This is a genomic window from Caballeronia sp. AZ7_KS35 (genome assembly GCF_023631045.1).
GTDB lineage: Bacteria > Pseudomonadota > Gammaproteobacteria > Burkholderiales > Burkholderiaceae > Caballeronia > Caballeronia zhejiangensis.
The window spans coordinates 57,672-102,910 of the sequence record NZ_JALQDV010000004.1; the positions used below are offsets into that span (position 1 = coordinate 57,672).

Here is a 45,239-nt window from a genome sequence, read left to right on the forward strand (position 1 = left end):
ATCACCTTGCCGACCTGATGCCTGGTATCAACTATCGGTCCCGCTCCCTCGTCGTCGCCCCGTTGTCGCACGGCGCGGGCATTCACGCGATTGTGAATACGGCTCGAGGTGCCGCGAGCGTCCTTTTGGGCTCAGAGCGGCTGGACCCTGAAGAGGCTTGGTCTGTGGTCGAGAAATACAAGGTGGACAACATGTTCACTGTTCCGACCATCGTTAAGATTCTCACCGAGCACGAGTCGGTCGACCGCTACGACCACAGTTCGCTGAAATTCGTCATCTACGCAGGTGCACCGATGTACCGCGCGGACCAGCAACGTGCCCTCAAGAAACTGGGCCGCGTGCTTGTTCAGTATTACGGTTTGGGCGAAGTGACGGGAAACATCACTGTGCTTCCGCCGGATATGCACCGCGAGGATGACTCGGCCGCTGACGCACGCGTTGGCACCTGCGGCTTTCCTCGCACTGGGATGGAAATTGCGATTCTCGACGAAAGCGGAAAGCGCCTTGAGCCGTTCGAGACCGGCGAAATCTGCGTTCGCGGGCCGGCAGTGTTTATGGGATACGACAACAACCCGGACGCTAACAAGAAAGCATTCAAAGACGACTGGTTTCATACCGGTGACCTCGGTCACCTTGACCGTGATGGCTTCCTGTATGTGACCGGGCGCTCTTCGGACATGTACATCTCCGGTGGCTCCAACGTCTATCCGCGCGAAGTCGAAGAAGCGCTGTTGATGCATCCGAGTGTGCAAGAAGTTGCTGTGCTCGGCATGCCTGATGACAAATGGGGCGAAGTGGGCGTTGCCGTCATCGTTCGTCGGGGCGACGCCGCTGTCTCGGACGAAGAACTGCTGGAACACCTCGACGGTCGCTTGGCGAAGTACAAATGGCCTCGACGCATTGTCTACTGGGATGCCCTTCCCAAATCGGCCTACGGAAAAATCACAAAAAAGGATGTGCGCGCTCTTCTGTCTGCCGAAGCTGAAGGTGCCTCCGGAAAAATCGCAAGCGCGGTGGGTGCGTAGTGGCGGCTTATAGCATCGGCCAACTCTGTCCGACGATTCATCCCGATGCCTATGTCTCCCGTCACGCAATTGTGATTGGGGACGTAGAAATCGCTGAAGGAGCGTCTGTTTGGCCAGGAGTCATCATCCGCGGCGATAACGAAAAAATCGTGATCGGCCCTAACGCGAATATTCAAGATGGCGCGGTAATCCACGCTGATCCCGGCTTTCCCGTCGTGATTGGAGACTCCGTCTCGGTAGGGCATATGGCAATGCTGCATGGCTGCGAAATCGGTGCAGCGAGCCTCATTGGGATTCAGGCGGTCGTTTTAAACGGCGCAATCATCGGAACGCGGTGCCTCGTTGGGGCGTGTTCGCTTGTACCTCAGGGCAAAGCGTTTCCGGAGTCGACCCTGATTCTCGGCAGCCCCGCGAAAGCACTACGGACGCTTACCAATGACGATGCCGAGTTCATTGTTCGCAATGCCCAAGAGTACCGAGAGCGAGCACAGCGGTATCGACTCGAACTACGCTGTTTAGGTTGGAGCCTTCAGGAGAAGTCAAGTGTTGCGGTTTAACGGTAAAGAGGTCTTCTGGAACGGAACTCCAGTTGGCGACCTCAAATATCACGAACTAAGTTGCGCGGAGCGTTTTGAACTCCTCTGCGCAGTCTCCCCGCATGACCCGGTGCAGTTTGAGACGACGGCCAGCGACGATTCGACTGTCCCAACTGCGCAAGACCGGAGCTGATATGGCAGACGTACTTTCCATCTCGACGGGTCGAGGGGCCTCCGACCTCTTGCATTCGCTTCGCTCGATTGTCGGGGAACGCCATGTTTTGACCGATAAGCGCGCCACCCGCCGATTTACCAGTGGCTTTCGCTTTGGTGAAGGTTCGGCGCTTGCCGTGGTACGGCCGGGCTCTCTGACGGAGATGTGGCGCGCTTTCACGGCATGTGTGCAACAGAACGCGGTCGTCATTACACAGGCGTCGAACACCGGACTCACCGGCGGTTCAACTCCGAATGGCGACGATTACGGTCGAGAAGTGGTAGTCATCAACACGACTCGCATCCGAAAGTTGCATCTTATCCTCGGTGGCGAGCAGGTTGTCTGCCTGGCGGGGACGACCTTAGACCAGCTGGAGCGCACTCTGAAGCCGCTGGGCCGAGAACCGCATTCTGTCATCGGTTCGTCTTGCATCGGGGCGTCAGTCATTGGCGGGATTTGCAACAACTCGGGAGGCTCGCTCGTCCGTCGAGGACCCGCGTACACCGAGCTCGCTCTATACGCTCGGGTCGACGCAAATGGGCATGTTCAGCTCATTAACCATCTAGGAATTGAGCTTGGGCATACGCCTGATGAGATCCTTTCTCGCCTCGAGGCGGGCAATTTCGGCGAAAAAGATGTCTACCGTTCCGGCGCCGCTGCATCGGACCATGACTATTCCGAACACGTCCGAGACGTAGATGCACAGACTCCAGCGCGATACAACGCTGACCCGCTCCGATTGTATGAAGCCGCCGGCTCCGCAGGAAAGTTAATGGTATTCGCCGTGCGCCTCGATACCTTTCCCGCGGAGAAGGCAACGACGACGTTCTACATCGGCACGAATGACAAGGACCATCTCACGAACGTACGTCGACACCTTCTTGCCGATTGTTCGACCATTCCAATTGCTGGGGAATATCTTCACCGCGATGCGTACGACATGGCAGCGACGTATGGGAAAGATATGTTTGTTGCTATCGAACGACTCGGGACGCACAACTTGCCCACTCTGTTCGCTGCGAAAAACTGGTTCGACTCGGCCGTCGCTCGAATCGGCTTTGCGGGGGAAGGCGCGTCGGACCGCTTGCTGCAGTGGCTAAGCCGCTTGATGCCGAATCATTTGCCGCAGCGCATGCAGGACTTTCGAGCTCGCTTCGAGCATCACTTGATGGTCAAGGTTTCGGCATCTTCGGTGGAGGAGGTGCGTGATTTTCTGGCATTGTCATCCGGAAAGACTGATGCGGACTTCTTCGAATGCACGACTGCCGAGGCTGGCAAGGCATTCTTGCACCGCTTTGTGGCGGCGAGCGCCGCGGTTCGATATCGCGCGGTGCACCGACGAGAAGTTGAAGACATCGTCGCATTGGACATCGCACTGCGGCGAAACGATAGGGACTGGCTTGAAAGCCTGCCTGAGAGCATTGATAACAAGTTTGTACTCAAACTCTACTACGGGCATTTTTTATGTCACGTCTTCCATCAAGACTACATCGTTAGAAAGGGCTTGGATTGCGTTGCTATCGAACATGAGCTTTTGGCTGTCTGCGATGAACGAGGAGCCAAGTATCCAGCGGAGCACAACGTCGGACACCTATATCAGGCCGAAGAGGGTCTCGCTCAATTCTATCGAGACCTCGACCCATGCAACTGCCTGAACCCCGGAATCGGCCAAACTTCGAAGTTTGCGAACTACCGAGAACCTCGTGATGTGGAAGTCGCTGCATGATGCGGAGACTGTTGACTGGGTCTCGAATCAAAAATATTTGTGCTCTTCGAACCGCATCGCACTACCAACGCGAATGCGCGAAGTATGGCGCCATGGATTTCTGGGCGGAAGTTGAAACGATCTTGCAGGAAAGGAGTAACTAATAGACTGCAGCCGCCAAGATCCTGAAAGTTGGTATCGCCTCGCGCGAGGAATACAAGGCCCGGACCATCGCCATCGCGAAAGGCCACTAAAAGCCCGCGCCCAATGGGCCGAAAGAGTCTGGTTTCAGTCGCTCGAAACACTGGCCAAGGTGCTGTCCGAAAGCAACTGGGCATTGCTCGCGACGATCGCTGAGACAGACCCGGGCTCGCTCGACGACCTGGCGGCGAAGACCGGTCGCGCGGTGTCCAACCTCTGCGCCCCGCGTCGACTAGTCAGGCTTCGAGCTGCGCGTCTCGTTTTAGTGACACTTGCGCGAAACGCATAATGGAAATTGCGTTTCTTCTGCGTTTTCGAGAGCGTCCTTAAGCGTTACCTGTCGCTGCTAATTGACATAAATGAATTTTGCGCATTTTCGTTAGGTATCCGAGTTATCGGCAAAAGTCCACCGCACGCCCATTGATCACGATTCAGCCGGGTGGCATTCTTAATCGGCGAAACGATCGTTACTGCATGTGTGCCGCACTGGGAAGTTCGTGACGGAGACGGCCTGATCGCCCGGGCGCGGCGACGCGAATTACGGGGTAGTTGTTGGCTTGGGCGGGACATAGCCGTCCGGCCAAATCACCCGCAGGCAACCTGAGGAGTCCCCGGATGGAATGGTCCTCCACGATTTCCTTGCTCACGAACCGCGGCAGAAACGACCACCAGTCAATTCAATAGCCGCCTTTCTCGCGGGTTACCGATTGCCTGGACGGATCCTTGTACGTCGCCAGCAGTTTGGTCGCAGCGCCCGTCAGCAGACTAACGTCCGTCCCGATCGCAACAAAGGTCGCGCCAGCGGCTAGATACTCGCGCGCATAGGGTTCGTCCGGAGCCAGAACGCCTGCAGCCTTTCCGGCCTTGCGGACCACGGCGATACCGTTTCGAATCGCCTCGCGAACGGGTTCTGCGCCGCCCTTGCCGAGCAAGCCCATCGACGCGCTCAAATCCGCAGGTCCGAAAAACACCCCGTCGACGCCGTCAACCTCCGCGATGGCCGCGAGATTGCGCAACCCGAGCGTCGTTTCGACCTGAACCAGCACGCAAATTCCGTCGGTGGCTTTGTCAAGGTAGCCGGGAATGCGATTCCAGCGCGAAGCCCTGGCCAGCGCCGCACCGACCCCACGGACGCCCTGAGGCGGATAGCGCGTTGCCGCAACGGCTCCGAGCGCCTGCTCCGGAGTATCAATCATCGGCAACAACAGCGTCTGCGCGCCGATGTCCAGTAGTTGTTTGATGAGCGCAGTATCGCTTCGAACCGGGCGTACTACCGGATGCGAGTGGTAGGGCGCCATCGCCTGTAACTGAGCGAGAGAACTTCGTAGATCGTTCGGGGCATGCTCGTTGTCGATCAGGAGCCAGTCGAAGCCGGTGGACGCCACGGCCTCCGTGACGTAAGCGTCCGCGAACGCGGCCCAGAGACCGAACTGTGGAATGCCCTCAGAAAGGCCGCGCTTAAAAGTGTTCGTTGGAAGGTCCATGCTCATCCCAGGAAAGAAGACAGTGATCTGTCGTTCTCGTCGATCTCGACTTCGCGACGACAAACTGATTATCTGGTCTTCCCATCGTCTCCGACCGCCACGACTCGCCATCTCGAATGGCTCGATGCGCGAAATGTCCATCTGGCGGAAAATCCAAGCATATCCTGCCGCATGCAGACGGCCGCGGAGGTGCAATGTCGGCCTTTGTAGCGATCACGCAGCCGTCATCATCAACGGAGAACTTCAACTTGAAACGACCACCGCGACCGATGCCAGACAACAAGAAACCCGCGGGCGGAAACGACGCCAACGAGGAATCCTCCAGCGTGCGCGTGATTGGCCGCGCGTTCCATGTGCTGCGCATTTTGGCGCTGGGCGGGGAACACGGCGTCAGGCTCACCGATATCGTCACCTATTCCGGGCTAAGTCATCCGACGGTCCATCGGATTCTGCAGACCCTTATCGCCGAGGGTGTGGGCGAGCAGGACCGCGCCACCCGGCGCTATCGAGTCGGGCCCGAGATCAGTCTGCTTGGGCTCAGCCGCCCGGCGCACTTTCCAGTACGTACGGCCGCGGAGCCCTATCTCACGGCACTGGCCAACGAACTCGGCGACACGACGTTCCTCACCATCCGTGCGGGTTGGGACTCGGTCGCAATCGAGCGCAAGACAGGGTCATATCCGATCAAGGTATTGGCGATCGACGTCGGCACGCGTCGCCCGCTCGGCGTGAGTATCGCGGGCGTCATGTTGCTCGCCACACTGCCACCGGAGGAGGCCGAGCACATCTGCAAGATGAACGCGACGCGCCTGCCTCCTGGTGGTCCGTCGATGGACGTCGTTCGAGCGCGCGTCGAAGCGGCGCGTCGCAACGGTTATGCGTATTCCGAAGAGGGCGTACTGCAGGGCACCCGCGCGCTCGCGATCCCCGTATTCGATGACGATGGACAGACGATCGCGGTCGTCGCGATCGCGGCAATGTCCGAACGGCTCGCGGAGCCTGAGCTACCACGCATCGTCAAGGCAATGCGTACGAAAGCGGCGCTCATCACCAAAAGATTGTCGGAAATGCAGCGGGCGGGACGTTCTCGTTCACGTTGATCGTTTCGAACGCGCCCTCAGAATCGCCTTTCAAAAAAAAATCCACGGTACGGAAATTCATGCGGTTTCGCAGTGGCTGCGGCTCTTACGCCGTGAAATCATCAAGCCACACGAAATGACTGCGCAACGTTGGAGCGCACGAGTCGCCAGCCAGGCGAATCGTCGCGATGCAGCCGATTGCGCCGTAGGAGACACGCATGAACGACACCGCTGTTGCACCGTTTGCCCCTGCGCAACGACTCGGGATCATCGTGTCGTGCATGCTCGGCTTCGCGCTCGATCTCTACGATGTCCTGATCATGCCGTACCTCATGCCGTCGATTAAGCGTTCGATGCACGTCACGCTGGGCGAAGCGGCAAGCGTGACGACGATTACGCTGGTGGGCTCCGTTGTCGGCGGCGGTCTGTTCGGCTGGCTCGGAGACCGCATCGGGCGCAAAGCGGCATTGCAATGGACGCTCGTCGTGTTCGCTCTGGCCTCGGTCGGCTCCGCGTTCGCGTGGAATTTCGCGGCACTCGTCGTCATGCGCTTCATCGTCGGCATCGGCCTGGGCGGTGAATGGGGCGCCGGCATGGTGCTGTTCAACGAGACCTGGAATCCGCAGCGTCGAGGGCTCGGAACCGCGCTCATTCAGGGCTCGGCCACCTTGGCGGGTGCGTGCGCGTCCATCGTCGGCCTCTGGGCGGTTCAGTCCTTCAGCGTCGATTGGGGCTGGCGCGTCGGCTTGCTGACGGGCGGCGCTCCGGTCGTCCTCGCGGTGTTCATCCGTTTCTGGATGCCTGAATCGCGTGCCTGGGAGCAATACGACCGTACCCGACGCGCGGGTCTCGCTCCGCCGCGACAAAACACTTTCGCGGAAATGTTCAGCGGTCGTCTGCGTGCCATCTCGATCACTGCGGGCCTGTGGCTGACGACGTACATGTTCTGCTACTACGCAGTGGTTGTGTTCGTGCCGAGCCTGATGCTCAAGACGCTGCAAACGCCGCCGGACGTCGTGCGTGCGTCGACGGTTACGGCGGCGCTGGTCGGCGGGATCAGCTACATCGTGATGGGCTGGCTTAATGACCGTCTGGGTCGCCGCTTTGGCGCCGTCGCACCGTGTGTGTGCTGGCTGATTGCGCTGAGCATTCTGTTCGTGACGCCAAACGCGCGCTTCACCGGCTCGTATCTCGCTTGGCCGATTTTCTGGTTGCCCATCGTTTTCGCAATCGGCAGCAGCGCACTCGGCGTGTCCGGCGCCTGGCTCTCGGAGTTGTATCCCATTGAAGTGCGCGCAACGGCCGTGTCCACGATCTACATGGCCGGCCGCGCGGCCGGCAGTCTCGCGCCGCTACTCGTTCCGCTTGCAGCGGCCTCGCTGAACGACAGCCTCGCGCACGGCATGTTGATCGCGCTGCCCGCGGCCGCCATTTTCATCGTCCTCTCGTTCGTACTGCCCGAGACGCGCGGGCGTGGTTTGAACGCCGGTGCTGGCGGGAACGTGGCAGGCGGCAATTCACTGGCCAGCGACGAAACCTTGCTTAAGAACGGCCAACGTCGCTAGACACGGCTCCCCACCTAATCGACTATCAGGATTCGGTCATGAAATTACTCCGCTTCACTTTGCGCGATGGCGACGCGCTCCCGCGTGTGGGCGTGCTGCTTGATGACGGCATTGTCGAGATGCGCGAAGTCGCAACGCTCGATGACGTCCTTGCTTCGTCCGATGCGCTCGCTCTCGCGCACCGCGCGATCGACACCGCGGGCGCGTCGCGCGTCTCGCTCGACGACGTGCGTCTGCTTCCGCCCCTCACGGCGCCGCAGAAGATCTGGTGCATCGGCGTGAACTATAAGGAGCGCAACGAGGAGTATCAGGACAATTCGGAGCTCCCGCGCTATCCCAGCCTGTTCGTCCGGAACGTGGGCTCTTTCGTCGGACACGACGATGCGCTGATTCGCCCGCGCGTCTCCGAGCAACTCGACTACGAAGGCGAACTCGTGCTGGTGATCGGCAAAGCCGGACGCCATATTCCGCGAGAGCGTGCTTTCGAACATATCGCAGGCATGACGCTCGCCAATGAAGGTTCGGTGCGCGACTGGCTCAAACACGGCAAGTTCAACGTCACTCAAGGCAAGAACTTCGATGCGTCGGGCAGTCTCGGTCCTTGGGTCGTGACCGCTGATGAATGTGATCCGGCGGCTGAACATGCGATTCAAACACGCGTGAATGGCGAGCTTCGTCAGAACGATACGACCGCGCGCCTCATGTTTCCGTTCGATGCACTGATCGCGTACCTGAGCACCTTTGCCACGCTCCAACCGGGTGACCTGATTCTTACTGGCACGCCGACCGGAACGGGGTGGCGCCAGGATCCGCCGAGCTGGCTCAAGCCCGGTGACGTGGTTGAGATCTCGTCGCCCGGTATGGGCACCCTTCGAAACACCGTGGCTCAGGAGGCGTGATCGCCATGCTCGCACCCGAAATCATTAGCCGTCTGGCCCAATCGCTCGAAGAGTCGGAGCGCAGCCGCAAGCCCATCGATATCTTCTCGCACGCTCACCCGGACATCACCATCGACGATGCCTACGCCATCCAAGCTGAATGGATGCGCATAAAGCGCGATAACGGACGCGCGGTGATCGGCCACAAGATCGGCCTGACCTCAAAGGCGATGCAGGAAGCCGTAGGAATCGACGAACCCGACTTCGGCGTGTTGCTCGACGACATGCTGGAGTACGACGGCGCAACCATCGATACCTCGCGCTTCCGTCAGCCGCGTATCGAAGTGGAGTTGGCGTTCATTCTCGACGAGCCGCTGTCCGGCCCCGGTTGTACGTTGTTCGACGTGCTCGATGCCACGCGCTATGTCGTGCCCGCATTGGAAATTCTTGATGCACGTCTGCATCGAGTCGATCCGGTGACCAAGAGAGGGCGCAAGGTCATGGACACGATTGCGGACAACGCCGCAAATGCCGCGCTCGTGCTCGGCGCACGGCCTTTCAAAGTACACGATTTCGATCTGCGCTGGGTCTCTGCACTGTTGTACAGCAACGGCAGCATCAGCGAGACAGGTGTGGCCGCGGGCGTACTCGGACATCCGGCACTCGGCGTGGCATGGCTCGCCAACCGGCTTGCCGAACACGGCCAAATGCTCGCCGAAGGCGAGATCGTCCTTGCCGGTTCGTTCACGCGAATGATCGATGTCGCGGCGGGCGATGTGATTCACGCGGACTACGGTCCGTGCGGCTCGATCTCGTGCCGCTTCATTTGACGGGGAGAGGAAAAGATGGCCCGCCGCAAAAGCATCTACATACCCGGCTTCAAACACAAGAATCCAATTCCGAACGCATGCGTGATCGATGGCGTGTTGACGTCGGGAATCATCCTGGGAATCGATCCGGTCACGGGCGAGATCCCTTCGGAAATCCAGGCGCAGTGCGCGAACATGTTCGGTCATGTCCTGGCGATCGTCGAAGCCGCCGGGGGCACACCGGACGACATCGTCAAGATGACAGTCTGGCTGCGCGACCCTTCTCAGCGGCAACCCGTGAATGACGAATGGGTACGGCTCTTTCCCGATCACGACGACCGGCCTGCGCGTCATGCGCTGCCGCTGACGGCTGAAGGACCATCGCTCGTGCAATGCGACGTGATGGCAGTTTTGCCCCGTTAAATCACCGGATTCCAGGACGCTAAATGCAAGAGTATTTCCCATTCGATCCCGAGCCGCGCACGCCGTCAAAGATGCCGCCGCCGCTCGCGTGCGACAGTCAGTTTCACGTTTTCGGTCCTGCCGAACGCTATCCGGTGCTGCCGGGCGCGGCCTACGAAATGCCGAGCGCCACCATCGAACGCGCACTGCATCTGCATTCGGTTCTGGGCTTCACGCGCGGTGTGATCGTGCAGGCCACCACGTATGGCGCGGATCATCAGATCGTGCTGGATGGACTGGCGCTTGCTGGACCCAACTATCGCGGCTGCGCGAACGCGGTCGTGCTTAAGGAGCGTGACGATGCCTACATCGAGAAGCTGCACGCCGCGGGTGTGCGTGGCGCGCGCTTCTCCCGCGCCGGGCTCGGGCCGTCGATGGACGAGAAAGACATCGAACGGGCGCTGGCGCGAGTGAGGGATCTCGGCTGGTATGTAAAAGTTCAGCCGGAGCCCGGTGGCATCGCGTCGACCATTGCGCCTTTCCGCAAGTTGAGCGTGCCCCTGGTGATCGATCACATGGGCCGTCCGGACCCGCAAGCAGGCGATGCCGATCCCTCGTTGAACGTGGTTCTGGAGATGCTCTCGGAAGGCAACACTTGGACGATGCTTTCGCTCGGCGAGAAAATCACGAAGACAGGTCGTCCCTGGGACGATGTGCTGCCGATTGCGCATAAGCTCGTCGAGGCGGCGCCGAATCGATGCATCTACGGCACGGATTGGCCGCATCCCGTCTCGCCGAAGCAGCCGCCGAACGACGCCGACTTGCTCGAACTGCTCTATCGATACGTTCCCGACGACGCGACGCTCAAGCGTGTGCTGGTCGACAACCCGGCCGAACTGTTCGGATTCTGATTCAAGGAAGAGATGATGATCATCGATTGCCACGGTCACTTCACGACTGTGCCCGCGTCCTTCAAGAACTGGCGCGCGAAGCAGGTCGAACACGCGAACGATCCGGCCAACGCGCCGTCGCGCGACGAAGCGCGCGTCAGCGATGACGAGCTACGCGATGCCATCGTGAATGGCCAGCTGAAGCTGCAACGCGAGCGGGGCAGCGACCTCACGCTGTTTTCGCCCATTGCCGGTTTGATGAGCCACCATCTCGGCAACGAGCGCACCAGCCTCGAATGGGCCGAGTTGTCCAATGACCTCGTGCATCGCGTGGCCGAATTGTTTCCGGATAACTTTGCGCCGGTCTGCCAGTTGCCGCAATCGCCGGGCGCGGCGCCCGTGAACTCGGTTCCGGAGTTGCGACGCTGCGTGGAGCAACTAGGCTTTGTCGGATGCAACCTGAATCCTGATCCGAGCGGCGGATACTGGACGGGCAAGCCGATGACGGACCGCGAGTGGTATCCGGTCTATGAAGCGCTCGTGGACCTGGAAGTGCCGGCGATGATCCATGTGGCGTCTTCCTGTAACCCGTGTTTTCACGGCACTGGCGCGCATTACCTGAATGGGGACACGTCCGTGTTCATGCAGATTCTTCAGTCGGACCTCTTCAAGGACTTCCCCACATTGCGCCTCGTGATTCCGCACGGTGGTGGCGCGGTGCCTTATCACTGGGGACGCTATCGAGGCATGTCGCTGGAGATGCGGGAGCGCCCGCTGGAAGGTCTGCTCGGCAACATCTTCTTTGATTCGTGTGTTTATCACCAGCCCGGTGTGGAACTGCTGACGAAAGTCATTCCATCCGACAACGTGCTGTTCGGATCGGAAATGATCGGCGCGGTGCGTGGCCGCGATCCGGCCACCGGCCAGTACTTCGACGATACCAAACGCTATATCGACGCCTGCCCCGCGCTGACCGATGAAGACCGCTTCAAGATTTTCGAAGGTAACGTGCGGCGTGTCTATCCGCGTCTGGACAAGCGCCTCATGGCGCGCGGCAATTAAGGCGGAACGTACCATGTCACAGATCATCGATATCCATCCGCACATCATCTCCGACGACGAAAGCAGTTATCCGCCGGCACCGTTGTTCGGAAAGCGCTCGGAGTGGTCGAAGGAGCGGCCGACGACCGTCGAGACGCTGATTGAGCAGATGGATCGAGCGGGCGTTGCAAAGGCGGCGGTGGTTCATTCGTCGACGACATACGGCTTCGATAACAGCTATGTGGTCGATGGTTGTGCCCGCTATCCCGACCGGCTCGTTGCGGTGGGTTCGGTGGACGTTCTGCGGCCGGACGCGCCCGACACGATCCGGAGTTGGGTAGAGCGGGGGCTCGTCGGCCTGCGTCTCTTCACGGGCGGCAGCACGCAGGCCTTCGATGCGAGCCTGCTCGAAGATACCCGTGCTTATCCCTCGTGGGAACTTTGTTCCGAACTCAGATTGCCAATGTGCATCACAACGAGCGCCGCCGGACTGGCACAGGTCAAGGCACTCGCCAAACGCTTTCCCGATGTCGCTATCGTCATCGATCACATGGCACGCCCGAATCTCAAGGACGGTGCTCCCTATCGCAACGCTCACGACTTCTTCGAGTTGGCGTCTCTCGACAACGTGTATCTCAAGCTGACGCCGAAGAACTGTGAGGACGCTCAGTCGGGATCGGCGACCGCCGAGACGTTCTTTCCAAAACTGATCGATGCGTTCGGCGCACAGCGTCTGGCATGGGGTTCGAACTATCCGACCTCGCCCGGCACGCTGGGCGACATTCTTCGCACCATGCAGAAGAGCCTGAACTGCATCAGCGCCGAAGATCAGGATTGGATATTCGGCAAAACGGCGTCGCGGCTCTATCCCGCGCTTGGTTGAGTGCGGCTTGCCCCTTTGGAACTGACAGTTTTAACGCAAGGACATGAATCATGAGCGGCGTTCGACTTAATAGCATCATCCGTGCATTCGAATCCGGTAAGCCAGCACTGACCGCATTCTCGAAGCTCGACAAGCAAACGGCCATCGAGATGAGCGATGCGCCCTATGACGGCATCGTGTTCGAGATGGAGCACAACCCGTACGACGTTTCGGCGCTCGGCGACGCACTCCAATACATGCTGAACCGAAAGGAGATCGCCTCGTCCGGATCGCTCTCGCCTCGCGTCACTCCCATTGCGCGCATTCCGTCGAACGGCGCGGAGATGAATCAGGCATTCGCCAAGCAAGTGCTCGACCGCGGCTGCTACGGCGTGGTGTGGCCGCATGTTTCGACGGTCGAGCAGGCGTACAACGCAGTGGCATCGTGTCGATACGCGAGGCCGAAGAGTGCACCGCTATACGAACCGAAGGGCGTACGCGGCGACGGTCCGGGAACGGCCGCGCGGTACTGGGGCCTCAACATGGCCGACTATTACGCAAAGGCAGACGTCTGGCCGCTTGCGCCGCACGGAGAGATTCTCGTCGGCTTGATGTGCGAGAGCGTCGAGGCAATCGAAAACCTGGACGACATCCTTGCGAACGTTCCCGGCATCGGGCTCATTCTGATCGGCGAAGGTGACCTTAGCCAGCAGCTTGGCTACCCGCGTCTGTACGAACATCCCGAAGTGCTCGGCGCAATGGCCAAGATCGTCGAGACGTGCAAAAAGCATGGTGTCGTTGTCGGGCATCCGCATGTCACGTCGAAGAATCACGAGAGAGTCCTGAAGGAAGGCTTTGGCTTTCTGATGTCGGCGCCTTCGCGGACTTACGGCGTCGTCAGCGAGACGCGCGAACTCGCCGGCTATTGACGAGTGGCGGTCGCAATTTATTCGCTTGTTTAGCTGTCGCCGCTCCGCGCGCGTACATTCAGAGGTATTAAGGAAGTCCACATGTCATCGAACCAGAAAGTGCCGACCCTGCGTGTCAACCTGGACGTACATCCCGTAACGAAGGCGATGCGGGACGGTCGAGTCACGTCGGATCTCGTGAGCCTGGAGTACTGCGGGCCGACCCCCGCACACAACGGTTTCAAGGCGATGTTGCGCGAGAACAGATTCGATGCCGGCGAACTTGCGATCGTCACCTTCCTTCAGGCGAAGGCTTACGGCAAGCCCTACGTGCTGTTGCCGGCGCCCATTCTCGGGCGGCTTCAACACCACTGTGCGGTGTACAACTCGTCGTTCGGCGAACTTGCGCCAAAAGACATCGAAGGAAAGCAGGTCGGCGTGCGCTCTTATGCTCAAACAACGGGCCTGTGGGTCAGGGGCGTTCTTCAGCACGAGTACGGTGTCGAGCTCGACAAGGTTCATTGGGTGACGCTCGAAGACGGGCATGTTGCCGAGTACGTCGACCCCGCCGGTTGCGAGCGTTTGCCTCATGGGACATCGATCGCGCAGCGCATGCTGGACGGCGATCTGGCAGCGGCACTGCTCGGAGCGCCGGACATGCCGAAGGATCAGAACGTCCGCACGCTCATTCCCGACGCTCACGCCGCAGCAGAGGCCTGGTTCGCTCGCGAGGGCGTCGTGCCAATCAACCACATGTTCGTCGTGCATGAAGACCTGTCCCGGCGGCATCCCGAGATCGTGCGGGACATTTACCGGATGATCGTGGAAAGCCGTGAACTCGCGGAAGGTCTTCCGTCGATTTTTCCGCCGATAGGGCTGGAGGCGAATCGGAAGAATCTTCAGCTGGCTATCGATTGGTCGGTCGAACAAAAGATTATCCCGCACCGCTTGAGTGTGGATGAACTGTTCGATGACGTGACGGGAGCTTTGGGCTGAGCCGTAACGCGAGCCCCGGCGACGGGGCCCGCAGCGAATGAAACAAAGTCGGGACGCGTGGGCGTTCTTACCTAAATTAGCAATACATAACAATAGCATTCTGGAGACGGCGATGAGGAAAACGAGAGTTTGATCAGGCGTTGTCGAGTGAACAGCTGAACCTGATATTGCTTGCGCGGAAAGCGAGATGTGCCATCGGCCGCAACGATTTCCGCGTAACTCAACGAACCAAAACTATAGGAAGCACGGAGATGATTGAACGTATTTCGTTGGCGCTGGCTTTGGGATCGATTGCCGGTGCCGCATGCGCACAATCGAGCGTGACGCTCTCGGGCGTTCTCGACGGCGGCATCCGTTACACGGACTCGAAAGCAGGCGCGACCTGGTCGACCAATAATCGTGGATGGTACAGCTCGAATCGCGTCATATTCACGGGCACGGAGGACTTGGGCTCGGGCTGGGCAACGTTCTTCCGGTTGGAAACAGGTTTCTTTTTGGCCAGTGGGGCGCTGGACAATACGAACGATGTGCTGTTTAACCGAGCCTCGTACATCGGGGTCCGCGGCCCTTACGGTACGGTGATCGCGGGCCGTCAGTTCACTATCGCGCACGATGTCGCGTATGACTATGACCCGTTCAATCTTCTCTATCCGACGCTGATTCCCGTTTCTGGTGCGTCAGCCGGATTCCGTGTCAGTAACGACGTCAAATACATTGCGAAGATCGGTGGTCTCGATGTGCGCGCCGAGAACTCGTTCGGAGGCGTGGCCGGCAACTTCAACGCAGCCGCAATGCGAGGAGTGGGCCTTCAGTACAAGTGGAACTGGCTCAAAGTCGGCGGCGCATACGAATATCGCGACCTGCAACAGGGAACGACCAACGTTTATCGACCCAACAACTATTACACGTTCGGCGCCGAGTTGACCTTCGGGGCGCTGCGCCTTGCTGGTGGTTATATGAACGAGAACCAGACACAAGTCAGCCCGACCTCCGATGTACGAACCCTCAATTACTGGGGAGGTGCAACCTACGATCTACGTCCTGATATTCGTGTGGGGGCGGCATATTACATTACGGACCTGCCGAATCAAAGTGGAAAGCGCAGCCTGGGTGTGGGCAGCGTTACGTACGCACTCTCGAAGAGAACGCTGTTGTACGCCGAAGTCGACTACACCAAGTATGGCGGGAGCTACATCACGAACACGTCGTTGAATTCGCAAAAGATTCCGCATCAGATCGGTGCTGCGGTGGGTATCAACCACGCCTTCTGAGATTGCGAAAAAACTGGCCTGGGAAAGAAACTTGCATGAAGACGGGAGAAGGCATGAACAGGAATCTGGAGATGACTGGCAGTAGTCAAGAGACGCGTTCTGCGGTGGACAGGCCTTGGGCCATACTTTTATTGCTCACGGTCGGGTGGATGATCTCGTTCATCGATCGTACGAGCTTGTCTTCTGCGATGGCGGACAAAGCCTTCATCCAGGAGTTCGCTCTTACGAGCGTTCAGCGAGGCTGGCTAGGTTCGGCGATTTTCTGGTCCTATGCCTTGCTCCAGTTGCCCATGGGGTGGGTGGTCGATCGCTACGGTGTCAAGTGGCCCTACACGATCTGCTTCGCGCTTTGGTGCCTTGCAGCGGCGGCAACCAGTGTGACTCACTCGCTTTCAGCCCTGATCGTGGTGCGCCTGTTGATCGGAGCGAGCGAAGCGGTGGTGCTTCCGGCCAGCTATCGCTTCATTGCGAACAGCTTCGACGAATCGCGCAAGGGAACTGCGACGGGCATCTTTTCTTTAGGCGGGAAGGTCGGCCCCGCGATCGGTGCGGCTGTAGCTGCGTGGTTGATCGTCGTGTACTCGTGGAAGGCGATGTTCGTGATTACAGGATTGCTGGGCTTGATCTGGTTGCTGCCGTGGCTTGCCATGGCCAAGAACGACTTTCCGACGAAGGATCAGCTCGCAGCCGCGAAGCGTCGTGCGACCAGCGTTCCGCTTCGCAATCTGCTTGCGAGCCCGGTAGTCTGGGGCGGCTTCATCATGACGTTCAGCTACAGCTATTTCGTGTTTTACTGCGCGACCTGGATGCCGTCCTATCTCGTCGAACAGCGCGGGCTGTCTTTGATGAAGTCCGGCGTGTTGACGTTCATCAGCTTCATTTGTGTCGCAGTGGTAGCGGTCTCGGCCGGGTGGGTCGCGGATCGCATCATCGCGCGGGGCAAGGATACGCTCATCGTGCGGAAGGCCTTTGTGGTAGCGGGCGCGCTGGGTGGCATGACAGTGATCTTCGGGGCGTATGCCGACTCGCAAGCGATGGCGCTGTTCTGGAATGTCGCGTCGCTTTCGTTGGCCGGATTGGCGACAGCGAATAATCTGGCCTTGTCCAAGCTGACCTTGATCCCTAAGCCCGCGATTGGATTGAACACTGGTTTGCTGACGGTTGCCACGAGCCTCGCAGGCGGTGTCTCGGCCAGTTTGTGTGGATGGCTGCTGCACGTTGGCGGCAGCTACACGTTGCCGATGCTCTCGGTTTGCGTGTTTCTTTTCATCGGCGCAGCAAGCGCTGTGATCTTGATGCGGCGCGAGTGGGCGCCCAAGATCAATGTGGGATCTGTCGGTTGATCTGGATGAAACGCGCGCGGATAGCGTTTGATAGTTGCCCTACCTGCGCGCGTTCGACTCACGGTAACTCACTGTGAACGTCCCGCCTGTACAGTGCCTTCGATCTCGGGACCGTACGCCCCATCAGTGGTCTGCTTTTTCGACAGCGTTGCTTCAGCCTGCTGCAGGCGTCGTGGATAAAGCGGATCGTTCACCAGCGGGCTGTAGCCCGCCTTCTCCAACTGCACGAGATGTTCTTGCGCTTGAGCATGAGCGAGAGGCGCGCTCGCCTCCGCCCGTGCGAGAGCGGGGATCGCGAGGACAAGGGGCACGATAAGTTTGGCGATTGAGAGCATGTGTGGATCCTGGCGGAAGGGTCATCTGTGTTTAAATCGTTGAAGCTAGTGTAGGTGAAAACCCGATACGGGAATACGCGTATCTCGCATGAGATTCATACAATGTCCGTCCTTCGGACTTTTTCGTGCGATGGCCCTGGATCAGACTCGAAACCGCGAAGATTGAGCCCGTAGACACCATGAGCGCTGCACATAGGAAGAAAACTTATCAGTTAACTTTCTATATGCTAATCTGCGTGAATGAAGAAGAAGCTCCTTTCTACGACGGACCTGGCCGACGATCTCGCGTCGGATGTCCGTTCTGTCGTTTCCAGGCTGAAGCGCAATCTGCGCGCTCAGTCCTCGATCCATGGCGATCTGACCGCTACGCAAATTGCCGTGCTGATGCGTTTAAAGCGCGGCGGACCGGCATCGACGTCGGAACTGGCGCGCGCCGAAGGCATCCGCGCGCAATCCATGGGAACCGCTATCACGCCGCTGGAGGATGCGGGGCTCGTCGTCGGGACGCCCGATCCTGCCGACGGCCGCCGAATCATCCTGTCACTGACCGACGCATGCCATGCACTGATCACCGAAGTGCAGAGCGCGCGGCAGGACTGGTTGTCGCGAACCATTCGCGCGCGGTTGTCATCCGTCGAACAGCAGCAACTTGCTGCCGCGATGGAGCTGCTCAAGCGACTCGTCGAAGAGTGAGTGGCTTGATCGTGTCGAACCGCTCAACGTGGAGGCACCCAAGAATGAATTGGCTTCACTTCGTGTCATGGTTTTTCGGCGGAGCGCTGTTGAGCAACGCGATTCCGCATCTCATTAGCGGGGTGAAGGGCGAGCCTTTTCAGACGCCGTTTGCCAACCCGCCGGGCGAAGGACTCTCGTCGTCCACGGTCAACCTCGTTGGAAGTTACGCGCTGGTCTGCCATGTCGGCGATTTCGATCTTCGACGCATGCAGGATGCGCTCGCACTCGCGCTCGGCATGCTCGCGATGGGCCTGTTCGCGGCCCGGCACTTTGGCCGCTTTCATGGTGGCCGGATGAAAGAGCGCTCATGATCGCGCGCGTATTTCGTTCCTTCAGTTCGCTGCGGATTTTCAATTACCGCTTGTGGGCGACGGGTGCGCTCGTTTCGAACATCGGTACTTGGATGCAGCGCACGGCGCAGGACTGGCTCGTGCTGACGCAACTGACGCATCACAACGCATCTGCGGTCGGCACGGTCATGGCTCTGCAGTTCGGGCCGCAGCTTCTGCTCCTGCCGTGGACGGGCTTCGCGGCGGACCACTATAACCAGCGCAAGCTCTTGATGGCCACGCAGGCGACGATGGGCGCGCTCGCCTTGGCGCTTGGCGTACTCACAATCACCGGCGTCGTCGAGCTATGGCATGTCTATGTGTTCGCGTTTCTATTCGGATGCGCATCGGCGTTCGACGGGCCAGTGCGTCAGACCTTCGTCGGCTCGCTCGTCGGCGATGCTGACTTGCACAACGCGGTCGCGCTCAACTCCACGTCGTTCAACGCTGGCAGGATGATCGGACCGGCGGTTGCTGGAATCGTGATCGGCTCGGTCGGCACGGGTTGGGCCTTCCTGATCAACGGCATCAGCTTTCTGGCCGTGCTGGTTTCGATGTCGATGTTCCGTCTGTCGGAGCTGCGTGAGAGTGCGCGAGCGCATCGTTCCCGCAAGGGCATGACCGAAGGGTTCCGCTATGTGTGGTCCCGGCCCGATCTCAAGGCGAATCTGATCATGCTATTCCTGATCGGGACATTCGGCCTGAACTTCCCGATCTTCATTTCGACGATGGCCGTAGGCGTTTTCCAAGCGGACGCACGAGGCTACGGCCTCCTGTCGTCAACCATGGCGATCGGCACGATGTCGGGCGCATTCCTCGCCGCCGGCCGCGAAAAGCCCAGCTTCACGACCCTCTTGATCGGCGCGGCGATTTTCGGGCTGGGCTGCGCACTGGCAGCCATCGCTCCGACGTACTGGATGTTCGCCGGTGCACTAGTCGTTATCGGGATTGCCGCGTTGACATTCACCAATACGAGCAACAGCCTGATGCAAATCTCGACCGAACCCGCCATGCGCGGACGCGTGATGGCGCTGCGTCTGGGCATCGCATTGGGCGGCACACCTATCGGCGCTCCGATCGTGGGGTGGGTCGCCAATGATTTTGGTCCTCGCTGGGCGCTGGGGATCGGCGCGGCGTCGGGACTTGTTGCAGCAGCGACCGGCGTTTATGTGCTGCGCCGTTGGGTTATCGAACCGGCCCGCGTCAGCAGTTGCGTAAGGGACGATTGAAATCCGTTCCTTGAACCATGATTGTTTTCAACAGTCCGACGAAGTGCCACGATTGATTACGGCAGGCGACGCAAAGCGCTAGACCGCTCTTTTTCCCGGCCTACGGCACTGGCTCGCGTGCCGGCGAAGTGGCCGCACTCAAGGGGTCGACATCGATAGCGACGGATGACGCTGCGCGTCGAACAAGGAACGGGCGATAAGCATCCCTACGCCATGTTCTCGCCAGTGCTACCACAGCGTTTTGCATGTCAGGTGGCTTGTGGCCCGCTCACGGGGCAAGATGCCCGGCGACGGACAGTTGTTTCCAGAACTCGATGCTCGACCGCTGAATCCTCGGCAACTGAATCGCGCGACTCGGGCGGTTGCCGAAGCCGCACGGCTCGACGAGCGCTTATCGAAGCATACGCTTCGCCGCGGTTCGCCACGCACCTACTCGAGCAGAAGGCGGACACTCTCGTTTTCAGGTTCTGCTCGACTAGGGGAAGCTGTTACCGGGGGCGATCTACGCCCTTGTCTTCATCGACTTGTTGCAAGAAGTCGTCAGTTCGGCTGGAACGCCTGCGCATCGAGAACTGAGGCCAGGTCGGAGGCAGTGCCGCAGTTCGCCGACATCTTCCGCGTCTGCAGGCAACTTCCCGACGGACAGTAGTGTTGAACCTGCGACAACTGAGCCGTATGTCGACCATCTAACAGTGCCGCAGCGCCGCGCTGGGCGAGCTTTTGCTGCGCTATTCAACTGCACGCGAACCTTCATCGCGCAAAGCTGCTGTCGGAATCGCCATTGTCAGAAGTGCAGGCCATCGCGCACCGTTAATTCGGGGTGCCGCGATGTCGGCGATAAATCTTCTCTCATGATCGTGCTCGCGAAGCCCACACATTTGTAAAAACGAGCGTTTGCAGATTGCCGAACGCAATACCGAAGGTTGGAAGAACAGTGCCCCCGATACCGCATCCTCTTTCCCCAGTACGACGGGCCGAGGCGCCGGGGCGGGGCACATATCCCGGAAGTCTGAGCGAGAGCTTGTCGGTAAACGTGCTGTGAGCTTATCGCGTGAAAACGAGAATGTGAAGACGGGAGCCGCGAAGACAGTCTGACCCTGTGCAGCGGGCGTGCTGGCTCAGGCCTTATTCCTCTGCTGTCCTCTGCCGGTCCGTCCTGGCGTCTCGGCTCATCTCCGCCGCGATTTGCTCCAGACACTCGATCATCAATTGAGCGGCCGGACTGAGCGGACGGTTCCGGTTCCATAGTACGCCGGCAGAACGCAGCATGCGCGGTAATTCAAGCGGAAGCACCTTGAGCGGCTGTGATTTGTCGCTAGCCGCCGCCCGTGCCATCACCGATATTGCGTCGGTCAGGTAAAGGTACGCCCGCGTTAAATGGATGGACTGCGTTTCGATGTAATTCTTGTCGAGTTCGATACCGTTTTGAACCAGCCAGCGCTCGAGCGGCTCGCGCATCTGCGAAACAGGCGGCGGCAGCACCCACGGGAAGCGGTTGAGATCCGACCACTGCAAACGCTTGCGCAGCGCCAGCGGATGCGTAGGGCTGGTGACCACTAGCAATTGCTCCTCCAGAAGGGCCTTCTCTTCAAACCCGCTGGACGGCCGATGAGACTCTAGCCGGCCCACGACGAGATCGATCTTACCTTCCCAAAGCTGCGGCAGCAGAACGGGCGACGTGCTTTCGATCACTTGGGCATTCGTGCCGGGCGAACGCTGCTTGAGCAACGCCAGTGCCCGAGGGAGCAGCACCGAGCTGGATGCCGGATAAACTCCGATGTTCACTTTCCCGCCCGTGCCCGAGCTCAAGGCGTTGAGTTCGTCGCGCACCTGTTGAAGGTCGGTCAGCATGCTGCGGGCGTGCCGAATCAGGCATTCGCCATAGACAGTGGGCCGCAGCCCTTGCTGCGTCCGCGTGAACAGTTCGAGCCCGAGGCCCTTTTCGAGTTCGGCCAGCGCCCTTGACACTGCCGGCAAGGTGACGTGAGTCGCCTCGGCGACCTTCTTCAGATTGCCAAGATCGTCGATTGCAACGAGCAGCCGGAGGTTGCGGGACTTGAGATTGAGTTGCAGATACCAGTCGAGCTGAGTAGGCACGGTTAACCAGATCATTAATTGGTGCGTTGAGTTTACTCAATCGACGCCACTTGTCACAACTGGAAGAATGCATCGCACTGGCCGGGCTGACGAAAACAGCCGGCAAGAAAAAAGGCGCTCCTCATCCGCGATGACTGAACGCCGCTAAAACGATCCCAATGAGGAGACACCGTATGCCCCGATCCGTAAGCCTTGCGCGCCAACCGATCACGCCGCCGTTCATGAAGAAGAGCCTGATTGCGGCCATATCGGTCATTATGGCTTCCACCGCTTGCGCGCAAAGTTCCGTCACCCTATATGGCACCCTCGACGCCGGCCTGCTGTATCAGAGCAAGAACGGCGGACCGGGCGGAGGAGGCAAAAGCGACCACAGTCTCGTGATGTTCAACGGCTCAGGAAATCAGTCGGCGAACTTCTTCGGGCTGCTCGGCACCGAAGATCTGGGCGGTGGTTGGAAAGCAGGTTTCAACCTACAGGGACAGTTCGATATTGGCAGCGGTGCATTGCAATCGAGCAGTTCGCTATTCAGCCAGAAGGCGAACATATTTCTCGAAAACCCCTATGGACGTCTCACGCTGGGTAAGCAAATTGATCCCGCATATGTCGCGCTGGTCAGAGTCGATCCGCTCGAATACAGTCAGTCGTTCAGCGCTGCGGGGCCGTGGTATCTCCTCGAGGGGAAGAACGCCGTGCCCGCGCAGACCGTGTGGGAAAGCAACTCCGCAAGCTATTCGTACAAAGGCCACGATTTCTCCGCCAGCGCGCTGTACCGATTTGGCAACGCGCCGGGAAGCCTTTCGCAAGGCAGGGCGATCTCAACGGGCGTTTCTTACGACAACGGCACGGTACTTGGCGCCGCGAGCTTTCTCACTCAGAACGACTCGACCGGCAGGCGAGATCTGAGAATCTGGGCCTTGGGTGCGGGTTACCGGATCGGCGATTTTATCATTCGGGGCGTTTATGAAGATTTCGACCTGCCGCAAGGCAATTCGGATGTGGTAATCGGAGCGACGCCGCGGTCTCATGTGATCATGACCGGCGGTGGCGTCACATGGAAAATCACGCCCGCGAACTCGCTCACTGCCGCCTACTACTTCTCCGAAAATAGAATGGACACCACCAATGCAACGTCGAGCTATGTGCTCAACGACGACTACTGGTTGAGCCGGCGGACGAAACTGTATGCCTTCGTCGGTCTGATGGCGTCGAAGAAAGGAGCGAACGGACTCACGAATGTGATCACCGCCGCACATACAAGCGGTTATCCCGGAGCGAACACCAATGTTGTCGGTCTCGGTATCCAGCACAAGTTTTGATTTGTTCGAGCAGGATCTTCACGGTTAGCAAAAATCCGAAAAGGGCGATGCTCCGCCATTCGAATCCAACCGCGATACCGATGCAAATGGGTGTTGCAATCGTCGTCTAAGAGGTGCCAGTGGCCCACAAGCAACCCGTTGGAAAGTTTGATCCGCCCCGGTACACGTTCACCGCAAGCGCCGCATTCAGCGCTGAAACCGGAGAGTGATGCAATGCTTCTTCCTTTGAGTGACCGCACGTTGTGCTACGACCTCGTCGGGTCTGAAACAGGCGAAGTGGTCGTCTTCTCGCATTCCCTCGCGGCCGATCTCGGCCTGTGGGCGGAGCAGGTTCCGCCGTTGCTGGCGGCAGGCTTTCGCGTTTTGCGAATCGACTTGCGCGGCCACGGCGGTAGCCGCGGCGCGCCCGGACCCTTCACGATTGATGAACTCGCCGATGACATCATCGCGGTCGCGGATGCAGTCGGCATCGAGCGTCTGCACTTCGTCGGGCTCTCGATTGGCGGCGCTATCGGACAGTCGCTGACCCTACGTCATCCGCAGCGAGTCGTATCGCTGATGCTGTGCGACACGCAAAGCGAGTCTTTTCCCGATGCCGCGAATCACTGGGGCAAACGCATTGAAAAACTGGAGCAGACGGGGACGTTGGAAACGATTGCCGACGAAACCATGGGACGCTGGCTCACGGAGAGGTTCCGCAGCGATCACCCACTGCGATGGAACCAGATTCGTGCAACGGTCGCGGGTTGCACCGTATCTGGTTATGTCGGGTGTGCACAGGCGCTGGCGAACTTCAACTACACCGGTCAGCTCCACGCTGTCGCGATACCTGTTCTTGTGGCATGCGGCAGCGAAGATCCGCGCGCCACGCCGGAGGAGAGCCGCCGCATCGCCGCACTCTTCCAGAATGGTCGTTACGAGGAGTTTACCGGAGCGCGCCATGTGCCGAACGTCGAACAGGCGGATGCCTTCAATCGAGTGCTCGGCGCGTGGTTAAGCGAAGTCTGCGAAACTCGATGACAAAGACGCGGTTCGAGGTAGCTGTTCGAACCGACGACGAAATGTTGTGCGGGCCGATGAATCGAGTGAGGTTGCGGTGCGGGCTCGCAGCGAAGACTAGAAAAGCGTCACAGGAGACAGCAGCATGAATCACTTTAAGTCTAATTTCGTCACGGCGTTGTGCGCGGGTTTGTTGACTTCGACGGCAATGGCCGCGGATTCCGATTATCAGCATTTCAACTGGGATGAAGTTGCGCCGGGCGTCTGGTTCGGCCTCTCGAAGCCGAACTCGTTTCAGAGTGGCAACGTCGCCATCGTGACGCTTCCGGGAGGCGGCGAACTGGTGGTCGATACCCAGGACTCAGACTTTCTCGGACGCGAAATCCTTGCAAAAGCGAAGGAGGTCGGTCACGGGCCGGTGAAATACGTGGTCAACACGCACTTGCATCAGGACCACGTTGGCGGGAACGTCGCGTTCGTCGACGACAATCCCAAGGTGCAGATCATCGCGCATAAGAATACGTGCACGGGGATTCCGCAGAAGACTGTGCCGCGCATGCGCGAGCGCATTCCCGCCTTGACCAAAGGCCTCGAAGACTTGCGCGCGAAACGCGTCAGCATCGGCGGGAACGACAAGGATGCCGCAGCGCTCGACCTTCGCATCACAGGAACCTCGCTCTATCTCGCCGATGCAAGAGACTTCCGCTGGGCCATGCCTAACATGTGCCTGAATTTGAAGGCGGGTCAGGAAAAGGTCATCAACGAAGTCGGACGACGTATCGAGATCCACTACTTCGGGCGAGCACATTCAACGGGTGATCTCGCTGTGTATTTGCCAAAAGAGCGCGTTGCGATGGTGGGCGACCTCTGGGGGCAGGACACCGGCTACAAGTTTCTGGATGCCGGTCTCGATGGCCGCGACGGCTCCGCGCTTGAAACGCCCGCCACGCTCAAAGGTGTTCGAAGTCTCAATTTCGATGTCGCATTGACGGGGCACTCGGCGATCATTCACGGCAAGGCGAGTCTCGACGAGGCGATCAGCGATGGCGAACAGATCATCGCCGAAGTGAGGAGTGCGGTGGAAAGCGGACAGACCGCCACCGCGTTACTGCAAAAAATGCCGCCGCCGGATCATGCGCCGCCGTTTGTTGCGGATGTGTGGCGCAACACGGTGATCAACGCCTTCGAAGAGATCCAGTTGCGCGAAGAACTGGGTCTGCCGCTGCCTGATTCGACGGGCGACGAAAGGAACTCGGTAGCGAAGAACTGAGTCGTTGGCGGGGGCCAGTGCCACGCACGAGACTGAAATATCGTCCCCGCGCTCGCCTTCCCTGCGGGCGGACATTGTCGAGTCCTGAAAGTAAGGCAGCGGCCGCTCGGTCGTTGCCGGCTCTGGTCGCGTCCGTCTTCCGTCTGCCCCGTTGTGCAGGGTCGAAAACGGACCGCGTGGATTAGAACCGTCCAAAACGAGGCAATGAAAAAACGCAAACTATCGTTATCGATCGCGCTGATCGTCGCCGTGACCGGCTGCGTATCGAATGCTCGCGCTCAAAGCTCGGCGACCTTGTTCGGCGTGCTGGATGAAGGCATCGCCTACACGAGCAACATCAAGGGAGAAAGCGCGGTTAAAACGGCTAATGGCATTCGCTGGCCGACCTATTGGGGCGTGAAGGGGAGGGAAGATCTCGGCGGCGGGTGGAATGCCATCTTCAATCTGCAATCCGCGTTCAACATCAACACCGGGGCGATGGCGACCAGCGACGTGCTGTTCGGTCGACTGGCGCAAGTCGGGCTCGCCAGCAATCGCTACGGTCAGGTAACGTTCGGCAGACAGGGCGATTTCATGAACGATTTTCTCTATCTCGTTCCTGAAGCCGAACAGTTTCTCACGACTTACTCGATGGCGCCCGGCGGGCTCGACCGAATGGCCGGCGGCCAGTTGAGCAACTCGGTCAAATATCGCTCGGGCATCGGTCCCGGCCTCACGTTCGGCGCGATGTACGCCTTTCCTTCCACGGCAACGGGATCGGGAGCGGCGAGCAATGGCTATGGCCGAAGCTTCGAAGTTCGCTATATCAATCCCGTGGTCGATGCGATCGCCGTCTATTCGCAAATCAGCGGACTGAGCGTGACACCAGCCTCGTCGATTGGCACGACATCATTTCTTGGCTATCGACTCGCATTCGGTGCATCGACACCCGTGCAGTTGAGGAGCCTGAGCGTTGCGGCGCTGGGTATCAGCTACGTGATTGGTGCGGCGACCGCTGTCGCGACTTATACAGACGTGCACATGGACAGCGGCCGGGAGTCGGGTTCGCTGCAAACGCTCACGCTCGGCGGGACCTATCATTTTTCGCGGGCATTCCTGTTTGAGGGCGGCGCAAGCGCGTCGCGGTTAGGTCAGTCGCGCTGGAATCAGATAGTCGGCACGTTCGACTATTTTTTCTCGAAAGTAACCGATGTCTATCTCGCCGCCGATTGGGAACGTGCACGCGGCGCGGGTCAGACGGCCGAGCTGAATCAGTCGGGCGGTCCGTCGACGACGAACTCGCAAGCGATCGTTCAGGTGGGCATCAAACACTATTTCTGAGCCTTGATTGTGAGTCCGAGTTAACCAATCACTCAAGCGTAGGACTGCTTTTAATCAATCGACAGGCACTTCACGTTGGACCATTCTCTCGAACCAATCCATTCATCTCCGGCGCTCTCATGATCATCGATTGTCACGGTCACTACACGACCGCTCCAAAACAACTCGACGCCTATCGCAAGGATCAGCTTTCATGCGCGTGTTGCTCCGACGACGGCAAGCTCGTGCAACTGCCGCGGCCCATCGTGTCGGACGACGAGTTGCGTGACAGCCTCGAAGGCGCTCAATTACGTGTTCAACAGGAGCGTGGCACCGACCTGACCATCTTTTCGCCGCGTGCAATCGGCATGGGGCATCATCTCGGCAACGCGCAGACGAGCGGCGAGTGGGCGAGCGTTTGCAATGATCTGATTCATCGCATCTGCACGCTGTATCCGGCGAACTTCGCGGCCGTCTGCCAATTGCCGCAAAGTCCCGGCGTTGCGCCGAAGAACTGCATTCCGGAACTGGAACGCTGCGTCAACGAGCTGGGTTTCGTCGGCTGCAATCTGAACCCCGATCCATCGGGCGGGTACTGGACAGACCCGCCGCTTTACGACACATGGTGGTATCCGCTGTACGAGAAGCTCGTCGAGCTCGACGTGCCCGCCATGATTCATGTCAGCGGCTCGTGCAATCCGCACTTTCATGCGACCGGGGCGCATTACATCAACGGCGACACCACTGCTTTCATGCAGTGCCTGACCTCGCCGCTGTTCAAAGACTTCCCGACGCTGCGCTTCATCATCCCGCACGGTGGCGGCGCGGTGCCCTATCACTGGGGCCGTTATCGCGGTATTGCGCAGGACATGGGCTTGCCTCCGCTTCGCGAATTGCTACTGCACAACGTGTTCTTCGATACCTGCGTCTACCACCAGCCCGGCATCGATCTGCTGCTGAAAGTGATACCCGCCGAAAACGTGCTGTTTGCGTCGGAGACGGTGGGCGCGGTGCGCGGCATCGACCGGGAGACGGGGCATTTCTTCGACGATACTCGCCGCTATATCGACTCGGCGGCCCTCCGCGCCGATGCCGCCACCGCAATTTATAGCGGCAACGCATTGCGGGTCTACCCGCGTCTTGCGCGGAAATTGAGCCAGTAGCGCACCCTGCGATCAACACTTCGATCACGCATGCCAACAGATTCACTCCATCGAGAAAGGACTAGTCGGTACTCACCAAATCGCACATGAAAAATATCGTCGTAAAGAACATCTCCCGCGCACCGCTCGATACCTGCGCCGCACTCGCCGAACAGGGCGTGGCCACCGTGCATGAAGCCATGGGTCGGGACAAGCTGATGCAACCGCACATGCGACCCGTCTTTCCAGGTTCGATGATTGCCGGCCCCGCGGTCACGGTCCTGGCCGCGCCGGGCGACAACTGGATGCTGCATGTCGCCATAGAACAATGCCGGCCGGGCGACGTGCTCGTCGTCGGCGTCATGACAGAGAACACAGACGGCATGATCGGCGACCTGATCGCGACCGCGCTGAAGGCGCGTGGCGTTCAAGGCGTTGTGATCGATGCGGGCTGCCGCGATGTACGCACGCTCACCCAAATGAACTTCCCGGTTTGGTCACGAGCGATCTCGGCGCGTGGAACCGTCAAGGCGACGCTCGGCCAGGTGAATATGCCGGTGGTGTGCGCGGGCGTTCTCGTGAACCCCGGCGATGTCGTCGTGGCGGATGACGACGGCATCGTGGTCGTTCCTCGCAAAGACGCTGGCAGCGTTCTCGCACTCGCGCGCGAGCGCTCGGCAAAGGAAGAGAAAGCGCGAGCCCGATATGCGGCCGGAGAAATCTCGCTGGATTCGAGCAACCTGCGGCCTGCGCTCGCCGCAGCGGGACTCGTCTACGTGGAGAGCAGCGATGAGCTTTGATGCCGCCCCTTCCGTACCCTTGAAGATCGCCATCGCCACATATGGACACACGGCGGCGCTCAAGCAGGGAATCGTTCCCATCGAAGGCGTGAAACCCGAGTTCGTCGAGATCAAGCCGATCATCTCGGCGTTTCGCCGCATGGTGCGCGATGTCGAGTTCGACGTCTGTGAAATGGCGCCCGCCACTTACATGATCGCGCGTGCCGCCGGTGCGCCGTTCAAGGCGCTACCTGTCTTCATCTTTCGGCGCTTTCATCACGCTGGACTAGTGGTGCGAAAGGACGCAGGTGTGCGTACGCCATCGGACCTCCAAAACAGGCGTGTGGGCGTACGTGGCTATTCCGTCACGACCGGCATCTGGACGCGCGGCATTTTCGCGGATGCATACGGGGTGAACAACGACGACATCACCTGGGTAGTCGATGACGAAGAGCATGTCGCCTCCTTGCGGCTGCCGCCCAACGTGCAGAAGTCGCCTGCCGGTCGCTCATTGGTCGATCTGATGGCGGACGGCTATTTGTCGGCGGCTTTCACGGGCAATGCGGGCATCGGCCGAGCGGGCGCACCGAAAGAAAACTGGCAGGCGAGCGATGCCGGCGGCGGGAACCAGTACGACGAGTTGTTCCCCGACGCGCAAGAGCGCGAAACGCAGTGGTATCGGGCAACGGGCATTTATCCGATTCACGGCCTTCTCGTCATCAAGGATTCGGTGCTCGCCGAGCATCCGCATGTCGCGCGCGCGTTGTTCGATGCGTGCGTCGAAGCGAAGAACCTGTATCTCGCGCAGCTTGCCGCCCGCACTTCCGCCTCTGATACCGACACGCACTATCGGACGATGCAGCACATGGTCGGCGCGGACCCGTTGCCCTATGGCATCGCGGCGAACCGCGTCTCCATCGACACGCTGATCCGTTACTGCTTCGAACAACATCTGCTGCCTCGCCGATTCGGCGCGGAGGAGCTGTTCATCAATCCCGCTAACTGAGAGGCCGCCCCGATCATGCTGACCCAATCCACACAACGCCTGATGCTGCGGACGAATATTGCCGATTATCCGAACACGCGCGCGATAAGGGAAGGGCGCGTAAGCTCGCCGCTCGTGAATCTCGACGTGAGCGCCGCGCCCAAGTCCGCGCACGACGGCTTCAAGCCGATGATTCGCGACGATGCCTTCGATGCCGGCGAGCTTGCGATCGTCACGTATCTGCAAGCGCGTATCTACGGCAAGCCTTACGTGATGCTGCCTGTGCCGGTGCTTGGGCGACTGCAGCATCACTGCATCGGTTTCAACCGCGAGCTGGGGCATCTCGACCCGAAGGACATAGAAGGCCGCAAGGTCGGTGTGCGGACCTACGCACAGACGACCGGCTTGTGGGTACGCGGCATTCTTCAACACGAATACGGCGTGGACATCGACAAGGTCCAATGGATGACGATTGGCGACGGGCATCTCGCCGAATACGACGATCCGTCGAATTGCGAACGGCTGCCGGCGGGCAGTTCGCTTGCGAAACTGATGCTCGATGGCGAACTCGCCGCCGCGATCATGGGCATGGAGATGCCTTCCGATCCGCGTATCGCGACGCTGATTCCCGATTCGCTCGCCGCTGCCGCACAATGGTCGACGCGCGAGGCGCTCATTCCGATCAATCATGTGTTTGTCGTGCACGAATCGCTTTCACGCGAACGGCCGGATGTGGTCCGCGAAATCTTCCGGATGCTCGTGGAGAGCCGTGCTCAGGCACCGGCCGAAGCATTGGCGACGCTGCCGCCAATCGGCCTCGAAACCAATCGCAAGGGTCTTGCGCTGGCCATCGACTGGGCCTGGGAGCAAAAGATTATTCCGCGGCGACTGTCCGTCGATGAACTCTTCGACGACACCACCGCTTCGCTCGTAGCCTGATCGATCCGGCCTAATCCGTAACGCTCGCTCTAAGCGCAGCCAGGACCGCACCTGAAGCGGGCTCGTCTCTGCCGTGTCGTTCGACCGTTCGGTCGATTCCGACTCATCTTTATCTCTTCTGTCGCGCCCGACACGCTCGCTGAAAGACCAGCGTGCCGGGCGTGCATTCGCGTTCCTTGTCAGCCGTGCTTCATGCGCTTGCATGTCTTCATGCAAGTGCTCTACTGCGCTCGCGCAGTACCGCGCGACGAGAGCTCGAAGCCTACCCACCAGGAGATGCCCGTTACTGGCCACTCGGTGTTAATACCTAGGACGTGGTCCGTTACTCGTTTGTTGCGCTGCAACCAAACGCGTTCCGATTAACGTCTTTGAACATGTCGATCGACGAAATCCGTAGCGCGCCGCGCGGATGGTTCGCGCGCCTTCGCGGACGTGTTGCCGAGCGTGCGTCCTTAAACGTCGTTTTGTGCAGCGCACAAACACCCACTTCGATTAACGAAACTGCTAACCGCTTGCGCGGATTTACTCAATTGGCATCGGCTAAGCGGGCTTGCCATACTTCGATCCGATTCGAACAGGACGAGAGACACATGAAGCAACTGCTCAAAGATGGCAATCTGTGGCGCGAAGCCGCACTGATCGACGGCCGCTGGTTAAGTGAAACCGCGCACGGTAGCTACGAATTGCGCAACCCCGCCAATGGCGACGTGCTGGTGCAATTGCCGCGATGCAAGGAACCCGAGACCATTCAGGCCATCGAAGCCGCGGACCGTGCAGGCATGCAGTGGCGCAAGAAGACCGCCAAGGAACGCAGCGAGATCGTGCGCCGCTGGTATGAACTGATCACCGAGCATAAAGACGATCTCGCGACGCTCATCACGCTCGAAGAAGGCAAGCCGATTGCGGAATCGCGCGGGGAGATCGACTATGCCGCGTCTTTCGTGCAATGGTTCTCCGAGGAAGGCAAGCGCGTCTACGGAGAAGTGATTCCTGCGACCAAGGAGGGCCAGCGCATCCTCGCGCTGAAGCAGCCGGTTGGCGTATGCGCGGCTATTACGCCGTGGAACTTTCCGGCGGCGATGATCACGCGCAAGGCCGCACCGGCGCTAGCCGCAGGCTGCACGATGGTCGTCAAGCCAGCCAGCCAGACGCCGATGACCGCGCTCGCGTTGGGTGAACTCGCACTGCGCGCGGGCGTGCCTGCGGGCGTGCTGAACGTCGTCACCGGCAATGACACGCGCGCCATTGGCAACACGCTGACCGCTCACGAACGGGTGCGCAAGATCACCTTCACGGGTTCGACCGAGGTCGGGCGCATCTTGCTGCAACAGTCGGCCGCGACCATCAAGAAGTGCTCGATGGAACTGGGCGGCAACGCACCGCTCATCATCTTCGACGACGCCGATCTCGACGTCGCGGTGGAAGGCGTGATGAACGCGAAGTACCGCAATACGGGCCAGTCGTGCATCGCGGCGAATCGCGTTTTCGTACAGTCCGGTATTCATGACGCGCTCGCCGAGCGACTTGCCGAGTGCACGCGCGAACTCAAAGTGGGTAACGGCCTCGAAGAAGGCGTGAGTCTGGGTCCGCTGATCGATGCGGCTGCCGTCGAAAAACTCGAAGCGCACCTGAGCAATGCGGTGGCCGGCGGCGCGACGATTCTCTGCGGCGGTCAGCGCCACCCGCTTGGAGGCACCTTCTTCGAGCCGACAGTAGTGAGCGGCGTGACCCGCGAGATGACCATCGCGCGGGAAGAAACCTTCGGTCCCATCATGCCGCTTGTGCGCTTCGAGACCGACGAAGATGCCATCGCGATGGCCAACGAAACCATCTTCGGCCTCGCTGCTTACATCTTCAGCCGCGATGCCGCGCGCATCTGGCGCGCAGCCGAATCGATCGAATCGGGCATGGTGGGGATCAACACCGGCCTGATCTCCAATGAGGCCGCGCCTTTCGGTGGCATCAAACAAAGCGGGCTGGGGCGCGAAGGTTCGCGTCACGGTATCGACGAATACGTGGAAATCAAATACCTGTGCTGGAACGGCCTGAGTGCGGTATGAGCGCGAACCGCATGGGCTTACGTCGTTTCTTTCAATCGCAAGCACGCAATGCCTAATCGTGCAGATAGTTTTCAATCACTGAGACGTTATCAATGCCTACTTACCGTAAAGAAGATGCCAAGGCTTGGGCCCGCGAGAACATGCGTGGCGTTGCCAATATTCTTCAGCCGTCGTTTTCGAACGATCTTAAACGCCTGAACGAGCCGGCGATTCGTCACGACGTGCGCATGTGCAAGAAGCTCGGCTTCTGGGGCGCGCTCGCCGTCTCCGAATGCGGCACCACGTCGGAGGAATACATCCGCTTCGTCGAGATCGCCGTGGACGAAGCCGGTGCGGACTTCCACATCATGTTCCATGCGAGCTTCGATACGACCGAGGAAACGATTCGCGTCGGCAAGGCTTGCGCCTCTGCCGGCGCCGATACGATGCTGCTGTCGTATCCGCCGACCTGGTATCCGAAGTCGGACGAAGACCTCTATGAATACACGACCAAGGTGATGGACGAAGTAGGCATCGCGACCGTTCTGTTCGCGGTGCACTTGTGGAACTTCCAGCGAATTCACCCGGCCGAGCTGTCGCCGAAACTCGTCGCGCGTCTGGCGGACCATCCGCTTGCCGTCGCGCTCAAGTGCGAAGGCGGCGGCAACACCAATGCGCCGCATATCGAAACCTTGCGCACTTGCGGAGACAAGCTGCTGGTCTCCGATCCGCGCGACGGCAATGCGCCGGGGCACGTCCAGTGGTTCGGCATGCAGTGGATGGGTACGTCGTGCTTCCAATTCTACGGCGACAATGTGCCGAAGTACTTCAAGCTCATGCACGAAGGCAAGTGGGACGAGGCGATGGAGATTTTCTGGCGCATTCATCCGGCGCGTCAGGCACGCACGGCCGAAACCGGCACTTACATGGCAGGCGCGCATTTCATCCATCGCCAGAGCTGGAAATACATGGAATGGCTCAACGGCTTCAACGGCGGCCGACTGCGCCTGCCGACCATGCGTCTCACGGACGGCGCCACCAAGCGCCTCGCCGATGTGCTGATCCGCACGAAGATCATCGAGAAAGTGCCGGGCGACATGGTCGATTTCTATAACGGCCGTCACCCGATGTGAGACAGACCATGCTGCTTATCAGAGAGGCCGTGATTCACGCGGCGATGGAAGGCGTCAGCATCATTGACGACCTGGAGCTTCTGTTGGCACGACCGGGCGAAGGTGCGCTGGAATTGCCGTCGAGACTGACGATCGACGACCGGATTGGCGGATTTCTGCGCATGATGCCCGCGATCTGTTACGGCATCGGCTACGGCGGGTTGAAGGTGATGAATCTGCATCCGCAACATGGGGTACGTTACATGATCCAGCTGATTCGCATCTCCGACGGCGCGACCGTCGCGATGATGGACGCAAACTGGATCACCGCCTACCGTACCGCCGCGGCTGCGGCAATCGCGGTGCGTCATCTAAAGCCGCCGGTCGCCGAGACAGTGGCCGTGGTCGGTTCGGGCGTGCAGGCGCGCGCGCTGCTCGACGCCGCGAGCAGCGTGCTTGATGTGAAACGCGTGTTTATCTGTAGTCCGACGGCGGTCAATCGCGAACGCTTCGCGGCGGACGCGGCAAGCCGGCTGAAAGGCGTGGATGTGCAGCCGGTGGCCGACTCGCGCGCCGCGATCGGCGCCGCCAATATCGTGCTGAGCGGCTTTCGTGCGAAGGACAAGCCGGTCGTCTTCGCCGACGACCTGAAATCGGGCGCGCTGGTGTGCGGTATCAGTTCAGTGCGTCCCCAGCATCGCGAGGTGGATCTGTCTGTGTGGCAGACGAGCCGCGTGGTGGCCGACGATATCGAGCACGTACTCGAATCCGGCGACGGGCGAGCGGCCGAACACGCGGGACTCGCGCACGACGGACGCATGATCGCGTTGTGGCAGGTATTACGCGAGCCATCGCTCGGGCGTCGTTCACCGGATGAAACGGTGCTCTATAAATCTGTCGGCACGGCCGAGCAGGACATCGCCCTGGCGGCGCTCGTGTACGAGCGTGTCGCCGCGCTCGGCCTCGGCGAGGATCTGGGCGAGTTTCCGGCGCTCCGGCCGATTCAGTCGGAGCGGGACCGGCAGGCCATCGCTGCGCAAAAAGCCGTTTGAGTACATCAATAAGTCGAAAAACCAAGGAGACAAGGTGAGATGCCCAAGCAAGACCTGGTATCGAGGCTCGGCTGTCTGATGTTCGCCGCGCCGCTCCTGCTTGCATCGGCGGCGGTTCGCGCGCAGGCCTATCCGGACCGACCCATCACCGCCGTCGTCTTCGGCGCGGCGGGGACGTCACCGGACCTGTTCGCGCGCGCCCTCACGCGGCTGATGAGCGTGTCGATGAAGGTGCCCATCGTGATCGAGAACCGGCCGGGCGCCAGCGGTGTGATCGCCACCGAGGAAGTGGTCCGAGCGAAACCCGACGGCTACACACTCCTGTTCACCAGCAGCACGACGCTCGTCAATCTGAAGTATGTGATGAAGAAGGTGCCGTTCGACTCGCAACGCGACCTCACGCCAATAGCGGCGACTTTCGCGCCGGTGGAAGTGCTGGTGGTGCGCGCCGGCTTGCCGGTGCACTCGTTGCCGGAACTGATCGATCTAGCCAGACAACGGCCGGGCGACGTCAGCTATGGCGCGGCGGGTTACGGTTCGATCTTTCATCTGAACGGCGAGGACTTTGCGTCGGCGGCGGGCGTAAACTTGCTTCACGTCGCCTACAAAGGGCCGTTGGCCGCGTTGCAGGACGTGGCGGCGGGCAACGTGGACATGTCGTTCAATTCGTTCGGCGGTTTGTCGGCGATGGTATCGACTGGCCGCGTGCGCATTCTCGCCACGCTCGACGACCGGCGCTACAAGGGACTGCCGGATGTTCCCACGGTCGCGGAGGTTTTGCCCGGCTACCATAAAGTCGATTCGTGGTTCGCGATGATGGGTCCGGCGAAGCTGCCCGCGCCCATCGTCGGGCGCCTCAATGCGGAACTGAACAAGGCGCTGCATTCGCCGCAGATGGTCGACTGGATGGACAAGAACGTGGCCACGCCGCTGGGCGGTTCGCCGAGCCAGATCGCCGCGATGATCGAGGCAAGCTCCGCGCGCACCCGCAAGCTGGTGAGCCAGATAGGCCTACAGCCCGAATGATGGCTGCGGCAACGAACATTCACGGAGACACAAGACATGAAGACAAGAACTGGCATCAATGGTTTGCGGAGCGTTGATTTCGGCGTTCCCGATCTGGAAGCGGCGGCGCGTTTCTACGAGGACATCTGGGGCCTCAAAGCCGTAAGCACGACGGCCGACCGTGTGTATCTGCGCGGCACCGGCCCGGACTTCTACATTCTGGCCCTGCACCGGCATCCCGAACCGCGCATGCTGCGAATCGACCTATCGATCGAGTCGCGGCGACACGCCGACACCCTGCATGCGCAGCTCGTGCGGGCGGGTCTCGATGTTGTCATGGAGCCCGGCACGATCGCCGATCCCGGCGGCGGTTACGGCTTTTCGTTCCGCGACCCGGTGGAGGGCAGGGTATTTCGCGTCATCGCCGATGCGGCGCGCCACGCCGATACCGCCGATCAGGCGGATCTGCCACGCAAGCTCTCGCATATCGTGTTGAACAGTCCCGACCGGGAAGCCAGGTTCTTCGTCGAGCAACTTGGCTTTCGGGTCATCGACAAGACGCGCACCATCACGTTCCTTAACTGCAACGACGATCATCACAGTCTCGCGCTCTACACATCCGAGGTCAGTTCGTTCAATCATCTCGCGTTCGAGATGCGCGATCTGAACTCAGTCATGTCCGCCACCGCCAACATGGTCGAACATGGCGAGGAAATCGGCTGGGGCGTGGGCCGTCATGGACCCTGTGACAACGTGTTCTGCTACTTCATCGGACCGGGCGGATTCACGATCGAATATACGGCCGAGGTCGAACAGGTCGACGAGACCTATAAAGTAGGCGGTCCGGAAGACTGGAAATTCCGCCGTGGCCGTCGCGATCAGTGGGGACTCGCGCTGCCGTCGCCACGCATGCGCAGCGCTGACACCGAGGTGCCGTTTTCAAGCGCCTTGATCGGGCAATAACTCGCGTGCCCTGCAAGCCAGTACCCGCCGTCGGATCCCGATCCAGCATCTCCCGGCCGAAACGGTGTCAGGTGCCATCGGGCGCTAGCCCAACCTTCTACTTCTGCGGTCATGAATCGAAATCTATTGCGGGGCTTCGCGTTCCTAAGCGTCGCGCTGTACTTCGGCATCCAGGCGTGCGGTTATCGAATTGGAAATCTGGCTCAGGCGGGCCCGGGGCTTTTCCCGGCCGTCGTAAGCGCCATCGTCGGCGTGATCGGCATCGGCATGATCGCCGGTTCGTTCATTCAGGAACGCAAGAGGGCCGACGTCCGGCTAAAAAGCATCGGCATCGTGCTCGGCAGTCTGATCGGCTTTGCGTTGTTGACGAAATGGGCGGGCGCATTGCCCGGCGTCGCCTTTCTCGTATTTTTTTCGGCGCTGGCCAATGAGAAATTCGACTGGAAACGCAACGTAAAAATCACGCTGGGGCTCATGGCGATCACCTATCTTTTCACCGCCGTGCTGGGCGTGAGTCTGAGGCTCTATTAATGCACATCCTTCATAACGTCCTGTTCGGCTTCGGCCATGCGGTGACTTGGACGAACCTGTCATATTGCGCGATCGGCTGCACGATCGGCACGCTGATTGGCCTTTTGCCGGGACTAGGCCCGCTCGCCACCATCAGTCTCCTGCTGCCGCTCACGTATTCGTTGCCGGCCGACGCGGGCATCATCATGCTGGCGGGTATTTATTACGGCGCGCAGTACGGCGAGAACGTGAGCGCGATCACGATGAAGATTCCGCATGCGTCTAGCATCGTCGCCTGCATTGACGGTTATGCGATGACCCTCAAGGGGAAGGCCGGCCTCGCGCTGTTGACGGCGGGCGTATCGAGCTTCATCGGCGGAACGATAGCGACGATCGTGATCGCAACGCTTGCACCGTGGCTCGCACAGATCGCGTTTATGTTTTCGCCGGCGGATTACTGCGCGTTGATCCTGCTCGGCTTTGCCAGCGTCAGCTATGTATCGTCGAGTGGCGGCATTGTCGCAGGCTTTGCGATGGCGCTGGTTGGCGCGCTGTTGGGGAGCATCGGCACGGACTTCGCCACGGGCGTCACGCGCTTCACGTTCGGCCACTTGTCGCTGGTCGATGGCGTGACGCTGGTGAGTCTCGCGCTGGGCTGCTTCGGCATTTCGGAGATTACCCGCAACCTCGATCGCGACAATACCTTCACGCCGTTCTCCGGCAAGATCGACATGCGCGTCAACAAGCAGGACATGAAGCGCATCTTGCCGAGTTCGCTGCGCGGCAGCGCCATTGGCTCGGCGCTGGGACTGCTGCCAGGCGGCGGGCCGGCCATCTCCCAGTTCGGCGCTTATGCGGTCGAGAAAAAGGTAAGCAAGTATCGGCGTGAAATCGGCGATGGCGCCATCGAAGGCGTGGCCGGTCAGGCCGCAGCGAACGAGGCTGCATCGCGCACGAGCTTCATTCCGCTGTTGAGCGTAGGCATTCCAGAGAATCCGACCATGGCGCTGATGATGTCCGCCTTCATCATGAAGGGCATTCAGCCCGGCCCGGTCATGCTGACTCAGCATCCGCACACATTCTGGGGACTTGTGGCCAGCATGTGGATCGGCAACTGCTTCCTGCTGTTTTTGAACGTGCCGCTGGTGAAGCAACTGCTGTCGGTCCTGCGCGTTCCCTATGCGGTGCTGTTCCCCGCCATTCTACTGTTCTGTTGTATCGGCGCGTTCAGCGTGCATAGCAATGTCGATGACATCTACGTCATGGCGGGCTTCGGCTTGCTCGGCTACGCCTGCAAGTGTCTGCAACTGGATGTGCCGCCGCTCATGCTCGGTTTCATTCTTGGGCCGATGCTTGAAGAAAACTTCCGCCGGGCGACAACCCTGAGTCACGGTAGTTTCATGGTGTTCGTCGAACGTCCCATTAGCGCGGCTTTGCTTGGCATCATCGCGTTGCTGCTGTGCTGGAATTTCTTGAGGTTCATGCGCCGCGTACAGCATGGGCGAAAACCCACATCGGCGGCATCGCACCGGGAAGAATCGGCTGCCAACTGAAATCGCGTTCGCGCCCCGGCCGGCACATGGTCGCAGTCGGTCAAGCTGCTTGCAGTCCACAACTGAACTTATCCGGAGACAAGCAATGAAGCGGTCCCGCAGAGTAAGAATTTGTACCGCATTGGCCGCATGCGCGTTGTCGCTAGCTCAGATACCCGTCGCTCAGGCGCAGAGTACGACGCAGACGCCAAACGGCGCTGCCGGTGCATTGTCTCCGGTGTCAGACAAGGCCGAACGCAAAGCGGCGAGAAAGCAGGCGCGCGCGAAGAAGAATGCGGAACTGAAAAAACTGGAAGACGCGGGCTACGCCACGGGCAAGGGTAACGATCCCAACTATCCGCAGGACCTTCAGAACGCTCAGAAAAAGGCCGGCGTCGGGCAATGATTGGTAGGGCGTTGCTGTTGCGGATGCGCTGGTCTTTCACCGAGCACGGTGTTCAACCAACTCGTCGGATTCCGCTCGACTCATGCAAGAGACGCCGCGGCCTCATGCACGCTTTATGGCTTGCTCGGTCTCAACGTCATCGCTTCGGGCGAACGAATGTTAGCGGACCACAACGGCCATCAGGAGCTTCGAAGACACTGACGAGAGTGCTGCAAGAGCCAACCGTGCCCGAGTATGCGTCATCTCCGATCCTCACCATAGCGTCGTGTGAGGACCAAACGGCTTGTCGGCGTATGTTGTATAGGAGACTTCAATGGGAAACGACGGCGTTGCCGCCGTTGAAAAGGCGCTCGGGCTTTTGGATTGTTTTGAGCCGGGAGCTGAATCGCAGTCATTGTCCGCGCTCGCTAGATCGACCGGGATGCACAAAACCACGGTGTATCGCCTTTTGAACTCACTCGTGCGCATGGGCTACGTTATGCGAAAACACGACGGCCATTACTCTCCCGGGCATCGAGTTTTTTACCTTGGCAAGCTCTTCGAGCGCTCCTTTCGATTATCTGTAATCGTTGAGCCCTTGCTCCATGACCTCGCCGCGAACGCGCAAGAGAGTGCATCCTACGTTATATTGAACGAGGCAAGTCGGTTGTGTCTGTTCAGAGCTGAGCCATCCGAGGGTTTGTTGGAAAGTCGGTTGGTGGGGACAGCTTTGTCACTCGATGACAGTGCTGTCAGCCAGGTGTTCCGAATATGGGCACTCAACGAGGCACCTTGCAAAGAGCCTTCCGCTTTACCGGTTTTCACCGCCGACATCCGCGAGACTCACGTTGCCGATCTTGCAATCCCAGTATTCGGCCTGCGGGACGAATTTTTGGCGGCGCTCGCTGTGTCGGGATCTTCGTCACGGCTGATTGCGGCTCGCGAGACAGGAATACTCGACGGTCTACTGATCGATGCAGCATATGCGTTGTCGCTACGCCTCGGTGCGAGCTTGTCATTCTGCAATCGCTTTTATTGCCGAGACCGAAAGTAGGATCTACGCAACTCACCTGTTTTGGCGGCATTCTGCACTTTACATAGTGAGCATGATCCATGTTTCGTTCGCCATCCTAATTGGTCGCCGGCAGGATCCACGATCAGCACCACAGCAATACTCCTATAGTACGCACCGTTCCTTCGATCGCCCGGCGCTTTTGATCGCTGCCACGAGTGTCCCCGGAGGTCGGTTCTCATCTGCTGACGATGGGCACTGTTCGACCGGATCGTAAGACGCGCGCGTGGGGGAGAACCAGCAAACCACAGCGACGTGCTCAAAACCGATCTCGCAGCGTGAGTGTTCCTCGGTCCGGACGTCACCAACGGGTTTGGACTTGATACAACGCCGGGTTGGATATACAATGCAAATAATGTCTATCCGTGGGGTGATTCATGCAGGTCGCAAAATGGGGTAATAGCCTTGCCGTGCGGCTGCCCGCGAGCGTCGTCGACGCGCTTGACTTGAAGGAGGGCGACGATATTGAGATTTACGCTGACCATTCTGGCGCGTTCTCGGTCAGCAAAAAGCCCACCGTTGCCGAACGGATCGAGCGCCTGCGGAAGTATCGTGGACGTCTGCCCGCGGACTTCAAGTTCGATCGGGAGTCACTCAGTGACCGGGATAACGCCGAATGACAGTGGCAGCACCGACTCCGTTTGCCGTCGATAGCAACGTAATCGTCTATCTGTTTTCCGACGACGCCGCAAAGGCTGACAGGGCTGAGGCATTGGTGGCTGGCGGAAATTCCAAGCCAGTCATCAGTACTCAGGTGATGAACGAGGTTACGCTTGTGATGAGCCGGAAGATGGGCCTATCGTGGCCTGAGATCGAGCGCATCTTGGACGACGTTGAAGTGTTTTGCGAAGTCGTGCCGCTGACACTTGAAGTTCACAAAGAAGCACGTCGGATTGCAGCGCACTACGGATTCAGATTTTACGATTCCTGCATCATTGCTTTCGCGTTGCTCGCCGATTGCCAAGTCCTTTACAGCGAAGACATGCACGATGGTCAAGTCATCTTCGACCAGCTGACGGTGATCAACCCGTTTTCTTGAACAGACCGGTCTGACGCCGCCAACACTGCGCAGCGTTGGCCGCGTCTTATTACTTGATCGTTGGCTCGAGCAAGAGCCGTAGACGAACTTCCAATCTGAGTGCCTCTATTTGACATAATTAACATTATCGAATTTAAGTATGTTACGGCAAAGTTGTAATGTCGTACTTGGGCAAAGTACAGATGTCGCACCTGAGGCGTTTCGAGGTCAAGCTGATCTGGTTTTCGCACGCTGCGGAGGCCAGCCATGAGCGAGATCGAGACGATCACCGTGACCATGCGCGAAGTCGATCGGCTGAAGGTCGTCGAAGCCGTCGTCGATGGACGGCTGATGACCTGGCGTGCCGCCGAGCGGCTGGGCATGAGTCGGCGGCAGGTCGAGCGCCTGGCCAATCGCTATCGAGCCGAGGGTGACGCGGGGCTGATTTCGAAGCGCCGCAACCGCCCAAGCAATCACCAGTTGCCCGATGACACGATCTGCCGCGCGTTGGCGTTGATCCACGAGCGCTATGCCGACTTCGGTCCAACGCTCGCCTGTGAGAAGCTGCGTGAATGTCACGGATTGACGCTATCGAAGGAAACCGTGCGACATCTGATGATCGAGGCCGGCTTGTGGGTGACGCGCCGGCAGCGTCCGCCCAAGGTGTATCAGCCGCGCGCGCGGCGTTCGTGCCTGGGCGAGCTGATCCAGATCGACGGCTGCGAGCATCGCTGGTTCGAGGAACGCGCCCCGCAGTGCACGCTGCTGGTGTATGTGGACGATGCCACCAGCCGGCTGATGCAGCTGCATTTCACGCAAACCGAGTCGACCTTCAGCTACTTTGAGGCCACGCGGGCGTATCTGGAGCGCCATGGCAAGCCGATAGCGTTCTACAGCGACCGCGCCAGCGTGTTTCGCAGCGTGGTGGCTAACAAGACCGGGCGCAGCGTCACGCACTTCGGCCGGGCGATGTTTGAGCTCAATATCGACACGCTGTGCGCCAACTCGAGTCCCGCCAAGGGCCGCGTGGAACGCGCGCACCTGACCTTGCAGGACCGGCTGGTCAAGGAGTTGCGCTTGCGCGGCATCAGCACAGTCGCTGAAGCGAATGCCTACGCGCCGCGCTTCATGGCCGATTACAACGCGCGTTTTGCGAAGCCGGCACGCCGCGCGTTCGATGCACACCGACCGTTGCGCGACGATGAGAAGCTGGACGAAGTGCTGACGTGGCGTGAGCAACGACGCGTCACCAAGACGCTCACGGTGCAGTACGATCGCGTGCTGTATCTGCTCGACGACACCGATGAGAACCGCGCGCTGATTCACCGCTATATCGAGGTCTGGGAGTACCCCGATGGACGCGTGGAGCTTCGGGCGGCGGGCCGCGTGTTGCCCTACCGGGAATATGATCGGCTCACGGAGGTGGATCAAGGCGCGATTGTCGAGCACAAGCGCCTGAGTCACGCGCTGGCGCTTGCGCAGAGGATGCAGGCACAGCGCGATGACCGGCGAGCCTCGGGATCGCCCTCGCGCACGAATCGGGGCATCGAGGTGCGTTCGCCCGAACGCGCACCCGGCACCAAGAAGCAGCGCGAGTTCACGCGCGACGATCTCGAACAGATGATCGGCCAGTTGAGCCAACAGCACCCCGCAGCACACGCAAGCGGGACAACAACGGCTCATCGGTCGGGCAAGGCACCCTGACTGCGCACCCGCGCCCTGCCCGTTCAACCCGCTTTCTTCAACACTGCGTGAGCGCAAAATCCTTAGATAGATACGACATCTGTATTTAGCCGGTGGTACGACATTTCAAAATAGCCTTGACAAGGTAGGGTTTACCTCAGTAAGGCATACCGTCGGCGCTTCGCAGCGTTTCCGGTGAAGCTAATAAGGGTTCGCCCCTTATTATTGTGGACTGCACCGTCGTTTCTTACTCGCGAAAAAGTCGTTCCCCGAATTCGCCACGATCCAACAACAGCGAGCGTGTGCGCGGCTACCACGCGGTAGTAATTGGAGCAAGGTGCGCCTGTTCTCTGGCGCGGAATACACGCTGACGTACCAAGGTGCCCGCGCTATCATGAGGGGTATCTGAGCGAGGTGCCTTATGGGAAATATTTGGACCGAACCTGCCGTGAGCGGGCACGACACGAAGGAAGAAGCCGAAGTCTACGACGAGTGGTTCCGAAAGGAAGTCCAACTCGCGCTCGATGAGGAAGGCGAAGACATTCCGCACGATCAGGTCGTCGCGGAGATGCGCGCGCACATAGAGGCTAAACGACGGGCACGCAATGCTCGTTGACTGGCGCCCGCGCGCTCGGCGCAGACTTCAGAGCATCTACGACCACATTGAAGAAGACAATCCGGCCGCCGCAGACTTCGTATTCGAAGCCCTCATCGCGGCGGCCGCTTCTTTGCCCGATCACCCCTACGTCTACCGCGAAGGCCGCAAGCCAAACACACGGGAGATGGTCGTGATGCCGAACTACATCATTGTCTATCGCGTGAAGCGCGATCGTATCCAGATCGTGAACGTGCTTCACGCGCGGCGTCGTTACCCCTGAATCTCCCGGAGCATGTCCTGCATGAAGTGCCGCGCCACCGATCCGGATTATGCGATCGTGGGTTCGTGAAGCAAATGCAGCTCGACGAAGCTGCGCCCGATAGTCACACCCTTCTAGACCTCTTCCGCCGCGTCGAAGTGGGCGACGATCGTTCCTACTGCGCCGCTGAGGGCGATTGCAGCATCCTTGGCTGCCCGGCCGGTGCTGGGTGCGTTACGCCACGTCCTCCGCTTACAGATGGTGGCGCCCGTCCGGATGGGGGTGAGCGTCGCGTTTCACGCGGGCCCGAGCGAGCCTTCAACGCTTTGCGCGCCCAAAAGACAATGCATGCTCGCTCGTGGCTTGACTTTGTGAACGTGCCGATACGCTTTCCTTCATGCACGACCCTAAAAAAACCGACCGGCCTGCCGATATTCACCGGTAGGCCGGCTGCGGCCACTGTCATATGAGATATAACGCCCCAAAGGAACTAAGCATGGAAACAACCACATCTGCATTCATGGAGCACGCGAGAATCCTCGCTGAAACGGAACAGCTCTTCCAGAAAACGGTTGGTGCGCGCGACACCGCTGCTCGTAATAAAGCAGCAAATCTTTTCTACGATTACGTGAGCTTGCATGTGAATCTCGGAAAGACGGTCACGCGCCAGCTTGTGCGGCTGAACGAACGGTTTGGAATCCATCAGAGCCGGCCACAGCTCGAGAAGCTGTTTCGGATCGGAGAACTTACGGCGCTAACGGCAAAGAGAGATGAGGTCGTGCAAGCGGCGATCGAACTGAAAAGGGCCAACCCCGCTATGACTCGCGAAGAACTGCTGGCTCGCCTCGCAGACCTTTGAATCGGCGGGGTGAAAGTCGGCGGCCGGGTCTAGCCGCATTATGTTTGCGGCTACAAAGTTTCGATGGATGATAACCATACAATCACGCGATGCTTGACACATATCGGAAGCCCAACACAACGGACTGGATGGAAATCGGGCGAGAGGTGCTCGACCGGAAGGAGGCGGTCCTCGCCTGTCTTTCTGATGATTCCAACGCCCGCAAAAAGGCCGCTGCAACACGTTTCTTTTACTCGTTCGTGCAAAGTACATACGGCATCAAGCAAGGCACGGCGCGCCAGTTGATACGAAACTACCAACGGTTCGGCGGCTCTAATATGCGAGCTGATCTCGAACGCGCTTTCACTACTAGCGAACTGACGATCTTGGCTGCAAGAACGGACGATGAGGTCGCTAGTCGACTGCGTCATTGATTTGGCACCTGGCGGATTCGACGTGAAGGATCGTCATACTTCCACTTGATCGGCTTTGGATGTTTATTGTGCTCGC

The 45,239-nt window shown here is 59.6% G+C and carries 46 protein-coding genes (1 of these 46 only partly in view); 43 read left to right on the forward strand and 3 right to left on the reverse strand.

Going from position 1 to position 45,239, the window contains the following annotated elements; genetic code table 11:
- From NCT05_RS08615 to NCT05_RS37190, 4 genes are all read left to right on the forward strand, one after another.
- Positions 1-1,025 carry the 3' portion of an acyl-CoA synthetase gene (locus NCT05_RS08615; RefSeq protein ID WP_284507499.1) on the forward strand. The gene continues 580 nt to the left of window position 1, outside the view, so the window shows 1,025 of its 1,605 coding nt (coding positions 581-1,605); the start codon falls outside the window, past its left edge; the stop codon is at positions 1,023-1,025.
- Positions 1,025-1,582, forward strand: coding sequence for a gamma carbonic anhydrase family protein (locus NCT05_RS08620; RefSeq protein ID WP_250502092.1), 558 nt, complete (start codon positions 1,025-1,027; stop codon positions 1,580-1,582). Before NCT05_RS08615 ends, NCT05_RS08620 begins: the two co-directional genes overlap by 1 nt.
- Before the next feature lie 173 nt (positions 1,583-1,755).
- Positions 1,756-3,501: a D-lactate dehydrogenase gene (gene dld / locus NCT05_RS08625; protein WP_250502093.1), complete on the forward strand. Its 1,746-nt coding sequence runs from the start codon at positions 1,756-1,758 to the stop codon at positions 3,499-3,501.
- Between the two features lie 292 nt (positions 3,502-3,793).
- On the forward strand, positions 3,794-3,970 hold the full coding sequence (locus NCT05_RS37190) for an HVO_A0114 family putative DNA-binding protein (protein ID WP_502801779.1): 177 nt from the start codon (positions 3,794-3,796) through the stop codon (positions 3,968-3,970).
- 388 nt (positions 3,971-4,358) lie between these two features.
- Here the strand turns inward: NCT05_RS37190 and NCT05_RS08630 are convergent, their stop codons facing one another.
- Positions 4,359-5,165 carry an aldolase/citrate lyase family protein gene (locus NCT05_RS08630; protein ID WP_250502094.1) on the reverse strand — a complete coding sequence of 269 codons (807 nt, stop codon included), beginning with the start codon at positions 5,163-5,165 and terminating at the stop codon, positions 4,359-4,361.
- Between the two features lie 194 nt (positions 5,166-5,359).
- Here NCT05_RS08630 and NCT05_RS08635 point away from each other — a divergent pair, with 194 nt between their 5' ends.
- The 12 genes from NCT05_RS08635 to NCT05_RS08690 all read left to right on the forward strand — a co-directional run bounded on the left by NCT05_RS08635 (position 5,360) and on the right by NCT05_RS08690 (position 17,209).
- Positions 5,360-6,265 (forward strand): IclR family transcriptional regulator, encoded by a 906-nt coding sequence (locus NCT05_RS08635; RefSeq protein WP_250502095.1) that lies wholly within the window; start codon positions 5,360-5,362, stop codon positions 6,263-6,265.
- A 260-nt stretch (positions 6,266-6,525) separates the two neighbouring features.
- Positions 6,526-7,809 carry an MFS transporter gene (locus NCT05_RS08640; protein WP_250502096.1) on the forward strand — a complete coding sequence of 428 codons (1,284 nt, stop codon included), beginning with the start codon at positions 6,526-6,528 and terminating at the stop codon, positions 7,807-7,809.
- A gap of 38 nt (positions 7,810-7,847) precedes the next feature.
- A complete protein-coding gene (locus tag NCT05_RS08645; RefSeq protein ID WP_250502097.1) occupies positions 7,848-8,708 on the forward strand; it encodes a fumarylacetoacetate hydrolase family protein in 861 nt (286 codons plus the stop codon).
- 5 nt (positions 8,709-8,713) lie between these two features.
- Positions 8,714-9,517 carry a 2-oxo-hept-4-ene-1,7-dioate hydratase gene (gene hpaH / locus NCT05_RS08650; RefSeq protein WP_250502098.1) on the forward strand — a complete coding sequence of 268 codons (804 nt, stop codon included), beginning with the start codon at positions 8,714-8,716 and terminating at the stop codon, positions 9,515-9,517.
- Between the two features lie 15 nt (positions 9,518-9,532).
- Entirely contained in the window at positions 9,533-9,919 is a 387-nt protein-coding gene (locus tag NCT05_RS08655; RefSeq protein ID WP_250502099.1) for a RidA family protein, read from the forward strand.
- A 23-nt stretch (positions 9,920-9,942) separates the two neighbouring features.
- Complete coding sequence (locus NCT05_RS08660) at positions 9,943-10,809, forward strand: amidohydrolase family protein (protein WP_250502100.1); 867 nt, start codon at positions 9,943-9,945, stop codon at positions 10,807-10,809.
- Positions 10,810-10,824: 15 nt separating this feature from the next.
- Positions 10,825-11,850: an amidohydrolase family protein gene (locus tag NCT05_RS08665; RefSeq protein ID WP_250502135.1), complete on the forward strand. Its 1,026-nt coding sequence runs from the start codon at positions 10,825-10,827 to the stop codon at positions 11,848-11,850.
- Between the two features lie 13 nt (positions 11,851-11,863).
- On the forward strand, positions 11,864-12,712 hold the full coding sequence (locus NCT05_RS08670) for an amidohydrolase family protein (protein ID WP_250502101.1): 849 nt from the start codon (positions 11,864-11,866) through the stop codon (positions 12,710-12,712).
- Between the two features lie 50 nt (positions 12,713-12,762).
- Positions 12,763-13,620, forward strand: coding sequence for an HpcH/HpaI aldolase family protein (locus tag NCT05_RS08675; protein WP_250502102.1), 858 nt, complete (start codon positions 12,763-12,765; stop codon positions 13,618-13,620).
- A gap of 81 nt (positions 13,621-13,701) precedes the next feature.
- A complete protein-coding gene (locus tag NCT05_RS08680) occupies positions 13,702-14,595 on the forward strand; it encodes a substrate-binding domain-containing protein (protein ID WP_250502103.1) in 894 nt (297 codons plus the stop codon).
- Positions 14,596-14,846: 251 nt separating this feature from the next.
- Entirely contained in the window at positions 14,847-15,866 is a 1,020-nt protein-coding gene (locus NCT05_RS08685; protein WP_250502104.1) for a porin, read from the forward strand.
- Positions 15,867-15,901: 35 nt separating this feature from the next.
- The gene (locus tag NCT05_RS08690; RefSeq protein WP_250502105.1) at positions 15,902-17,209 is read left to right on the forward strand and encodes an MFS transporter; all 1,308 of its coding nucleotides are present in this window, start codon (positions 15,902-15,904) and stop codon (positions 17,207-17,209) included.
- Positions 17,210-17,277: 68 nt separating this feature from the next.
- Here the strand turns inward: NCT05_RS08690 and NCT05_RS08695 are convergent, their stop codons facing one another.
- The gene (locus NCT05_RS08695) at positions 17,278-17,544 is read right to left on the reverse strand and encodes a DUF4148 domain-containing protein (RefSeq protein ID WP_250502106.1); all 267 of its coding nucleotides are present in this window, start codon (positions 17,542-17,544) and stop codon (positions 17,278-17,280) included.
- Positions 17,545-17,784: 240 nt separating this feature from the next.
- Here NCT05_RS08695 and NCT05_RS08700 point away from each other — a divergent pair, with 240 nt between their 5' ends.
- The 3 genes from NCT05_RS08700 to NCT05_RS08710 are packed head-to-tail and all read left to right on the forward strand — an operon-like array spanning position 17,785 to position 19,837.
- A complete protein-coding gene (locus NCT05_RS08700) occupies positions 17,785-18,237 on the forward strand; it encodes a MarR family winged helix-turn-helix transcriptional regulator (RefSeq protein ID WP_250502107.1) in 453 nt (150 codons plus the stop codon).
- A 44-nt stretch (positions 18,238-18,281) separates the two neighbouring features.
- Positions 18,282-18,590 (forward strand): hypothetical protein, encoded by a 309-nt coding sequence (locus NCT05_RS08705; protein WP_250502136.1) that lies wholly within the window; start codon positions 18,282-18,284, stop codon positions 18,588-18,590.
- Positions 18,587-19,837 (forward strand): MFS transporter, encoded by a 1,251-nt coding sequence (locus tag NCT05_RS08710; RefSeq protein WP_250502108.1) that lies wholly within the window; start codon positions 18,587-18,589, stop codon positions 19,835-19,837. The genes NCT05_RS08705 and NCT05_RS08710 overlap by 4 nt, the downstream gene beginning before the upstream one ends.
- Before the next feature lie 1,125 nt (positions 19,838-20,962).
- Here the strand turns inward: NCT05_RS08710 and NCT05_RS08715 are convergent.
- A complete protein-coding gene (locus NCT05_RS08715; protein ID WP_250502109.1) occupies positions 20,963-21,949 on the reverse strand; it encodes a LysR substrate-binding domain-containing protein in 987 nt (328 codons plus the stop codon).
- A 158-nt stretch (positions 21,950-22,107) separates the two neighbouring features.
- Between NCT05_RS08715 and NCT05_RS08720 the strand changes: the two genes are divergently transcribed.
- The 24 genes from NCT05_RS08720 (at position 22,108) to NCT05_RS08835 (ending at position 45,163) form a co-directional block, all read left to right on the forward strand.
- Positions 22,108-23,250 (forward strand): porin, encoded by a 1,143-nt coding sequence (locus NCT05_RS08720; protein WP_250502110.1) that lies wholly within the window; start codon positions 22,108-22,110, stop codon positions 23,248-23,250.
- 213 nt (positions 23,251-23,463) lie between these two features.
- Positions 23,464-24,270, forward strand: coding sequence for an alpha/beta fold hydrolase (locus NCT05_RS08725; RefSeq protein WP_250502111.1), 807 nt, complete (start codon positions 23,464-23,466; stop codon positions 24,268-24,270).
- Between the two features lie 124 nt (positions 24,271-24,394).
- Positions 24,395-25,519, forward strand: coding sequence for an MBL fold metallo-hydrolase (locus tag NCT05_RS08730; RefSeq protein WP_250502112.1), 1,125 nt, complete (start codon positions 24,395-24,397; stop codon positions 25,517-25,519).
- A gap of 204 nt (positions 25,520-25,723) precedes the next feature.
- On the forward strand, positions 25,724-26,839 hold the full coding sequence (locus NCT05_RS08735) for a porin (protein ID WP_250502113.1): 1,116 nt from the start codon (positions 25,724-25,726) through the stop codon (positions 26,837-26,839).
- Between the two features lie 119 nt (positions 26,840-26,958).
- The gene (locus tag NCT05_RS08740) at positions 26,959-27,981 is read left to right on the forward strand and encodes an amidohydrolase family protein (protein ID WP_250502114.1); all 1,023 of its coding nucleotides are present in this window, start codon (positions 26,959-26,961) and stop codon (positions 27,979-27,981) included.
- An 86-nt stretch (positions 27,982-28,067) separates the two neighbouring features.
- The gene (locus NCT05_RS08745; RefSeq protein WP_250502115.1) at positions 28,068-28,760 is read left to right on the forward strand and encodes a 4-carboxy-4-hydroxy-2-oxoadipate aldolase/oxaloacetate decarboxylase; all 693 of its coding nucleotides are present in this window, start codon (positions 28,068-28,070) and stop codon (positions 28,758-28,760) included.
- Positions 28,750-29,745 (forward strand): ABC transporter substrate-binding protein, encoded by a 996-nt coding sequence (locus NCT05_RS08750; RefSeq protein ID WP_250502116.1) that lies wholly within the window; start codon positions 28,750-28,752, stop codon positions 29,743-29,745. The genes NCT05_RS08745 and NCT05_RS08750 overlap by 11 nt, the downstream gene beginning before the upstream one ends.
- Positions 29,746-29,760: 15 nt before the next feature.
- Entirely contained in the window at positions 29,761-30,663 is a 903-nt protein-coding gene (locus NCT05_RS08755; RefSeq protein WP_250502117.1) for a type 2 periplasmic-binding domain-containing protein, read from the forward strand.
- 590 nt (positions 30,664-31,253) lie between these two features.
- Positions 31,254-32,723: an NAD-dependent succinate-semialdehyde dehydrogenase gene (locus tag NCT05_RS08760; RefSeq protein ID WP_250502118.1), complete on the forward strand. Its 1,470-nt coding sequence runs from the start codon at positions 31,254-31,256 to the stop codon at positions 32,721-32,723.
- 92 nt (positions 32,724-32,815) lie between these two features.
- Positions 32,816-33,835: a dihydrodipicolinate synthase family protein gene (locus tag NCT05_RS08765; RefSeq protein WP_250502119.1), complete on the forward strand. Its 1,020-nt coding sequence runs from the start codon at positions 32,816-32,818 to the stop codon at positions 33,833-33,835.
- Positions 33,836-33,864: 29 nt separating this feature from the next.
- A complete protein-coding gene (locus tag NCT05_RS08770; protein WP_250502120.1) occupies positions 33,865-34,866 on the forward strand; it encodes an ornithine cyclodeaminase family protein in 1,002 nt (333 codons plus the stop codon).
- A gap of 39 nt (positions 34,867-34,905) precedes the next feature.
- Positions 34,906-35,892, forward strand: a complete 987-nt coding sequence (locus NCT05_RS08775; RefSeq protein WP_250502121.1) for a Bug family tripartite tricarboxylate transporter substrate binding protein — start codon at positions 34,906-34,908, stop codon at positions 35,890-35,892.
- 36 nt (positions 35,893-35,928) lie between these two features.
- On the forward strand, positions 35,929-36,834 hold the full coding sequence (locus NCT05_RS08780; protein WP_250502122.1) for a VOC family protein: 906 nt from the start codon (positions 35,929-35,931) through the stop codon (positions 36,832-36,834).
- Between the two features lie 111 nt (positions 36,835-36,945).
- Positions 36,946-37,365, forward strand: coding sequence for a tripartite tricarboxylate transporter TctB family protein (locus NCT05_RS08785; RefSeq protein ID WP_250502123.1), 420 nt, complete (start codon positions 36,946-36,948; stop codon positions 37,363-37,365).
- Positions 37,365-38,897, forward strand: a complete 1,533-nt coding sequence (locus NCT05_RS08790; protein WP_250502124.1) for a tripartite tricarboxylate transporter permease — start codon at positions 37,365-37,367, stop codon at positions 38,895-38,897. The genes NCT05_RS08785 and NCT05_RS08790 overlap by 1 nt, the downstream gene beginning before the upstream one ends.
- 85 nt (positions 38,898-38,982) lie before the next feature.
- Positions 38,983-39,282 (forward strand): DUF4148 domain-containing protein, encoded by a 300-nt coding sequence (locus tag NCT05_RS08795; RefSeq protein ID WP_250502125.1) that lies wholly within the window; start codon positions 38,983-38,985, stop codon positions 39,280-39,282.
- A gap of 313 nt (positions 39,283-39,595) precedes the next feature.
- Positions 39,596-40,315, forward strand: a complete 720-nt coding sequence (locus NCT05_RS08800; RefSeq protein ID WP_250502126.1) for an IclR family transcriptional regulator — start codon at positions 39,596-39,598, stop codon at positions 40,313-40,315.
- 395 nt (positions 40,316-40,710) lie between these two features.
- Positions 40,711-40,953, forward strand: a complete 243-nt coding sequence (locus NCT05_RS08805; protein ID WP_250502127.1) for an AbrB/MazE/SpoVT family DNA-binding domain-containing protein — start codon at positions 40,711-40,713, stop codon at positions 40,951-40,953.
- Positions 40,950-41,372 carry a PIN domain-containing protein gene (locus NCT05_RS08810; RefSeq protein WP_250502128.1) on the forward strand — a complete coding sequence of 141 codons (423 nt, stop codon included), beginning with the start codon at positions 40,950-40,952 and terminating at the stop codon, positions 41,370-41,372. Before NCT05_RS08805 ends, NCT05_RS08810 begins: the two co-directional genes overlap by 4 nt.
- 246 nt (positions 41,373-41,618) lie before the next feature.
- A complete protein-coding gene (locus NCT05_RS08815; RefSeq protein ID WP_284507500.1) occupies positions 41,619-43,055 on the forward strand; it encodes an ISNCY family transposase in 1,437 nt (478 codons plus the stop codon).
- A gap of 400 nt (positions 43,056-43,455) precedes the next feature.
- Positions 43,456-43,650, forward strand: a complete 195-nt coding sequence (relB, locus tag NCT05_RS08820) for a type II toxin-antitoxin system RelB family antitoxin (protein WP_250502129.1) — start codon at positions 43,456-43,458, stop codon at positions 43,648-43,650.
- Positions 43,640-43,912, forward strand: a complete 273-nt coding sequence (locus tag NCT05_RS08825; protein WP_008343444.1) for a type II toxin-antitoxin system RelE/ParE family toxin — start codon at positions 43,640-43,642, stop codon at positions 43,910-43,912. Before relB ends, NCT05_RS08825 begins: the two co-directional genes overlap by 11 nt.
- A gap of 475 nt (positions 43,913-44,387) precedes the next feature.
- Positions 44,388-44,750, forward strand: coding sequence for a hypothetical protein (locus NCT05_RS08830; protein WP_250502130.1), 363 nt, complete (start codon positions 44,388-44,390; stop codon positions 44,748-44,750).
- 89 nt (positions 44,751-44,839) lie between these two features.
- Positions 44,840-45,163, forward strand: coding sequence for a hypothetical protein (locus NCT05_RS08835; RefSeq protein ID WP_250502131.1), 324 nt, complete (start codon positions 44,840-44,842; stop codon positions 45,161-45,163).
- Positions 45,164-45,239: the final 76 nt, after the last annotated feature.

What these genes read in the sequence shown, in the direction of transcription:
- NCT05_RS08695 (WP_250502106.1), bottom strand. Translation starts at nt 17,544, where the DNA reads ATGCTCTCAATCGCCAAACTTATCGTGCCCCTTGTCCTCGCGATCCCC.
- NCT05_RS08800 (WP_250502126.1), top strand. Translation starts at nt 39,596, where the DNA reads ATGGGAAACGACGGCGTTGCCGCCGTTGAAAAGGCGCTCGGGCTTTTG.
- NCT05_RS08790 (WP_250502124.1), top strand. Translation starts at nt 37,365, where the DNA reads ATGCACATCCTTCATAACGTCCTGTTCGGCTTCGGCCATGCGGTGACT.
- NCT05_RS08690 (WP_250502105.1), top strand. Translation starts at nt 15,902, where the DNA reads ATGAAGACGGGAGAAGGCATGAACAGGAATCTGGAGATGACTGGCAGT.
- NCT05_RS08635 (WP_250502095.1), top strand. Translation starts at nt 5,360, where the DNA reads ATGTCGGCCTTTGTAGCGATCACGCAGCCGTCATCATCAACGGAGAAC.
- NCT05_RS08745 (WP_250502115.1), top strand. Translation starts at nt 28,068, where the DNA reads ATGAAAAATATCGTCGTAAAGAACATCTCCCGCGCACCGCTCGATACC.
- NCT05_RS08630 (WP_250502094.1), bottom strand. Translation starts at nt 5,165, where the DNA reads ATGGACCTTCCAACGAACACTTTTAAGCGCGGCCTTTCTGAGGGCATT.
- NCT05_RS08730 (WP_250502112.1), top strand. Translation starts at nt 24,395, where the DNA reads ATGAATCACTTTAAGTCTAATTTCGTCACGGCGTTGTGCGCGGGTTTG.
- dld (WP_250502093.1), top strand. Translation starts at nt 1,756, where the DNA reads ATGGCAGACGTACTTTCCATCTCGACGGGTCGAGGGGCCTCCGACCTC.
- NCT05_RS08665 (WP_250502135.1), top strand. Translation starts at nt 10,825, where the DNA reads ATGATCATCGATTGCCACGGTCACTTCACGACTGTGCCCGCGTCCTTC.
- NCT05_RS08670 (WP_250502101.1), top strand. Translation starts at nt 11,864, where the DNA reads ATGTCACAGATCATCGATATCCATCCGCACATCATCTCCGACGACGAA.
- NCT05_RS08680 (WP_250502103.1), top strand. Translation starts at nt 13,702, where the DNA reads ATGTCATCGAACCAGAAAGTGCCGACCCTGCGTGTCAACCTGGACGTA.
- NCT05_RS08815 (WP_284507500.1), top strand. Translation starts at nt 41,619, where the DNA reads ATGAGCGAGATCGAGACGATCACCGTGACCATGCGCGAAGTCGATCGG.
- NCT05_RS08675 (WP_250502102.1), top strand. Translation starts at nt 12,763, where the DNA reads ATGAGCGGCGTTCGACTTAATAGCATCATCCGTGCATTCGAATCCGGT.
- relB (WP_250502129.1), top strand. Translation starts at nt 43,456, where the DNA reads ATGGGAAATATTTGGACCGAACCTGCCGTGAGCGGGCACGACACGAAG.
- NCT05_RS08655 (WP_250502099.1), top strand. Translation starts at nt 9,533, where the DNA reads ATGGCCCGCCGCAAAAGCATCTACATACCCGGCTTCAAACACAAGAAT.
- NCT05_RS08660 (WP_250502100.1), top strand. Translation starts at nt 9,943, where the DNA reads ATGCAAGAGTATTTCCCATTCGATCCCGAGCCGCGCACGCCGTCAAAG.
- NCT05_RS08725 (WP_250502111.1), top strand. Translation starts at nt 23,464, where the DNA reads ATGCTTCTTCCTTTGAGTGACCGCACGTTGTGCTACGACCTCGTCGGG.
- NCT05_RS08640 (WP_250502096.1), top strand. Translation starts at nt 6,526, where the DNA reads ATGCTCGGCTTCGCGCTCGATCTCTACGATGTCCTGATCATGCCGTAC.
- NCT05_RS08835 (WP_250502131.1), top strand. Translation starts at nt 44,840, where the DNA reads ATGCTTGACACATATCGGAAGCCCAACACAACGGACTGGATGGAAATC.
- NCT05_RS08780 (WP_250502122.1), top strand. Translation starts at nt 35,929, where the DNA reads ATGAAGACAAGAACTGGCATCAATGGTTTGCGGAGCGTTGATTTCGGC.
- NCT05_RS08805 (WP_250502127.1), top strand. Translation starts at nt 40,711, where the DNA reads ATGCAGGTCGCAAAATGGGGTAATAGCCTTGCCGTGCGGCTGCCCGCG.
- NCT05_RS08715 (WP_250502109.1), bottom strand. Translation starts at nt 21,949, where the DNA reads ATGATCTGGTTAACCGTGCCTACTCAGCTCGACTGGTATCTGCAACTC.
- NCT05_RS08710 (WP_250502108.1), top strand. Translation starts at nt 18,587, where the DNA reads ATGATCGCGCGCGTATTTCGTTCCTTCAGTTCGCTGCGGATTTTCAAT.
- NCT05_RS08750 (WP_250502116.1), top strand. Translation starts at nt 28,750, where the DNA reads ATGAGCTTTGATGCCGCCCCTTCCGTACCCTTGAAGATCGCCATCGCC.
- NCT05_RS08700 (WP_250502107.1), top strand. Translation starts at nt 17,785, where the DNA reads ATGAAGAAGAAGCTCCTTTCTACGACGGACCTGGCCGACGATCTCGCG.
- NCT05_RS08720 (WP_250502110.1), top strand. Translation starts at nt 22,108, where the DNA reads ATGCCCCGATCCGTAAGCCTTGCGCGCCAACCGATCACGCCGCCGTTC.
- NCT05_RS08685 (WP_250502104.1), top strand. Translation starts at nt 14,847, where the DNA reads ATGATTGAACGTATTTCGTTGGCGCTGGCTTTGGGATCGATTGCCGGT.
- NCT05_RS08825 (WP_008343444.1), top strand. Translation starts at nt 43,640, where the DNA reads ATGCTCGTTGACTGGCGCCCGCGCGCTCGGCGCAGACTTCAGAGCATC.
- NCT05_RS08795 (WP_250502125.1), top strand. Translation starts at nt 38,983, where the DNA reads ATGAAGCGGTCCCGCAGAGTAAGAATTTGTACCGCATTGGCCGCATGC.
- NCT05_RS08735 (WP_250502113.1), top strand. Translation starts at nt 25,724, where the DNA reads ATGAAAAAACGCAAACTATCGTTATCGATCGCGCTGATCGTCGCCGTG.
- NCT05_RS08775 (WP_250502121.1), top strand. Translation starts at nt 34,906, where the DNA reads ATGCCCAAGCAAGACCTGGTATCGAGGCTCGGCTGTCTGATGTTCGCC.
- NCT05_RS08705 (WP_250502136.1), top strand. Translation starts at nt 18,282, where the DNA reads ATGAATTGGCTTCACTTCGTGTCATGGTTTTTCGGCGGAGCGCTGTTG.
- NCT05_RS08755 (WP_250502117.1), top strand. Translation starts at nt 29,761, where the DNA reads ATGCTGACCCAATCCACACAACGCCTGATGCTGCGGACGAATATTGCC.
- NCT05_RS08645 (WP_250502097.1), top strand. Translation starts at nt 7,848, where the DNA reads ATGAAATTACTCCGCTTCACTTTGCGCGATGGCGACGCGCTCCCGCGT.
- NCT05_RS08830 (WP_250502130.1), top strand. Translation starts at nt 44,388, where the DNA reads ATGGAAACAACCACATCTGCATTCATGGAGCACGCGAGAATCCTCGCT.
- hpaH (WP_250502098.1), top strand. Translation starts at nt 8,714, where the DNA reads ATGCTCGCACCCGAAATCATTAGCCGTCTGGCCCAATCGCTCGAAGAG.
- NCT05_RS08740 (WP_250502114.1), top strand. Translation starts at nt 26,959, where the DNA reads ATGATCATCGATTGTCACGGTCACTACACGACCGCTCCAAAACAACTC.
- NCT05_RS08760 (WP_250502118.1), top strand. Translation starts at nt 31,254, where the DNA reads ATGAAGCAACTGCTCAAAGATGGCAATCTGTGGCGCGAAGCCGCACTG.
- NCT05_RS08810 (WP_250502128.1), top strand. Translation starts at nt 40,950, where the DNA reads ATGACAGTGGCAGCACCGACTCCGTTTGCCGTCGATAGCAACGTAATC.
- NCT05_RS08765 (WP_250502119.1), top strand. Translation starts at nt 32,816, where the DNA reads ATGCCTACTTACCGTAAAGAAGATGCCAAGGCTTGGGCCCGCGAGAAC.
- NCT05_RS08785 (WP_250502123.1), top strand. Translation starts at nt 36,946, where the DNA reads ATGAATCGAAATCTATTGCGGGGCTTCGCGTTCCTAAGCGTCGCGCTG.